The organism is Rugosimonospora acidiphila (assembly GCF_039543385.1).
GTDB lineage: Bacteria > Actinomycetota > Actinomycetes > Mycobacteriales > Micromonosporaceae > Rugosimonospora > Rugosimonospora acidiphila.
Map to the genome: position 1 here is coordinate 456,331 of NZ_BAABJQ010000004.1, position 52,300 is coordinate 508,630.

A 52,300-nucleotide genomic window follows, 5' to 3' on the forward strand; every position below is an offset into this window, starting at 1 on the left:
GGCGATGAACGCCTTGATCAGCGTCTCGCCCACCTCCCGCGCGTTCTCGAACGTCGGCTGCTCGGAGAAACCTGTCCAGCTGGCCTCGATCGGGCGGTTACGGAACCGGTAGTACGCCACGCCCTTGCGGCCGATCACGTACAGCACGGCTTCCTTGCCGTCCTCGCGCAGCCGTGCGATGAGCTGCTCCGCTGTCCGGATGGCGTTGATGTTGTAACCGCCGGCCAGTCCACGGTCACTGGTGATCAGCAGCACCCCGGCGCGCCGGACCCGCTCGCGCGGCACCAGCAGCGGGTGGTCGATCGTGGCCTTGGACGCCAACGCGCTGAGCACCTGAGTGATCGCGTCGGCGTACGGCCGGGCCGCCGCCACGCGCTCCTGCGCCCGCGCGATGCGGCTGGTCGCGACCAGCTCCTGCGCCTTGGTGATCTTCTTGATCGACTTGACCGTGCGGATCTTCCGGCGCATCGCCTGGAGTTGAGCGGGCATGGCTTACTGCCCCTGGCCCTGCGGCGGGGACACCTGCCGGACGGTCTCCTGCGTCTCCTCGCCGTCCTTCATGGCCTTGGCGGGAGCCTCGTTGACCTCACGCTGCCCGGAGTTCGCCTGGAACTCGGCCTTGAACTCCTGTACCGCGCCGTCAAGCTGGGCCGCGACGTCATCGTCCCAGGTACCGGCCGCGATCGTGGCCAGCGTCTCCCGCCTGTTGTGGCGCAGGTACTGGAGCATCTCGGTCTCGAACCGGCCCACGTCGCCCAGCGCGATGTCGTCGAGCTTGCCGTTGGTGCCGGCCCAGATGGAGATGACCTCCTCCTCCACCGGGTACGGGTGGTAGTTGGGCTGCTTGAGCAGCTCGACCAGGCGGCCACCGCGGTCCAACTGGGCGCGGGACGCGCGGTCAAGGTCCGACGCGAAGGCGGAGAACGCCTCCAGCTCACGGAACTGGGCCAGGTCCAGGCGCAGGCGACCGGCAACCCGGCGCATCGGCTTGGTCTGCGCGCTACCACCGACCCGGGACACCGAGGTACCGACGTTGATCGCCGGCCGGACGCCCGAGTTGAACAGGTCGGTCTCAAGGAAGATCTGACCGTCGGTGATCGAGATGACGTTGGTCGGGATGTAGGCCGAGATGTCGTTGCCCTTGGTCTCGATGATCGGCAGACCGGTCATCGAGCCGGCACCCAGGTCATCGGAGAGCTTCGCGCAGCGCTCCAGCAGCCGGGAGTGCAGGTAGAACACGTCGCCCGGGTACGCCTCGCGGCCCGGCGGGCGGCGCAGCAGCAGGGACACGGCGCGGTACGCCTCGGCCTGCTTGGTCAGGTCGTCGAAGACGATCAGCACGTGCTTGCCGGAGTACATCCAGTGCTGGCCGATGGCCGAGCCGGTGTACGGCGCGAGGTACTTGAAGCCGGCCGGGTCGGAGGCGGGCGACGAGACGATGGTCGTGTACTCCATCGCGCCGTGCTGCTCCAGCGTGCCCTTCACGGAGGCAACGGTGGAGGCCTTCTGCCCGATGGCCACGTAGATGCAGCGCACCTGGCGCTGCGGGTCGCCGGACTTCCAGTTGTCGCGCTGGTTGAGGATCGTGTCGATGGCGATCGTGGTCTTGCCGGTCTTGCGGTCGCCGATGATCAGCTGCCGCTGGCCCCGACCGATCGCGGTCATCGCGTCGATGGCCTTGATCCCGGTCTGCAGGGCCTCCTTGACCGGCTGGCGGGCCATCACGTTGGGCGCCTGGAGCTCCAGCTCGCGGTAGCCCTCGTTCTCGATGTCACCCAACCCGTCCAGCGGATTGCCCAGCGGGTCCACGACCCGGCCCAGGAACTTGTCGCCCACCGGCACGGAGAGCACGCGGCCGGTCCGCTTGACCCGCTGGCCCTCCTCGACGCCCGAGTAGTCGCCGAGGATCACGACGCCGATCTCGCGGACGTCGAGGTTCAGCGCCACGCCAAGCGTGCCGTTCTCGAACTCCAACAGCTCGTTGGTCATAGTCGAGGGCAGGCCCTCGATGTGGGCGATGCCGTCACCCGCGTCGGTAACGGTACCGACCTCCTCGCGGGAGATCTCCGGCTTGTACGACGTGACGTAGCGCTCCAGGGCGCCACGAATCTCGTCGGAGGAGATGGTCAGCTCGGCCATCCGCTGCTACCCCTGTATCTCTAGCTGATGAAAGTCGGTCATTTGCCCATTGCGCCGCGGGCTTCGGAGAGCCGGCGCAGCACGGTGCCGTCGTAAAGGTCGCTCCCGACTCGGACGGAGAGCCCGCCGATGACGGTCGGGTCAACTCTCACCCGAACGGATACCCGTCGACCGTACATCTGTTCCAGTCGCTCACCCAAACGTCGTTCCTCGTCGTCGGTGAGTAACGCCGCCGCCGTGACGTAGGCCACCTGCCGGTCGCGGCCGGCGGCGGCGAGTTCGACCAGCCGGGTCAGCGACGCGGAGAAGCCCCTGCCGCCGAAGCCGGCCAGAGCCAGCCGGACCAGGCGCACCGTGACCGGCCTCGCCTTGCCGTCGAGCAGGTCGCTGACCAGCTTGCCGCGCCGCTCCGGCGGCGTGGTCGGGTCGGAGAGCACGGAGGCCAGCTGCGGCGAGCCGTCCACGACCTGGTTGAAGCGGAACAGCTCGTCCTCGACTTCGCCCAGCTCATCCGCGCGGTTCGCGGCGGACAGCAGCACCGCCACGCCCAGGCGCTCGACCCCGCCGAGAAGCTGGGTCGGCGACGACCAGCGCCCGGTAGCCAGGGCGGCGGCCAGATCCACCGCCTCATCGCTGACCTTGCCGGCCAGCAGGCCGCGCAGCAGCTCCGCCCGCTCCTGCCCATCCCGGGCCCCGTCGGCCAGCGCGCGGCGCAGCCGCGGCTCCCGATCGAGCAGTTCGGCCACCGCGAGCACGTCGTCGGCGATCCCGGAGAGCCGGTCGGGGGCCGTGGCCGGGGCCAGTGCCTCCAGCTTCTCCTCCGCCGCCCGGTACGCGTCCCGGTCCGTACTCGTCTGCATCAGCTGGCCGTTTCGAGATCGTTCAGGAACCGGTCGACGGTGCCCCGCTGCCGGGCCTCATCGGCGAGCGCCTCGCCGACGATCCTGCTGGCCAGGTCGACCGCGATGTTGCCCACGTCGGCCCGCAGTTCGCGGACGATCTGAGCGCGGTGCTGGTCGAGCTGCTGCTGACCGGCCTCGAGGATGCGGTCGCGCTCCTCGCGGACCTGCACCAGCATGTCCTCGCGGATCTGGTTGGCGTCCGCGTGCGCCCGGTCACGAATCTTCGCGGCCTCGGTCCGGGCCTCGGCAAGCTGCTGCTTGTACTGCTCAAACAGAGCGTTGGCCTCCGCCTGGCGCTCCTCGGCCCGCTTGATTCCGCCCTCGATGGCGTCGACGCGGGCCTTGAAGGTGTCCTCCATCCGGGGGAACACATACTTGGCCAGTACGAAGAAGAGCACGCCGAAGGCGACCAGGCCGAGGACAAGTTCCTGCCAGATCGGTAGGACCGGGTTCGGCGTGTCCGCCGCCAGTACGTACATCGGAATCCCTCCCTGGGAGCCGTTGAGGGCCTTGCTGTCTACGTTTCCAGCTACCCGGTCACCCGGTCACTGGACCGCTCACTTCTTATTTCGCCCAGACGAAACCGAAGGCGATGCCGAACAGAGCCAGCGCCTCGACGAGGACGAAGCCGAGGAACAGGTAGGTCCGGGTGAGCCCGGCCGACTCCGGCTGGCGCGCGGTCGAGTTGATGTAGGCCGCGAAGACGAGGCCGATTCCGATGGCCGGGCCGATGGCGGCCAGACCGTAACCGATAGCGGCGACGCTGCCGTGTACTCCGGTCGTTGCAGCGGCGAGATCCATTGGGGATTCCTCCTGGTAGCCCGCGTGACTTTCACACGGGAAGTTTCGGGTCGGACGAGATCTATGGGCTGGGTCAGTGCTCTTCGGTCAGCGAGGTCTGCAGGTAGACGGCGTTGAGGATGGCGAAGACGTACGCCTGCAACAGGGCTACCAGAAGCTCCAGGAAGGTCAGCACGATGTCCATCGCCCACGAGACGACCGAGATCGGCTTGATCGCGATGGTGCTGGAGCCGAGCAGGACGACCCCGCCGAGGGTAAAGACCAGCAGGATGAAGTGCCCAGCGAACATGTTCGCGAAAAGCCGGATGGCCAGGGTGAACGGCCGGACGATGAAGTTCGACAGGAACTCCAGCGGAATCAGCAGCGGCATCAGCCACATCGGCGCGCCCGACGGCATGGTCATGTTCTTGAAGTAGCGCCTGACACCGTGCTTCCGGATGCCCACCCAGATGTAGAGCACCCAGCTGATCAACGCGAGCGCGGCCGGGAACCCGATGTGGGCGGTCGGCGCGATCTGGAAGAACGGCACGATGGCCATCACGTTCATCACGCCGATGAAGGTCAACAGCGTGGTGATGTACGGCGCGAACTTGATGCCCTCATGCCCGATCACGTCGCCGGAGATCCCGTTACGGCCGAAGCTGTAGATAGACTCCGCTATCCACTGGGCCTTGGTCGGCACCAGCTTCGGCTTCCGGTACGAGACCAGGAAGAAAACCATGACGACCGCGGCGGCGATCCACACCATGACAGTGAACTTGGTGATCCACGGGTAGAAATAACCGGGCAGAAAGAAGTCGTCGACGCTGGGCGGCCAAGGCAAGCCCCCGGCAGCGAGAACGCTTGACTGTCCGCTCACCGAACCCCTCTCATCGCAGCAGGCGCCGAGGCCGTCAGGCCCCGATCCGGTGCGTGGTCAGGTAGGTCCCGGCCACCGCGCCGAGGATGCAACCGGTGCCGATTGCCATCCCGCCTGTCTTGAGCCAGTGGTCCCGCCAGCCACCCGACGAATCTCCGGAATCCGATCCCGGCGATCAGGTAGCTCAGCGCCTTCCAACCGAGACGAGCATCGGACATCGCGTCCCGATGCTCGTTCGGAGGCTGGTCACCGGCCATGACGCGCGAACCATATCAGTCCGCGAAGAGGGTATGTGCACCGACCCCCGCCGCCTGACCGCTGACGGGGGTATCCGACATCGAGGGCCGGTTTCTCCGGTGCGCGTCACACCCTACTACTCCCACGCCAGTTGGCCAGCCCATCTCGCGAATGAACTCAGACAACGGACACCAGACCGTTATCTGCCGTTCATTACTCCCAGCTAGCTCCGAGGCTGCCTGGAGGTGGCTCAGAGGTCCACGTACGCGATCTTGGCGTGCCAGGTCCACCAGGACTGCACGACTATCCAGCCGAACACGGAGCCCAGCACCGCGACACCCATTGGCTTCAGGCCGTCCCACCCGCTGTTCGCGAGGGCGAACATGACGACGCCGATGATCGTGAACTTGAGCGCATAGGTGACCAGTCCGACCGGCAGGATCAGCTTCGGATCGACGGAATCGGCCCACGCGATGACCAGGCTGCCCAGCGTGTAGCTGGCCGTGACCAGGAAGACCCCGGCGGCGGCCCCGGCGATCCCGGCACCCCCGCGCAGCAGGCCACCGACGATCACGCCGATCACCAGCAGGGCCGCCGACGCGGTCAGCCCGGACGGCAGGTGACGGAGCCGCTTTCGCATCTCTCGAGGGTACGCGCCGGGTTCAGGCCGGCAGCAGGGCGGCCACCAGGGGCTGGAGGGTGGCGTCGATCTCGTCGGCCACCCGAGCGAAGAACGCGTCCCCTCGCCCCCACGGATCATCAAGATCATCCTCGGCCAGCGGGGGTTGGCCGTCCCGGGCCTGGTCGACCGCCTCCACCAGGGCGACGCCCCGCGCGTACACCAGGTCCGGTGCCGGCGCGTACGGCGGCAGGGCGGCGCCGTTCACCTCGCTCAGCAGCCGGCCGAACTCGCCGAGCACGAAGGTCCGCCCGGCCGCGTCCGGTCGCAGTTCGAGGATGTACTCCACCTGCTCGGCGGTGGCGGCCAACACCAGGTCGGCGGCGTCCACGTGCTCGCCGAGCAGCTTGCGGGCGGCGAACCCGGTGTCCTCGCCGCCCCGCCGGCGCACCTCCCGGGCCGCCGGCGGGTTCATCTCCTCGCCGGCGTGCCAGCCCCCGGTGCCGCCGCTGGAGACGTAGACGAGATCGTCGGCCTTGTCGCCGACCCGCTCCCGGACCGCCCGCATCGCCAGCCGCTCCGCCATCGGCGAGCGGCAGATGTTGCCCATGCAGACGTGCAACACCGAGAACGGCGCCCGGCCGGTCACGCGGGACCCTCGAGATCCGGGACCACCTCGCGCAGCTTCTCCAGCGGGATGGCTCCGGCGCGCAGCAGCTTGGGTACCGGGCCGGTGACGTCCACGATCGAGGAGGCCAGCCCGTCGGGCGCCCCCTCACCGGCCTCCAGGTACACGCTGACGGCGAAGCCGAACTGCTCGCGCGCGTCGGTCGCGGTGGCGGCCGGGGTCTGCCCGGTCTTGTTGGCGCTGGAGACCGCCATCGGGCCGGTCTCCCGCAGCACCTCCAGCGCGACCGGGTGCAGCGGCATGCGCAGGCCGACCGTGCCGCCGGTCTCGCCGATGTCCCAGTCCAGGCTCGGCGCGTGCTCGACGATGATGGTCAGCCCGCCGGGCCAAAACGCCTCGGCCAGGTCCGCCGCCGCCTGCGGCAGGGTGAACACGAGGCCGTCGAGCGCGTGTCTGGAGCCGACCAGCACCGGCGACGGCGTGTTGCGGTCGCGTCCCTTGGCGGTCAGCATGGCCGACACCGCCCAACTCTTGAACGCGTCCGCCCCGATGCCGTAGACGGTGTCGGTGGGCATCACGACGAGGTCGCCGCGCTTGACCGCCTCGATCGCGGCCTCGATTCCCCGGTCGCGCTCGGCGCTTTCACGGCAGTCGAAGAGCATCACTTCGAACAATCCCTCCGGTCCGGCCCGCTTGGCCCATTGCAGTCTGCCAAACGCGTGGCCGTGGCGAACCGCGGGCGCCCGGCGAGGTCCCGGTGGTCCGCTATCGCCGCAAACCGGCCGTCCGCGCGCAGCAGGGTGGGTACCGCCTCGCCATGCGAGTCGTCGTGCTCGATGCCGACCGCTCCCCCGCCCCGCAGCAGTCCCGCCGCCCGGGCGATGACCGGGCGGATCACGTCCAGCCCGTCGGGGCCGCCGAACACCGCCTCGGTCGGCTCGTGGCCGGACACCTCCGGCGCCACCGGGCTCGCGTCCGGCACGTACGGCGGGTTGCACAGCACAAGATCCACCCGACCGTCCAACTCGGCCAGGGTGGCCGGGGCGGTCACGTCCGCCTCAACCACCCGAACGCCACTGTTCCCGGCGTTGCGGCGCAGCCAGTCGAGCGCCCGCGGTGACCGTTCGACGGCGTACACGGTCGCGGCCGGGCACTCGGTCGCCACGGACAGCGCGATGGCACCGGTGCCGCTCGCGAGATCGACCACCACCGGCGCCTCGATCCCGGCCAGCCGCTCGAGCCCCCAGTCGACGAGCAGTTCGGTCTCCGGGCGGGGTACGAAGACGCCGGGCCCGACGACCAACTCCAGGTACCGGAACGGCGCGAGCCCGGTCAGGTACTGCACCGGCACCCGGGTGGCCCGCTCCGCCACCAGGTGCCACAGCAGGTCCAGCCGCTGCGGCTCCGGATCCGGCGCCACCGCCAGCCGGCCGCGGGGCACCCCGAACGCGTGCTCGGCGAGCAGCTCGGCATCGACCCGGGCCGAATCGATTCCCGCCTCGGCGAGTTTCCGGGTAGCCTCCGCTATCGCTTCATGTACCTGTGACACCGCATAATCATGAAGCTGCGCAAGTGTCGACCGTCACTGAGGGGGTCACGGCGTGGGTAGCGCCCATGACGAACGCCGCCCAACCGGCCCGGCCTACGTGCCGGTCCGCGACGAACCCCGCCCCGCAGGTCACGATCCCACTACTCTACGTGAGAGTTATCGGGCCACCGATCCGGTGCCCACGGCCGGCACGGCCAACGTCGCGGCCCTCGACGAGCTGCCGAACCTCAGAGTGATGTTCCAGCACGGCCGTTCCGCCGAGGCGGTGGCGCTGGCCGACCGGCTGCTGGCCAGCAACTCCGACGCCATGGTGCGCTCCGAGGCGCTGCTGTCCCGGATGGCCGCCTTGATCAACCTCGGCCGCCGGGCGGAGTTCACCGACGCGCTGGACGCCGCAGCCGAGGCGATCGACGCCGACCCGTCGCCCGGGCGGTACGGGCGGCTGCACTCGCTGGCCGCCATCGTCGCCCACCTGGACGACTCGCTGGAGCGCTGCGTCACGCACCTGGTGCAGAGTTCCCGGGCGCTGAACCAGGTGATCGAGGTGGACGAGGAGACCGCCTGCGCCTGGCACGACCTGGCCATGGCGTACTCGTACATCGGCTTCCACGGGCATGCGCTGGCCGCCATGGACAAGTCACGCAAGATCGCGGTCTCCGCGGGCATCCCGGAGTCGGACTACGTCACCCCCACCATCCGGGTCCGGCTGGCCGTCTGGCACGACCACAACGGCGACACCGACGCCTGCATCCGGGTGCTGCGCGACGTGATCGACGACCTCACCTGGCATCTTCAGGCCAGCCCGGGCGGGGTCAAGAACATCCGACCGATCTATCTCGGCGCCTACGGCTACGCGATCGCCCGCCTGGCCGCACTCGGCGAGGTGAGCGACCCGCCGGCCCGGCCCTTGCTGGACAGCGCCGGCCAGTCCCTGCGCGCCCGGGACCTGCGCCTGCTCGGCGAGGTCTGCCTGGCCATCGCCGAGGGACGGGCGAGCACCGCGCTGGGCCTGCTCGACCAGGCCAACGTTGCCGCGTCCACGATGGGCGGCGCGGAGCCTCACCGGCTGCGCGCGCTGGCCCACCTGTCGGCCGGGCGCCCGTCCGAGGCGTACTGGGCCGACCGCCGCGCGTACCGGGTCGCCAGCTCCCAGACCGAGCAGCTGCGCAACCTCTTCGTCGACGGCATGGCCGCCCGGATGGATCACGAGAGCATGCAGCGCACCGTCGCCCGGTACGCGGGTGAGGCGCTGACCGACCCGCTGACTGGGCTGCCGAACCGCCGCTTTCTGGAGCAGCACGTGGCCAAGCTGGTCGGCGAGGGCCACCAGGTGATCATCGGGGTCTGCGACCTGGACGGGTTCAAGCTGGTCAACACGGTGCACGGGCACCTGTCCGGCGACCTGGTGCTCCAGCGGATCGCCGCGGTACTGGCCCGGGTCATGCGCCGGGGCGATTTCGTGGCCCGGTACGGCGGCGACGAGTTCGTCGTGGTGCTGCCCGACACGAACACCGACCGGGCCCGGGAGATCGCCCACCGGATCGTGGCCGCGGTCCGGAGCGAGGACTGGTCGGCGCTGGTGCCGGGCACCCCGGTCGGGGTCACCATCGGCTGGTCCGAGGTGACCGCCCGGGGCCGCATCGCCGAGGCGTTCGCGGCGGCCGACCGGGCGATGCTGCAGATGAAGGCGAGCTAGCCCTTACCTGCGGCTGAGCTGATCCTCGCCGGCCAGCCGGGCCTGCCGGTCCGCCTCGGTCAGGGCGTCCAGCACCCCGTCGAGGTCACCGGCGAGGACCAGGTCCAGGTTGTAGCCGGTGTACCCGATGCGGTGGTCGGAGATCCGGTTCTGCGGGAAGTTGTACGTGCGGATCCGCTCCGAGCGGTCCACCGTGCGCACCTGAGCCTTGCGCGCGTCCGACGCCGCCGCGGCGGCCTGCTCCTGGGCCAGCTGGGCCAGCTTCGCCCGCAGCATCCGCATGGCGCGGTCCTTGTTCTGCAGCTGGGAGCGCTCGTTCTGGCAGGAGACCACGATGCCCGAGGGCAGGTGGGTGATCCGCACCGCCGAGTCGGTCGTATTGACGCTCTGACCGCCCGGGCCGCTGGACCGGAACACGTCGATCCGCAGGTCGCCGGGGTCGATCGAGACCTCGGCCTCCTCCGCCTCCGGGGTCACCAGCACCCCGGCCGCGGACGTGTGGATGCGCCCCTGGGACTCGGTCGCCGGTACCCGCTGGACCCGGTGGACGCCTCCCTCCCACTTCAGCCGCGACCAGACCCCGTACCCGCCCTCGGGTACCCCCTTGGTCTTGATCGCGACCGCGACGTCCTTGACACCGCCCAGGTCCGAGTCCTGGTTGTCGAGCACCTCGGTGACCCAGCCGCGGCGCTCCGCGTACCGCAGGTACATACGCAGCAGGTCGCCGGCGAACAGCGCGGACTCCTCGCCGCCCTCACCGGCCTTGATCTCCAGGATGAGGTCCTTGCCGTCGTCCGGGTCGCGCGGCATCAGCAGCTCGGCGAGCCGCTCCTCGAGCCCGGGCAGGGCCTGCTCCAGCTCCGTCGCCTCGGCGGCGAACCCGGCGTCCTCGGCGGCCAGCTCGCGGGCCGCGACCAGATCGGCACGGGCCTGCGTCAGCTCCCCGGCGGCCTTGTGGATCGGGGTGAGCTCGGCGAACCTGCGACCGACCCGCCGGGCGGCGTTCTGGTCGGTGTGGATCGCCGGGTCGGCGAGCCGGCGCTCGAGCTCGGCGTACTCGTCGAGGAGCGAGGACAGGCGATCACGGCCGTTGGCGAGGTGTGCCGAATTATCTACAGTCATCGATCCCCCACAGACGAACGACGCCCGCCCCCAGGCAACTGGGGGCGGGCGCCGTGGACGTCGCTACTTGGCCTTCTTGGCGGCGGCCTTCGCGTACTTCTGCTGGAACTTCGCCACCCGGCCGGCGGTGTCGAGAACGCGCTGCTTGCCCGTGTAGAACGGGTGGCACTCGCTGCAGGTCTCCGCGTGGATCTCGCCATTCTTGGCGGTGCTGCGGGTGGTGAACGTGTGACCGCAGGAACAGGTTACCGTGGTGGTCCCGTACTGCGGGTGAATGTCGGGCTTCATGCCGTCTGTGTCCTTTCGTCCTGGTCGCCGGGTCGCCCCCCTGGGCAGGTGGAGACGTGAACCGGAACCTCAATCGGCCACTAGTGTGCCATGGCGACGGTGTAACACCCGGAACCGGGCTACCTATTCCGGCACGGGCCGCCGGGCCGACACCCCCCGAATTCTCCGTACCTGGGCAGTGGGCTGTTCGAGGAGGGCGATGTGGTCGCCACACCCGGCCTGATGTGGGCCCGGGTGCGGGGGTCCGACCTGGTGCCCTAACCCGCGGCGGTTACTCAAACGGCGGCCCAGACGGTTGAGCCCCGGCCGATCCGGCCGGGGCTCGTTCCGCATTCGGGTGCTACTTACTCGCCCGGGGTGGACTGGGCGATCTGCATCAGGAACTCGATGTTGGTGCGGCTCTTCTTGAGCTGGGTCAGCAGCAGATCGATGGCCTGCTGGGAGTCCAGCGCGTGCAGCACCTTGCGCAGCTTCAGCACGATCGCCAACTCCTCCGGCGCGAGGAGGATCTCCTCCTTGCGGGTGCCGGACGGGTCGATGTCGATGGCTGGGAAGACCCGCTTGTCGGCGATCTTCCGGTCCAGCTTGAGCTCGGCGTTGCCGGTGCCCTTGAACTCCTCGAAGATGACCGTGTCACCGGTGGAGCCCGTCTCCACCAGAGCGGTGGCGATGATGGTCAGCGAGCCGCCGTTCTCGATGTTGCGGGCCGCGCCCAGGAACCGCTTCGGCGGGTACAGGGCGGTGGAGTCGATACCACCGGACAGGATGCGACCGCTGGCCGGCGAGGCGTTGTTGTACGCCCGACCCAGCCGGGTGATCGAGTCCAGCAGTACGACCACGTCGTGGCCCAGTTCGACCAGGCGCTTGGCCCGCTCGATGGACAGCTCGGAGACCGTGGTGTGGTCCGACGGCGGCCGGTCGAAGGTCGAGGCGATCACCTCACCCTTCACCGAGCGCTGCATGTCGGTGACCTCTTCGGGCCGCTCGTCCACCAGCACGACCATCAGGTGGCACTCCGGGTTGTTGCGCGTGATCGCGTTCGCGATCGATTGGAGCACCATCGTCTTGCCGGCCTTCGGCGGCGACACGATCAGCGCCCGCTGCCCCTTGCCGATCGGCATCACCAGGTCGATGACCCGGGTGGTGAGCACCTGCGGCTCGGTCTCCAACCGCAGCCGCTCCTGCGGGTACAGCGGAGTCAGCTTGTAGAACTCCGGCCGGCGGCGGGCCTCCTCCGGGTCCATGCCGTTGATGGTGTCCAGCCGGACCAGGGGGTTGTACTTGTCGCGCCGCTGCGAGGTCGGCTGCTCCGTCTCGCGGGTGGCCCGCACGGCACCGGTGACCGCGTCACCGCGGCGCAGCCCGTAGCGCTTGATCTGGGCCATCGAGACGTACACGTCGTTGGGGCCGGCCAGGTAGCCGGAGGTCCGCACGAACGCGTAGTTGTCCAGCACGTCAACGATTCCGGCGACGGGTACGAGGACGTCGTCCTCGGTCACCTGCGGCTCGCCCGTGCCGCGCTCGGGGCGCTCGCCGCCCTCACCGCGGCCGCGCCGGCGGTCCCGGAACCGGCTGCGCCGGCCACGCCGGCCGCCGCCCTCACCGTCGTCGTCGCTCTCGGCGCGCTCGTTGCGGTCGCCACGCTCGCCACGGTCGGTGCGCTCGACGCGGTCATTGCGCTCGGCCCGCTCGGTCCGCTCGGCCCGGCTCTCGCGGCGGTTGTCGCGCTCACCGCGCTCGGGCCGCTCGCCGTCGCCGCGGCTCTCGCGGGCGCCCTCGACACGATCCCCGTCGGTCCGGGCGCTGTCCGTCCGCGCCGGCCGCTCGGCCACCGTCACCTGGCCGGCCTCGGCGCGCTCCTCGGCGCGCGGCTCCGGCGGTCCCGCGGGACGGCTGGCCCGACGGGAGGAGCGGGTCACCGTCGGTGCGGCGGCTGCCTCCTCACGCCGGTCGCTGTCGCGGACCTCAGCACGTACCTCGCTGCGGGGTGTCTCCACCCGGGCCGGTACCTCACGTGGAGCCTCGTTGGCTCGCGGCCCGGGAACCCGGTTGTCGCCGGCCTGGCGCTCCTGGATCACCGCGATCAGCTCGCCCTTGCGCATGCGGGCCGTACCGGAGATTCCGAGCGACGAGGCCATGCTCTGCAGCTCAGGGAGCAGCATTGCCGCGAGGCCGCTGCCAGGACGCCGACGCCGGGCGGGGCCCGCCGTCTCCTCCGGCGCCTGGACGCTGGAGACATCCGACGTCACGTCGGTGGTGTCGCTCAATGGATTCCTTCCTTCGATGGGCCGGAGCCACCCGGGTTGTCGATGGTGGCCGGGCGAGCCTCGGTTACACCCACCTCGCCGTAGTACGGCGCGGGGATGATCTGTCAACAGCGCCACGACGGAAGACCGGTGCACCCGACATTCGTGGGTCAGACCAGTCGCCCTCATCGATCCGCAAGAGCGGTACGACAAGCCGTCTTGGCCAGATGTGCCACGGAAGGTTCGGGGGTGCGCCGCCCCGCACTGATCGCGCGCCTCGCGGCTGTTGTAAGTCTAAAGCCTAATCAACTCGCCCGACCTGCGGCAACAGGGTCCCGCTCGGCGTGTTGTAAGTCTACCCCTACCACGGCCCCGCGCGCATCCACGTCCAGCGGCATTACCCGCCACCCGGATGTGACCGGGATCTCACTCTTGGTGATCTCTTCCGCAGTACCGAAGACCAGTACGGAAGGCCCAGCGCCGGAGACCACCGCTGGCATTCCCGCCTCGCGGAATCGCCGTACCAGCTCGGCGGTTTCGGGCATGGCGGGCGCCCGGTACCCCTGGTGCAGCCGGTCCTCGGTGGCCGGCATGAGCAGCTCGGGGGCCCCGGTGAGGGCGTGTATCAACAGGGCGGAGCGGCCCGCGTTGAGCGCGGCGTCCCGGTGCGGCACCTCGGCGGGCAGCGCGGCACGCGCGTGCGCGGTCAGGCCCTGATCGGTCGGGATGACGACGGTGGGGCGTATGCCGGCATCGGGCTCCAGCCGCGCCGCCCGGGCCCGGCCGTCCTCGATCCAGGCGATGGTGAGGCCGCCGAGCAGGCAGGGCGCGACGTTGTCCGGGTGCCCCTCGATCTCGCTGGCCAGCTCCAGCACCTCGGAATCGGGCATCCGCCGGGCACCGTCCGGTACCAGGGCGCGGGCGGCCAGGATGCCGGCCACGATCGCGGCCGAGGAGGAACCCAGCCCACGCGCCTGCGGAATGTTGTTGTGGCAGGCCAACTCCAGCCCATCGGGCCGGTCGCCGAGCCGGTCGAAGGTGGCCAGCATGCACCGGACGATCAGGTGGTCATGATCGGTGGGCAGCTCACCTTCGCCCTCACCGGAGACGGTCACCCGGATGCCGACGCCCGAGATCCTGGCGCTGACCTCGTCGTGCAGGCCGAGCGCCAGCCCGAGGGCGTCGAAGCCCGGGCCGAGATTGGCGCTGGTCGCCGGTACCCGGACCCGGACCGGCGCCGCCAGGAAGCGCACCATCGGCTTATCGTAGATCCCGATCATTGGAACGCTCCCGGCGGCGCCTCCCCGTGGCCCGTCCGGACTCATTCTGGATCTTGCTCGGTATCGCTTTCGGTCGGGGGCGCCGCCCGCTGGGCCCGAGGTGGGCGGCCGGCATCGCGCAGCGCCAGCCGCAGCGCGTACTCGATCTGGGCGTTGACGCTGCGCAGATCGTCGGCGGCCCACTTGGCGACCGCGTCGTACACGGCGGGATCCAGGCGCAGCAACAGCTTCTTGCGTTCAACCATGGGCGACTCAGCCGTAGAGGGTTCCGACGTTGACGATGGGCTGGACCGCCCGGTCCCCGCAGAGCACCACCATCAAATTGGCGACCATCTGTGCCTTGCGCTCCTCGTCCAGCTCCACCAGGCCCTCGTCGCGCAGCCGGTGCAGCGCGCTGTCCACCATGCCCACCGCACCCTCGACAATCTTGTATCGTGCCGCCACGATCGCGCTGGCCTGCTGGCGCGCCAGCATCGCCTGGGCGATCTCCGGCGCGTAGGCGAGATGAGTGATCCTCGATTCGAGCACCTCCACGCCGGCCAGCGCCACCCGCTCGCGCAGCTCGGCGGTCAGCTCGTCGTTGACCCGCGCCGAGTCCCGCAGGCTGGTGCGGCCGTCCTCCGTGGTGTCGTACGGGTGCGAGGTGGCCAGGTGCCGCACCGCCGTCTCGCTCTGCACCGCCACGTACGCCATGTGGTCGTCCACGGAGAACACGGCCTTGGCGGTGTCCACCACCCGCCAGACCACCACCGCGGCGATCTCCACCGGGTTACCGTCCGCGTCGGACACCTTGAGCCGGGCCGATTCGAAGTTGCGCACCCGCAGCGACAACCGGCGCTTGTTGGACAGCGGGACCGTCCAGTGCAACCCGGCGCTGTTGATGGTGCCGATGTACCGGCCGAAGAACAGGACCACGCGCGCCTGGTTCGGCGTCACGACCAGGAAGCCCGACCACAGGATCACGAACACCACGATGCCAGCGGCGATGATGCCGCCGGCCACCGACTGGTCCGAGATGGCGCCCACCACGGTCGCCACGATGACGGCGATGGGCACGAGCAGCATCGGCCATCCAGGCAGCCGAAACGCACTCCGCTCCATGACTCCTCCAATATCAGGGTGATATCACGAAGATAGCCCTGACGCTCAACAGCCGGCAAGCCCGCCCACGTAAGGGCGGTCTTGCCGGCTGAAGGAGGCTTGCCGGGGATCAGACCAGATCGAGGGTGCGGGCAGCGGCCAGCGCGTCGACGCCAATGGTGACCGGGGCCGGCGCGGTCGAGATCGCCCACTCCGGGTCCTTGAGGCCGTGCCCGGTGACCGTGCAGACCACCGTGCTGCCCGCGGGCACCTTGCCGCCCTCGGCCGCCTGCAGCAGACCGGCCACGCTCGCCGCGCTGCCCAGTTCCACGAACACGCCCACCTGGCGGGCCAGCAGCCGGTACGCGGACAGGATGGCCCGGTCGGTAACGGCGTCGATCAGGCCGCCCGAGGCGTCCCGGGCGTCCAGCGCCTTGGTCCAGGAGGCCGGGTTGCCGATCCGGATGGCGGTCGCGATGGTCGAGGGCTCGGCCACCACCTGGCCGGTCACGATCGGCGCCGCACCGCTGGCCTGGAAGCCGTACATCTTCGGGGTACGGGTGGCGTTTCCGACCTCGAAGTCCTCCTCGTACCCCATCCAGTAGGCCGAGATGTTGCCGGCGTTGCCGACCGGCAGACAGTGAATGTCGGGGGCGTCGCCGAGCGCCTCGACGATCTCGAAGGCCGCCGTCTTCTGGCCGTGCAGCCGGTCCGGGTTCACGGAGTTGACCAGGGACACCGGGTAGTCCTGGGCGAGCTTGGAGGCGAGGTTCAGGCAGTCGTCGAAGTTGCCACTCACCTGGAGCAGCCGCGCGCCGTGTACCAGCGCCTGGGCCAGCTTGCCCAGCGCGATCTTGCCCTGCGGTACCAGCACGGCGCAGGTGAGCCCGGCCCTGGCCGCGTACGCGGCGGCCGAGGCGGAGGTGTTCCCGGTGGACGCGCAGATGATCGCCTTGCTGCCGCTCTCGACCGCCCGCGACACCGCCACCGTCATGCCCCGGTCCTTGAACGAACCGGTGGGGTTGGCACCCTCCACCTTCAGGTACACCTCACAGCCGGTCCTGGCCGACAGCGCCGGCGCCGGTACCAGCGGGGTGTTGCCCTCGTGCAGGGTGATCACGGGTGTAGCGCCGGTGACCGGCAGCCGATCCCGGTACGCCTCGATCAGGCCACGCCACATCGTCTCTTCCCTCCACTACCGATGACGGTCCGCCGATGGCGGTCGGCCGTCAGGAGTCTCCCTCAACCCGCAGCACGCTGACGATCGAACGGACGATGTCCAGCGCGCGAAGTTCTTCCACGGTGGCCGCGAGGGCCGCGTCCGGGGCCACGTGAGTGACGATCACCAGCGTCGCCCCGGCGCCCCGGCCGGACTGCCGGACCGTCGCGATCGACACGTCGTGCCGCGCGAACACGCCCGCCACGGCGGCCAGCACGCCGGCCCGGTCGGCCACGTCCAGGCTCACGTGGTACCGGGTGCGCGCCTCGCCCATCGGGCGGATGCGCAGGTCGGCGTAGACCGACTCGGGCGCGGCCCGGCTGCCGGTCAGGCGGTTGCGGGCCACCGCCACCAGGTCGCCGAGCACCGCGCTCGCGGTCGGCGCGCCGCCCGCCCCCCGGCCGTAGAACATCAGCTGCCCGGCCGCGTTGGCCTCCACGAACACCGCGTTGAAGGCGTCGCCGACGCCGGCCAGCGGGTGGCTGCGCGGAATCATCGCCGGGTGCACCCGCACGCTGACCGCGTCGCCCTGGCGCTCGGCCAGGCAGAGCAGCTTGATCGTGGCGCCCATCGCCTTGGCGCTGGCCACATCGGCGGCGGTCACCTCGGTGATGCCCTCGCGGTACACGTCCTCGGCGCGTACCCGGGTGTGGAACGCCAGGGACGCCAGGATCGCCGCCTTGGCCGCGGCGTCGAAGCCCTCGACGTCGGCGGTCGGGTCGGCCTCCGCGTACCCGAGGGCGGTCGCCTCCTCCAGTGCCTCGGCGAAGCCGGCGCCTGAGGAGTCCATTGAGGACAATATGAAGTTGGTGGTGCCGTTGACGATCCCGGTCACCCGGGTGATGCGGTCGCCGTGCAGCGACTCGCGCAGCGGACGCAGCAACGGGATGGCGCCGGCCACCGCCGCCTCGAAGTAGAGGTCGGCCCCGCCCTCGGCGGCCGCGTCGTGCAGCGTGCCGCCGTCCTCGGCGAGCAGGGCCTTGTTCGCGGTCACCACGCTCTTGCCGCTGCGCAGCGCCTCGACCAGCCAGCCACGCACCGGCTCGATGCCGCCGATGACCTCGATCACCACGTCGACGTCGTCGCGCTTGACCAGCCCCAGCGCGTCGGTGGTGAACAGGTCGGCCGGTACCGGCAGCGGGCCGCGGTCGCGCCCCAGCCGGCGTACCGCTATGCCGGCCAACTCCAGCGGGGCGCCCACCCGTGCGGTCAGGTCGTCGGCCTGCTCATGCAGCAGCCGAACCACCTCGCTGCCGACCGTGCCGCAGCCGAGCAACGCGATCCTCACCATGCGAGACCCCGCCCGCGCTTGTCGCTGTCCATTACCCCACGTCCAATGCCAGTAGGTCGTCCTCGGTCTCACGCCGGACGATCACGCGGGCTTCCCCGTCGCACACCGCCACGACCGGCGGCCGCGGTATGTGGTTGTAGTTACTCGCCAGGCTGCGGCAGTACGCGCCGGTGCCGGGCACCGCGAGAAGATCTCCGGGCTGCACGTCGGCGGGCAGGAATTCATCTTTTACGATGATGTCCCCTGACTCGCAATGCTTTCCCACCACCCGGGCGAGAATCGGCGCGGCCGGGCTGATCCGGCCGGCCAGCGTGGCCGAGTAGGACGCGTCGTACAGCGCCGTACGGATGTTGTCGCTCATCCCGCCGTCGACGCTCACGTACGTGCGGATCCCGTCCACGTCCTTGACCGTGCCGACCTGGTACAGCGTGAACATGGCCGGTCCGACGATGGCCCGGCCCGGCTCGACGGACAGCCGCGGCACGGCCAGCCCGTACGAGTCGCAGTCGACCTTCACGATCCGGCGCAGCGCGTCGGCCAGCTCGGCGGCCGGGCGCGGATGGTCCTGGGTCGTGTACGCGATGCCGAAGCCGCCGCCCAGGTCCAGCTCGGGCATCTCGACGTGGTACCGGTCACGGATTTCCGCCTGCAGTCCGAGCACCCGGTGCGCGGCCAGCTCGAAGGCGTCCGTCTCGAAAATCTGCGAACCGATGTGCGAGTGCAGCCCGCGCAGATCGAGCACGTCCTCGGCGAGGATCCGGTCGATCGCCTCCCGGGCCGCCCCGCCACCCAGCGAGAACCCGAACTTCTGGTCCTCGTGCGCCGTGGCGATGTACTCGTGGGTGTGCGCCTCCACGCCGACCGTGACGCGGATCATCACCGCCGGGCGCACCCCACGCTCCCGGGCGATGGCCGTCAACCGGTCGATCTCCTGGAACGAGTCGAGCACGATCCGCCCGACCCCCGCGTTCACCGCGCGGGTCAGCTCCGCCGTGGACTTGTTGTTGCCGTGCAGGGCGATCCGCTCGCCGGGCATGCCGGCCGCCAGCGCGACGGCCAGCTCGCCGCCGGAACACACGTCCAGCAGCAGGCCCTCCTCCTTGAGGATCCGCACGACCGCCTTGCACAAAAAGGCTTTCCCGGCGTAATAGACGTCCGCGTCGCCGAAACTCTCCAGGAAATCCCGGCAACGGGCGCGGAAATCCGCCTCGTCCAGCAGGAACACCGGCGTGCCGAAATCGGCCGCCAACTCCGTCACCGGGATGCCGCCGACGGTCAGTACGCCGTCGGCGTCCCGGTGCGCGGTCCGCGGCCACAGCTGCGGCAGCAGTTCGTTGACGTCGTCCGGGCTGCGCAACCAGGCCGGCCCGCGACGGCCGACCTCGGCGTGCAGGGCCCCGGCCTCATGAGCTCGCATTTCACTACATCCGTTCCGGCGCCGAAACGCCGAGTAGACCAAGACCGTTGGCGATGACTGTGCGCGCGGCGTCGTTGAGCCAGAGCCGGGCCCGCATCTGGTCGGTCACCGGTTCGTCGCCGCGCGGCAAGATCCGGCAATTGTCGTAGAACCGGTGGTAGGAGCCGGCCAACTCCTCCAGGTACCGGGTCACCCGGTGCGGTTCACGCAGCTCGGCCGCGGTGGCCACGATGCCGGGGAAGTCGCCGAGCGACTTGAGCAGATCCAGCTCCTTCTCGTGCGAGAGCAGGGCCGGGTCGAAGTCCTCGCCGCGGCTCAGCCCGATGTCGGTGGCCATCCGGGAAACGCCCGCGGTGCGGGCCGCCACGTACTGGACGTAGTAGATCGGGTTGTCGTTCGTGCGCCGGGTCCACAGGTCCAGGTCGACGTCGATGGTCGAGTCGACCGAGTACCGGGCCAGGGCGTAGCGGGCCGCGTCCACGCCGATCGCGTCCACCAGGTCGTCCAGCGACACCACGGTGCCTGCCCGCTTGGACATCCGCACCGGCTGGCCGTCCTTGACCAGGTTGACCAGCTGGCCGATGAGGACCTCCAGGTTGCGGTCCGGGTCGTCGCCGAAGCAGGCACACATGGCGCGCAGCCGGCCGATGTAGCCGTGGTGGTCGGCGCCCAGCATGATCACGACCCGGTCGAAGCCGCGCTGGCGCTTGTCCAGGTAGTAGGCGCAGTCCGCCGCGTAGTAGGTGTAGGCGCCGTTGCTGCGCACGTAGACCCGGTCCTTGTCGTCACCGAAGTCGGTGGTGCGGATCCAGGTCGCGCCGTCGGCCTCGTACACCCGGCCCTGGGCGCGCAGCCGCTCCAGCGCCGAGGCCAGCTCACCGCGGTCGTGCAGCTCCTTCTCGTTGAAGTACCGGTCGAAGTGCACGCCGAACTCGGTCAGCTTCGACTTGACCTCGGCGAACATGAGCGCCACGCCCTCGACCCGGAAGACCTCCACCGCCTGGTCCTCGGCCAGCCCCAGCGCGTCGGGCTGCTTGCGCAGCACCTCCTGGGCGATCTCGCCGATGTACTCACCGTGGTAGCCGTCCTCCGGTACCGGCAGGCCCTTGGCCGTCGCGTACAGCGAGAGGGCGAACCGGTCGATCTGCGAGCCGGCGTCGTTGAAGTAGTACTCCGTGCCGACCTCGGCACCGACCGCCTTCAGCAGCCGGGCCAGCGCGTCGCCGACCGCGGCCCAGCGCACCCCGCCGATGTGGATCGGCCCGGTCGGGTTGACCGAGACGAACTCGAGGTTGATCTTGTTCCCGCGCAGCAGCGTGCCGCGCCCGTACTCCGCCCCGGCCTCGACCACCAGGCGAGCCAGCGCGCCCGTGGCGGCCGGGTCGAGCCGGATGTTGAGGAAGCCCGGCCCAGCGATCTCGGCGCCAGCGATCCCGGTAATTTGTGCCAGATTGTCGGCAATCGCCTGAGCCAGCTCGCGCGGCGGCAGCCCCACCTTCTTGCCCACCTGCAGGGCGAGGTTGGTCGCGTAGTCGCCATGCTCGGGGTTGCGGGGCCGCTCCACGGTGGCCGTGGGAGGCAGAGGGGCCGGGTCCAGGCCACGGTCCGTTACCGCCGCCCTCGCGGCGGCGATAACGACTTCGGAGAGCTGCTCGGGAGTCACCCGATCAATGCTAGCCGGGGTAGACTGCTGGACTTGGCGGCGACCCGACGTGCCGGTCACAATGCGGGACGCAACCCAAAGTGGGACCACTCCCCTGACCTGTTTCGACCTCGGTGAGGCCCGATGAGCATCAGCACTCCACAGGCGGGTGGCAACCGCCGGCCGTCGTCCAAGCCCGCAGCCGGGGGCAAGCCAGCCCCCGACGCCTCCGGCGACAAGCCGAAGGCCGACGCGGCGGACGCCCGCACTCCGACCGACAAGCCGGCCCGGCCCGCGAAGGCCGCGAGGTCCGGTGCGACCAGCGGATCTTCGCCGCGGGCGCGCACCACGGCCGCCGAGCGGTCGGCCGGCGGGCGCGCAACGGGCGGCCGGTCCGGCGGCGGCAACCGCCCACCAACGGCGGGCCGGGGCGGGGGCGGCGGACGGCCCCCGATCACCCCCGTCAAGATCAACCAGGGTCGCCACTGGGGCCCGGTCGCCCTGATCAGCTCCGTCAGCCTGGTGGCCGCCGCCATTGTGGTCTTCGCGGTGTACGAGGTGCACCAGAACGGCCGCGGCTGGCAGTCGAAGGCGGACGCGATCCAGGGGATCGTGGACTACCGCAAGACGGAGACGGACCTACTCAAGCCCGCCCAGCACGCCTACGGCAAGATCAACTATCCGCAGAGCCCACCGGTCGGCGGCACGCACAACTACAACTGGGAACGGTGCCAGGGCGACGTCTACCCCGACCAGATCCCGAACGAGAACGCCGTCCACGCGCTCGAACACGGCGCCGTGTGGGTCACGTACAACCCCAGCCTGCCCAAGGACGAAGTCGACCAGCTGGCCAGCAAGGTGCGCGGCAACGACTTCATGCTGATGAGCCCCTACCCCGGGCTGGACAAGCCGATCTCCCTGCAGGCATGGGGCTTCCAGCTGAAGTTGGACCACGCCAACGACCCGCGGATCGACCAGTTCATCAAGGACCTGCGGGTCAACGCCACCATGGAGCCAGGGGTCACCTGCGGCCAGGACTCGGGCAGCTACGTGACCAAGACCGGTCCCGACCCGGCAAACCTCGGACAGAGCGGGGCACCAGCACCCGCGGGCATGCCGTCCGTCGCGGGTTCCTGACCCGATGTTCGGCCTGTTCGCAACACCCCGCCGGCGCGCGCTGACGATCGGCACGGTGGTGGCGGTGCTCGCCCTCGTGATCGGGTTCGGTGCGGGCTGGCTGGCGCCGTCGCTGCGTACGCCGGGCGACAACTCGCCGGAGGCGGGCTTCGCCCGAGACATGTCGACGCACCACGCCCAGGCGGTCTCGATGGCCATGACCGCGTACCCGAAGGCGACAATGCCGGAGGTGCGCCAGATGGCCTACGACATCGCGCTGAGCCAGCAGAACCAGATCGGCGTGATGCAGACCTGGCTGAGGGACTGGAATCTGGAGCCAACAGGCTCGCAGCCGAAAATGGCCTGGATGCCCGGCGGCACGCAGGAGCTGACCCCGGACGGATTGATGCCGGGCATGGCAACCGACGCGCAGCTCCAACAGCTCAGCTCGGCCACGGGCAAGCAGGTGGACATCCTGTTCTGCCAGCTGATGCTGCGACACCACCTGGGCGGCATTCACATGATTGACGCTCTGCTGCAACTGAGCCACAACCAGCAGGTCCGGGATCTGGCTCAGACGATGAAGACCAACCAGCAGGCCGAGGTGGACCAGATGCAGACTCTGCTCACGCAGCTGGGCGCAGAGCCGCTGAGCTCGTAGGCTTGGCCGGTGCCGCGCTGGGTGTGACCCATTGCGCGGCACCGGCCGGAAGCCTGCTACAGTTCTTAGGTCGCTGAGCCCCCGTAGCTCAGGGGATAGAGCACCGCCCTCCGGAGGCGGGGGCGTAGGTTCGAATCCTACCGGGGGCACCTCACAGATCTACAATATCGGCATGTGGTCAATCGACTGCTCGTCGTCACGGCGGTCTTTCAGATCAGCTGAGGCTTCCATCGGACGTCGGCCCCATGAGGTCGTCCAGGCCGACGCCCGATTCATCGTTAAATGTCTGCGAGCTGGAGCCCGGTCAGCTCGTGGCCGTGGCCACGGCGCCCGCAAGCATTAACTGGCGGGCTTCGAATGTCGGGAACCGCCCGGCCCGGACGAAGTCGAGGCTGCCAAATGCCACGGTTTGGGGTCTGGTAGCGGTCACGAATCCTGTTGCTTGGTCGCTGTTCGGGTCAGGTAGTCCTGCGACGCATCGGTGACCCGGGTGAGCAGGCTGCTCAGCGTGGCCAACTCCGTCTTGGACAGGCCGTCGGAGAGTACGGCGTCAAGGTCGGCCACCTGCTGGTCGGCTCGGGCAAAAATCTCCGTGCCGCGACGGGTCGGATGGATTTCGATCAGTGTGCGGTGAACGGAGTGTGACCGGCGCTCGACGAGGCCGGCGGCCTCCAGCCGGGCGATGCTGGCGGTGATTGTCTGCGGCGTGATGGCGCAGCGCCGAGCCAGTTCCGCGCCGGTGATACCGGGCGCCTCGATGAGGACGGCCAGGATCGTCTGCTGGGCCGGCGTGATGCCCGTGTCGCGCAGCGCGACCTCCTTGGCCGCCTGCGACGCCTGCTCGGCGCGCTTGATGTACGCGAGTAGCCGCTGCGAGTAGTGCACCCTTCCAGTCTATGAGATGAAAACTGGCGCGAACACGTACTCGTGTGCTGTCATCTATCAGCTATCGAATACTGATTAGCTAGCTGAGGAGATGCTGTGTGCCGCGCACTCTTGGTACTGGACATGATCAACGATGTCGTCGCAACGGAGGGAGCGTTCGCGCCGGCGGGGTTTCCCGAACAGGTGGCCCGGCGGGACGTCCTGCCCCACACGGCCGCCGCGGTGGCCGCCGCCCGACAGGCCGGCGACCTGGTGGTGTGGGTGGCGGTCGGGTTCCGTCCGGGGTACCTGGACTGGCCGGCCGGCTCGCCGCTGTTCGCCGGCCTACCGGCCACAGGTGGGCTGGCCAGAGGCGGCTGGGGCACCCGCATCCATTCCGCCTTGGAGGTGCGACCCGAGGAGCCGGTGATCGTGAAATCGCGGGTGAGCCCGTTCCACGGCACCGAACTGGAGCAACTGCTGCGGACCGCGGGCGTGGAGGAGGTCCTGCTGGCCGGGGTCTCCACTGACCATGTCGTACTCGCTGCGGCTCGAGATGCCCATGACCGGGACTTCACCGTTCGGGTGCTGGCCGACTGCTGCGGCTCGTCGACAGCCGAACTGCACGAGGCCGCCGTGTCGATCATGGCCTCAATTGCCGAGGTAACCACGGCGTCGGCCGCATACTCGATGGCGCAGGCCGGATGAGCACGGCGGGCACTGTGAGCGCAGTAGATCCGGTCGCCTCGACGCGCCGGTGGGTGGTGCTGTGCGCCGGCGTGCTGGCCCAGGCCGCCACCAGCATGTTCCAGTTCGGCGTGCCGTACCTGGTGCCCGAGCTTCGCAGCGCGGTGGGCGGGTCGCTGTCCGGCGTGGGGCTGCTGGTCGCCTGTCCCAGCATCGGCCTGGTACTGACGCTGATCGCCTGGGGTGCGGTCGCCGACCGGTACGGTGAACGCCTCGCGATGACCGCCGGACTACTCGGCGCCGGCGCGATCCTGGGCGTGGCGGGTCTCTCGCACAGCACCGTCCTGTTGGGACTGTCGCTGGTGTTGGCGGGGGCGGCGGGCGCCTCGGTCAACGCGGCCAGCGGGCGGGCGCTCATGGGCTGGTTCGCCGCCCACGAACGGGGACTAGCGATGGGGGTACGGCAGACGGCGCAGCCCGTTGGCGTCGGCGCCGCCGCCCTGGTACTGCCGGCAGCCGCGCAGTCCTGGGGGTATCGAGGAGCGTTGTGGGTGCCGGCCGTGATCTGCATTGTCGTCGGCGTGGCCGTGGCGCTCGCCATACAGGACCCACCGCGACCGGCCGGCGCGACCCGCGCACGCGCCGCCTCGCCGTACCGCCGTCCTGATCTCTGGCGAGTGCACGGCGCCAGCGCCCTGCTGATCGTGCCGCAGTTCACCGTCTCCGCGTTCGCGTTCGTGTACCTGGTCAGCGTCCGGCATTGGCCGTCGGGGCACGCCGGGCAACTGCTGGCCGGCGCCCAGGTCGTGGGTGCGACAGCCCGCCTGCTGGCTGGCAGATGGTCCGATCGAGTCGCCGACCGGCTCGGCCCGATGCGTACCCTCACCGTGGTCAACGCCGTCACGGTCGGGCTGTTAGCGGCCACGGTGGCGGCCTCCGCCCAGACCGCGCCCCTGTTCCTGGTCGCGGCAGCCGCCATCACGGTCGGCGGCAACGGTCTGGCCTTCACCGCTGTCGCCGAACTCGCCGGTCGAGACTGGTCCGGCCGCGCACTCGGTGCCCAGAACACCGCACAGAACATCGTCGCGGCAGCCACTCCACCGCTTGTCGGCCTGCTCATCTCAGCGACCGGCTACGGCAGCGGCTTCCTCCTCGCGGCGGTGTTCGCCGCCGCCGCGACCACAGTGGTACCGCCCTCCGCCGGCCGGATCACCTGGGGCCTGCGCACCCGCGTCGACACGGCCTGAACCCTCAGCGGCGTCATGGCCTCGACCTGCACCGAGGCCATGACAGTTCCGCGGTTGCACAGGCTCGAATCACAACCCACTTGCCAGCCTCTCCAGCCTCGGAGGCTGATAACGTCTGCGCGCGGGCAGCCAAAGTTTGGCGGAAGGCCTCGGACCGGCGGCCGCAGGCCACTCGGCCGAGCCCCGGACAACGAAGTCGGCAACCGCCCAGGCAGCGTTCGGCGCTCGGGTAGTCCCGATTCCTTCCCGCCGAGGCCGGTTCCTGCAGCCCGGTCGGTGCGGTTTCGCATCGACCGGGTCAGCTCAGCCTTCGCGAGCCGCGCGGCGCGGCAGGTAGAGGCGAGTCCATCCGATGAGCAACGCGAACGTTGCGATCAGGATCACTGTGGATGCCGCCGCGCCCGTGCTGACCGGGACGATGCTGATCACAACGAGACGCACAATTGCTTCGCCCAGCAGCCCGGCGCCCCACACAGCCGTCATCAGACGCTGCCGGGAACGAAACTTAGCGGAATCGTCCCAACGCGCGTCCATTGCAGCCGCCTTCGCGGGGTCGCCTCCGCTGAGCATCTGGCGGATCATCAGATACATGACCGGGCGGGCGGCCAGCAGGGATGCGAGGAATGCGATGCCGACTCCGCCGGTGATGACGGAGTCTTTGGCCAGTGCGAAACGGGCGTTGCCGGTCAGGTACGACGCCGCGATACCGAGGACGAACGTGATCAGGACGACGAGGCCAAGCGTCTCGACGCGGCGCCTGCGGATCAGCCCGGCGATAACGAATACCGCGTTGACAGCGCCACCTGCTGCGAGAGCCGAGACGTTGGAGACGCCTTGGTGGTGTACGACGTAGTACACGGCGTACGGCAGGATGACGTCGCGGATGAGGACGGGTCCCACGGACTTGAGGGCGCCTCCCAGGCCCGAGGGGGCTGGGGTGGAGACCACATCGTTCTCGGTCACTGGTGCGGCTTCCCTTCGGTTTGAGTCTGCGGTGTCGCCCGCGCATCGAGCGCCGCCACCAGCCGACTCAACCCTGCCGCGAGAGCGCGGACTTCGTCTGTTGTCCAGTCCGGGATCGAATCGGCGAAGGCGTCTACGCCCTGCTCGTAGAGCTGCCACAGTTCGGCGAGACCGGCCGGGGTGACCTCGATGAGGCTGGCCCGCCCGTCGGCAGGATCCGGCTTTATGGCGACCTTGCCTGTCTGTGCCAGAGCTTGCACATGTCTCGTCACCGACGACGGGTGAACGCTGAGCTCGTCCGCGATCTCAGTAGGCCGCATGCCCTTGCCGGCGGTGGCGGCAACCCGAAGAACGCCTAGCGCAGTCCTGTCGATCGCGTTGGTTCGGGCGCGATTCATCCGGTCGGTCAACTCCATGACCGCGACAGCGAGCGCGCCGACATCTTCGCGATTTACTTGCACGGCGCAAAGATTACACGACTCTTTGCACTGCGCAAGTACTTTGGTCCGGTGCAGGACGGGGCCGGCTCCCGATCGGACTCATGCGGCAATGAACCCGACCGCCAGCGCGACGCTAACCACAAGGACGGCGCGGCGTCGGGATAGACGTCCGGGGAACCAGCGCGACGACATCCTCCGGGGCCGCGTCGTCCGAGGCCGCGTCGTCCGAGGCCGCGTCCTCACAGCGCGGTCGCTCACGCCGTCAAGGACGGCGTCAGCCCCGTGCTGATGAGGTTGCCCGGGCACACGTCGGTGCGGCGCCTCATGAAGTACGCCCGCCCGTTGACGAGGCCCTCTGCCGATAGCGTGCCGAGACCGGCCCCGCAGCCCGCAGCCACCGATGACGAGACAGTACGGGATTGGGGTCGGACCGACTTCTTCGATGATCCCGCCTGCGTCGTCGGTCGTCATGCCGGAGTAGCTGCTAATTCGTCGTCTTGTCGAGGGTGCCGCTGACGTAGAGCAGGTCGCTCATGCGCAAGTCGTCGTCCTTGAGGGGTGATAGGTCGTTGGCGACGATCAGATCCCGGGTGCTGATTGCGTTCAGCGCCCAGCCGTGGTCGGCCAGGTAGGGAGCAGCTTCGTTGCGCTCACCGAAATATCGCAGCCTCGTCATGTCGGTATCGAAACCATGCGCACGCCAGCGTTCGGAGATGCCGTCCAGGCCTTTCTTGGTCTTCTCCTCTTCGCCCGGTCGCGGGTTGGGCCTGCTCTCGGTGGCCACCCGGCTTCCCGGCGCGCTGAGTTCGGTGATGGTGTCCAGCAACCGGTCTTGCGCCTCGGGGGGCAGGTAACCCAGCAGGCCCTCGGCGCTCCACGCGCTCGGCAGCGCCGGGTCGAACCCGGCGGTACGCAGTGCGGCGGGCCAATCGTCGCGCAGATCGACCGCGGCGACTCTCCGCTCGGCGGTGGGCGCAGCACCCAACCCGGCCAGTGTACGAGTCTTGAACTCGATGACCTGCGGCTGGTCGATTTCATACACCACGGTCCCGCTTGGCCAAGCCAATCGGTACGCACGCGAATCCAACCCCGAAGCCAGGATCACGACCTGCGTGATCCCCGCGCTCGTCGCGTTGAGGAAGAAATCGTCGTAGAACTTGGTACGCACCTTGGCTCCGTCGATCGCTACCTGTTCGACCAAGCCGTCGGGGGGCAGTTCACCGGTCGCCAACCGGGTGAGGAGATCGATGCCGACCGCCTGGACGAGCAGTGCGGCGAACGGGTCGTCGATGAGCGGGCGATCCGTGCGGGTCGCTATCGCCCGGGTCATCGCGGCCATGGTCGCGGTCGCGCCGACACTGGACGCCAGGTCCCAGTCGTCTCCCTCGTACCTGGTCGAAGTCACGTTCCGCCCGAACCTTCCTTGGACTTGGGTTGTCTGTTCAGCGGACCGTATCGGACGCTCCCGCCCGTTCGACTAAGGTGAGAGTGGTGACCGCTCGTTTGCCTCACAACCGGCGTTCCGACGCCCGGGACAACCACGGTCGCATCCTTGACGCGGCCCGCGCGGTGTTCATCACCGATGGCCTGGACGTACCGATCCGGGAGATCGCCCGACGTGCCGAGGTTGGGCCCGCGACCGTCTACCGCCATTTCCCGACCAAGGAAATGCTGGTCGCCGAGGCGTTCACAGAGCAGGTGCTCGCATGGCGGTCCGCAATGGACGAAGGGCTCCACGACCCCGATCCCTGGCGCGGTTTTTGCCTCGCGGTCGAGAAGCTCTGTGAGCTGCAAGCACGCGACCATGGCTTCACCGCGGCCTTCAAGTCCACCTTCCCGCGCGCGATCGACTTCGCCGCGATGCGCAATTCCTCGCTGGCCTCCGCGGCCGAACTGATCCGCCGGGTCAAGGACACCGGCCGCCTGCGCCCCGACGTAGTCCTGGACGACCTGATCCTCATGATTCAGGCCAACAACGGCATCCAAGCGAGCACACCGGCGGCACGAATCGCGGCCGCCCGGCGTTTCGCCGCACTCATGATCCAAGCATTTCAAGCCTCACCCGTGTCCTCACCGCTGCCGCCAGTGCCGCAACTGACGCCTGCGATACCGGGACAGGCCCACAACTCGGAGAACGTATACCGGAGCACCTACCAGCGGCACCAGAACGGGCGCCCATAAGTCGTGCGGGCCGGCTGCCGACGGGGCTCTGCAGGCCAATCGTCCCTGCGCTGTTCATGGCTACGGTCGTCTGATCCTTCGTCCGCGTCAGCTCGACATGCGGGCTTCGATGCCGTCGAGGAGGAAGTCGAGGCCGATCCGGAAGTTCTCGTCGGCGCTTAAATGGGGGCCGTCGCGTACGACCGTGGCCAGCGCGGGGAATCGCCCTGTTGCGAAGGTCCGTTCCAGATACGGCCCGTAGACCCGCTGAAACTGCTTGATGTCAATCCCGCTGGCCCGCTCGGCGCGTCGCTCCGTGATCTCCCGGCGCACCGCGCCGACCACGTAGGCGTTGACCGCGGCGACCGCCGGCACGACGGTGTCTAGGTCGACGCCGCCCATGGCGGCCAGCACGGCATCCCCGGTGGCCAGCGTGTTCGGCCCGAGCTGGGGCCGCCCACCGAGCAGGTCGGCGAGCCATTCGTGCTGCCGGGCCGCCTGCCGGGTGGCTTCGGCAAGAGAGCGCAGCACCTGTCGCCAACCGTCTCCGGCCGGCCGGATCTCCGCGTAGACCGCATCGACCATCAGGTCGAGCAGCTCCTCCTTGGTCTCGATGTAGCCGTACAGCCGCATCGGTCCGACGTCCAGCGCCGCGGCGACCTTGCGTAGCGACACGGCGTCCAAGCCATCCGCGTCGGCCAGCTGGATCGCCGCCCGGACGAGCCGCTCCCGGCTCAGCGGGGCCGGCACCGGTCGATCCGGCGGCTCCGGCCGCTCCCACACCACCATGGCGCCGACCATACCGCGCTCAAGTGCTACGGTAGCCATATCCAATACGCTGTATCGAGCAATACGACGCATCGGAGCCAACTATGACCATTGCCATCGTCGGGGCCGGCCTGGGCGGCTTGGCCCTTGCCCGGGTGCTGCACGTGAACGGCATCGACGCCGTCGTGTACGAACGCGAATCCTCGCGCGACGCACGCGGCCAGGGCGGCATGCTCGACATCCACTCCGGCCAGCGGGCGCTGCGCGAGGCCGGTCTGATCGATGAGTTCTACGCGATCGCCCGTGGCGAAGGCCAGGACATGCGTCTTCTCGAGCCGGACGGCACCCTGCTGCTCCAGGAGGACACGCCCGACGACGCCCCGCTCCTGCGACCCGAGGTCGACCGCGCCGATCTGCGTAACCTGCTGCTGAATTCCCTTCCCCAAGACGCGGTGCGCTGGGGGCATGCGTTCACGTCCGCCGACAACGGCCTGCTGCACTTCGCCGATGGCAGCAGTGCGGCGTATGACCTGCTGGTCGGCGCGGACGGCGCGGCCTCCCGGGTCCGCGCGCTGCTCACCGACGCCCGCCCGGTGCACATTGGCAAGAACGTCGTCGAGATCGGCATTCCCGACATCGACCGCACGCACCCCGACCTTGCGGCGATGGTCGGGCGCGGCACGTACTGGGTGCTCGGCAACGGAATATCCCTGGCGGCGCAGCGCAACGGCGACGGCCGCGTTCGGATCGGCGTCAGCTTCTACAACACCGCCGAGGACTGGTTCGCTACCAGCGGGATCCCGTTCGACGACCCGTCCGCCGCCCGGGCGCGGCTGATCGACCTGCTTGCCGGCTGGGACCCACGGTTCACCGCGCTGATCGCGGCCTGCGACGATACGGTCGTGCCGCGGTCGATCACCATTCTCCCGGTCGGCCTGACCTGGCCGTCGACGCCGGGGGTCACGCTGCTCGGCGATGCCGCGCACCTGATGCCGCCGACGGGGCAGGGCGCCAACCAGGCGCTGCTCGACGGCGCCGTGCTCGGTCTAGCGCTGGCCGCGCACCCGGACGACTATCCCGCCGCCGTCAAGGAATACGAAAGCGAGATGTTCGAACGCACCAGCGCCGCCGCCCGGATGTCCGCGGACATGCATGAATTGCTGAGGTCGCCGGACGCCGCCCAGAAACTGCTCGCATTCTTCCAACCTGGCTGAGAACTGTTTGATCGACGCCTCGATCCTCAGCCGCTCGGGCGCGCCGACCGCCGCAGCGCGTCGATGGTGGTCTCCGGTGAGGTGTTGAAACAGAAGATGATGCCGGGGACGAGCTGGTTGAGCAGGTTCACCAGCCGCTCGAACAGGACAGTGTGCTCGGCAGCCATCCGCAGTCCCGCGCCAATCATCGCGACCCGTACCGGATTCGCGGCGACGCAGTCGCGGACCTGTTTCTCCGCCTCGTCCGGGTCGGCGGGGATCGCACACGACACAACATCGAAGCCCAGTTCGTGCAGTGCAGCCTCACCTGACGCGATCCGGGCCGTCAGCGTCGCCTCGTCGAGGCCTGGGTGCACACTGTAGTCGATGGCACTCGGGTGCAGCCCGAGCGACAGAATGCCGGTCACCACGCCACAGTCCCCTCCCGGTTGAAGAAGCCGCCGGTCGGGCCGTCCGGACCGATGGTAGCCAGGCGCACGATCGCGTCGGTCCCCTCGTTCACCGTCTGCAAACCCTGGTGGCCGGTGAGATCGGTCGCGGTGTAGCCCGGGTCCACGGCGTTGACCCGGATACCCCTCAGCCCGCGAGCGTACTGGTTGGTGACCATGTTCAGGGCCGCCTTGGACGCGGGGTAACCAAGCTGCGCGGGCATCATCCCGGACCAGCGCGGATTGTTCGCCACGGCGAACGATCCCATACCGCTGGAGACCATCACGATCCTGGGCCACTCCGCGGCGCGCAGCAGCGGCAGGAAGGCGTTCGTCACCCGGATCGGGCCCAACACATTCACCTCGAACACGTCCCGCAGTTCGGCTGCCCGCGTCTCGGCCGGCGGGTTCACCGGACCGCCGACACCGGCGTTGTTCACCAGCACATCCAGTCGGCCTACCTGCGTCTTCACGCTGTCCGCGGCGGCCGCGACGGACTCGTCGGAGGTCACGTCGAGTGCGATGAACCGCACCTCCAGCCCCTCCTCGGCCAAATCCTCCACGGCCGCGTTCCCGCGTCGCTCATCCCGGGATGCCAGGAACACATCCCACCCGAGGGCCGCGAGCCGGCGCACGGTCTCCCGTCCCAACCCCTTGTTCGCCCCGGTGACCAGGGCAGTCGTCGTTGCCATGGCGGTAGTCTCGGCGCCGGCGCGCGGGGCGGCCAGAGACCGGTGTCGCCTGGGACTGCCAGTACCAGTCCTCGCCACGGCAACCTCGGCAGAATGATGGTCGTGGACCGAGATGAACTGGCCGCGGTGCTGCGTACTGCGCGATCGCGTATCAAGCCCGCCGACGTCGGCCTGCCTACGGGTCTGCGCAGGCAGGTGCCCGGACTCCGCCGTGAGGAGGTCGCGCAACTCGCCGGCCTCGGCGTCGACTACGTGATCCGGCTCGAGCAGGGACGCGGCCCCAGACCATCGACACAGGTACTCAGCGCGCTGGCCAGGGCGCTGAGGCTTGACGGCGAAGACCGCGACACGCTGTTCCGGCTGGCTGGCTCCGACCCGCCGCGGGCCGGCCACGTCCCGATGCTGGTCCGGCCGAGCGTGCTGCGACTGCTGGACAGGGTGTCGGACCTGCCCGCCCTCGTACTGTCGGCCAAGTCCGACGTACTGGCCTGGAACCCGCTCGCCACCGCGCTGTTCGGCGACTTCTCCGCGCTGCCGCTCATCCAGCGTAACCTCATCCGGCAGCGGTTCATCGGCACCGGCATCGACACCATCGCGCTGTCGCCGGACTCCGACTCGGCCGCCGATTGCGTCGGCTGCCTGCGCACCGCGCAGGCCCGCTACCCCGACGACCCGGACCTCACCCGCCTCGTCAGCGACCTACGCGCCGGCAGCACGCGGTTCGACAGCCTGTGGCAGGCTGGCCGATCGGGGCGGGTACGCGCCAGCAGCGTCACGATCACACACCCGCAACTCGGACGGCTCACCCTTGACTGCGATGCCCTTCTGGTGCCAGAGGCCGATCAGAGCGTCCTGCTCTACTCGGCGGCGGCCGGCACGCCCGAGGCATCGGCGCTGGAACTGCTCCGGGTCACTGGCCTCGAACAGTTCACCGAGTGAGGGTACGAGCCGGCGGGCCTCACCCCCTGCGCCGGTACGCCTCCGCGAGCGCCGAGAACGACTCCTTCGGCTGCCACGCGGACTCGCCGATCATCTTCACCACGCCGTACGACGCGAGGTCCAGATCCTGGTGCGGATCCTCACGATGCAAGGCGTCGAATGACGCGAACGTGAACCAGAACGCGCTGTCCACGCCGACCTCGTCGAAGACGTTCAAGCATTCGTGCAGGTAACGCACCTGCTCGCTCTCGTCGCGCTGATAGTCGCCGGGGATCCGGGCGGGCGACGTCGAGGTGTCGTCCACGATGTCCCAGCCGATGCCGCCGCGATCGGCCGCCCCGACGTACGTGCAGCAGCCGAACTCGGTGACCACGACCGGCTTGTCGGTGCGCTCGACCTGGGCCCGCAATTCCTGCGCGTACGTCCCGGCGGTGTTCGCGTCGCGGTAGGCGTCGATGGCCACGATGTCGAACGGCGTCCAATCGATGAACTCCCAGGTGCCGGACGCGTACGTGATCGGGCCGTGGAACCGGGTGCGAGCCTGCGTCACCACGTCGGCGAAGAACTCGTCCAGCTGCCCGGCCGCTGAACGGACCGACCCGGCGCTACCCCGCATCAGCCCGTCGATGCGCTGGAAGACCGTGTTCCCGGGCAGGAAGCCGGCGCCGAACAGGCTGAGTTCGCAGCCAAGCACGAGCACCACCGGCGCGGTGGCGACGGTTCGGACTGCCTCGGCGCGATCGGCACAGTCGACGAAGAACGGCCGTAGCTCGTCGGTGGTCAGCTCGCACGGGAACGGCGCGAACCAGACCTCGAGGCCCTCCGCCGCAGCCAACTCGGCCGCGGCGGAGAGGCGCTCGGGGTCGCCGCCGGAGATTCGGACGGCGGCGCAGTGCAGGTCGTGCCTGATGACGTGCAGCTCGTGCCGGACGATGTCGCGGTCGAAGTGCTGGCGGGAGATTTTCCCGCCCGGGAAGAATCCGGTGTCGTAGTTGATCCCGAGACCTCGCAGTGCCATGGCTCAGCGCTCCGTCGTCGCGGTTTGGCTCTCGGCGTCGATCATCTTCTCCATCGGATCGCCGGCGACGCCGCCAGCGACGATCGCCGCGCCTCCGATCGCGCCGATCAGGATCGCGGTGGACAGCCAGACCATGGTCGTGACCGGCAGCGTCGTCGCGCCCGACGGCGCGCGCGGCACACTCGGTGAGCACGCAAGCAGATCATCGGCGGCGCGACGCTGGACGAACTGCAGGTGTGGCTGGAGACCAATGGCACGCGCATGTTCGAACTGCTGAAATCAGGCACCGAGGACGACCAACTACTGCTGCGGGCCCCCGACCACCAGGCCTTCGACGCTGGCACGCTCCACGATGTGTCCGACCTCGACCTCACCGGCCGCGATGTTCGCCTGCAACGCGTTGACGCCATCGAGGTGAACCCGACTCGACGCGATGTGCAGTTCGCAGTCGCCGAGCGGGCCGTCGGCGTGGACGCTCGAGTGCGTTGCGTACGCGACCAGGCCGGAGCCGATGGGCAGGTCGATCGCGATGTCCACCGAACCGACCTTGTCGCCTGGGACGGTCGTCTTGACCGTCAGGCGACCGCCGGAGAAGTCGACCCTGGTCTTCTCGGCCACCTTCAGGTCCCGCCGGCTCGCGCTGTCGATGGGTTCGACCCGCACGACGGTGTCGGTCCGGTCGCTGGCGCTGATCCGCACCCGGGCACCCGCGACCGACACGGTGGCGAGGATGGGCTCCGGCGTGGCGAACGTAGGCATGATGGTTCCTCTTCAGGTACTTGACGGCGAGGCCGATTCGGCCGGCGAAGTGTTCGTCTCTGCGCCCGCGCCCCTGTCCGCTGGTGGCTCGCGCACCAGCGGACTCGCGCCGGAGGTCAGGCTCGCTTCTTGAAGGTGGCGAGTGCCCACAGGTATCCGACGAGGCCGATCCCGACGCACCAGGCGATCGCCTCGATCGCGGTACCGGCGGAGGGCGTACCGGTCAGCAGCCCGCGCAGCGTCTCGATGATCGGAGTGAACGGCTGATACTCCGCGAACTGCCGCACCCCGGCCGCCATCGTGTCGGCCGGCACGATCGCGCTACTCAAGAACGGCAACATGACCAGCGGAACCGTCGCCAACCCCGCCGACTCCGGCGTCTTCGCGAACAACCCCAACGCCACCGTGAACCAGCTCGTCGCGAAACACACGAGCACGACGAACCCGACCACGGCCAACCACTCCAACCAGCCCGCCGACGGCCGGAACCCCATCAAGAGTCCAACTCCCACGATCGCCGCCACCGCGATCACACTGCGCAGCAGGCTTGCGATGACATGACCGGTCAACACCGCACCACGCGAGATATCCATCACCTTGAACCGGTTGATGATCCCCTTCGTCATATCGGAGTTCACCGCCGTGGACGTCGCGCTCAACCCGTAACTGATCGCCAACACGATCATCCCCGGCGCCGCGTAGTCGACATAGTTCACACCGACGTCGAACGCACCGCCGATCACGTATACGAACATCACCATAATCACGACCGGGAACAGCACCGAATTGAACACCGCTGTCGGGTTCCGGAACGTGTGCTTGAAATTACGACGCAACATAATCGTCGAATCGGCGCTCATCACGCGTTCACCTCCACGTCGGCACGACCGGTCAGGGCCAGAAAGACATCATCAAGATCCGGTGTGTGCACCGAGAACTCCTCCACCTCGATCGCATGCTCAGCCAGCCGGTTCAGCAGGTCCCGTACCGACTTCACGCCACCAGCGCCAGCAACCCGCAGGGTGAGGCTCTCATCGCCGCTGGTGGCATCGGGTAGCACCTTCGCTGCCGCCTCGAACTCGGCAACCCCCGCGAACCGCAGCCGAACGTGACTGCCCGCGATCTGACGCTTCAACTGTTCGGGAGAACCCTCAGCAACCAACCTGCCGTGATCCAGCACGGCGATCCGGTCAGCCAACTGGTCGGCCTCGTCCAAATACTGCGTGGTCAAAAAGACCGTGACCCCGTCGGCCACCAAGCCCCGGATAATTCCCCACATCGCGCGCCGGCTACGCGGATCCAACCCCGTGGTCGGCTCATCCAGGAAAATGATCCGCGGGCCGCCGACCAGCGTCATCGCCAGATCCAGCTTCCGGCGCATCCCCCCGGAATACGTCGACACCAACCGCTGCGCCGAGTCGACCAGATCGAACCGCTCCAGCAATCCGGCGACAATCCGCTTGCCCTCGGCGGAGCCCAGTCGCTTGAGCTCCGCCATCAACTGCAGGTTCTCCCGACCGGTCAGCAGCTCATCCACCGCCGCGAACTGACCGGTCACCCCGATCGCCGCGCGTACCGCCTTGGTCTCGGTCAGCACATCACGCCCGGCGATACGCACCGTCCCACCGTCGGGACTCGTCAACGTGGTCAACACGTTCACCGTCGTGGTCTTACCCGCCCCATTCGGGCCGAGCAATGAGAACACCGTACCCGCGCGAACATCGAGATCGATGCCGTCCAGAACGGTCCTGCCCTTGTACGCCTTCCGTAACCCCGAAACCGCAATCGCTGAACTCGTCATGCGAACAGCATCGGGACCCCGGCTGACACCCTCCGGTCACGACCCTGACACGGCCACTGGCGAGACCTACACCTCGCCGGGCCGCTGTGTCAGGGGGCGAGCGTGACCGCCGCCAGCCGCGACCAACTCGTCTGCGTGCCCTCCCGAGTGGCGTCGGCGAACCGCGCATCGCCGAGGTGGCGCCGCACGGCCCGCTCGATCCGGGCCACGTCCGGGTGGGACCGATCCCGCAGCCCGCGTACGCCGACTCCTGCCGCGAGCAGCCGCGCGGCCTGTTCGTACTGGTCACGGCGCAACGCCAGGTCCGCGATCCCGACGAGAACCTGCGCGGTCAGGGGTGCGTACCCCGCCTCGGCCGCCGCCCGGCAGGCCTTCGCGTGGTGCGTCCGGGCCTCGCCGAGATCATCGGCGAGGTGGCCGAGCAGGTCGTGTGTCACCGCCCGGATGCTCGCCCGCTCCGCTTCCTCGCCGAGCATGGTGGTCGCGACGCCGAGTTGCTGGCGGGCCTCCTCGGCGTCGCCGGCCCAACGGGCGAGTTCCGCCCGCGCGAGAGCCAGCTCGGCCAGCCCATCCTGCCAGGTGACCTGTTCCGCGCACCGCTGCGCCTCGGCTATGGCGGCCGCGCTGGAATCTGCCTCGCCGAGCAGCCAGTACAGCTGAGCCTGTCGCGACCGCATCCGGATGACGTCGTAGATCGCACCGACTTCGGTAACGATCGCGATCGCCTGTTCGTAGTGCTCGCACGCACCGGCGAACTCGCCCCGGGTGGCGATCCGGTCCGCCAGCTCGGTCAGGGCGAGCGAGATTCCGTACCGTTCGCCGAGTGCCCGAAACTCGGCGAGCGCCGTCTCGAGGTGCGCGTCCGCGTCCCGCCCGCCCTGGCCAAGGATGATCCGCATCTTGCCGAGGTGCAGCCGGGCCAGTGCGCGTACCCAGGGGTCCTCGTTGTCCAGCAGTAGTTCGAACGCGGGCATGAAGTCGTCCGGCGCCTGCAACAGCCGTTCCAGCGGGGCGACGAACGCCAGCTTCGGGTCGCGGGAGTTGGTGCGCTGGCTGAATTGGTACGCCTTGTGGATCCACTCCGCCGCCTCGTACTGGTCGCCCCGCCCGCCGCCGACGAAATGCACGACCAACGCGTACACCGTGGCCCGGACCTCATCGGGCACCTCGCCCTGGGCCTCGGCGGCCGCGGTGAGCAGCTCGATGCCTTCGGTCTTGTACCCGGCGAGCCACCAGTACCAGCCGGAGCCAGCCGCGAGCCGCATCGCCGCGAGTGCCTCGCCGGCCGCGAGCGCACCACGCATCGCGAGGCCGATGTTGTCGTGCTCGGCCTCGAGCGTGGCCAGCCATTCCAACTGCTCGGCCCGGCGAAGATGCGGCTCCGCGGTCTCGGTGAGCTCGGTGAAGTAGGCGAGATGCGCGAGGCGCGCCTGGTCCGATTCTCCCGCCTCAAGGAGCCGGTGTCCGGCGTACTCCTTGATCGTGCCGAGCATCCGGTAGCGCGGTACGCTGCCGCCCGCGGCGAGCAGCAGCGATTTCTCGGCCAGCGAGGTGAGCAGCTCGAGCACCTGCTCCCGCTCGACCGCGTCGCCGGCGCAGACCCGCTCGGCCGCTTCCAGACTCGCCCCGCCCGAGAACACCGAGAGCCTGCGCAGAACCATCCGTTCGGCGTTGGTGAGTAACTCCCAACTCCAGTCGACCACCGCGCGCAGTGTCTTGTGCCGCGGCAACGCGGTGCGGCTACCGCTGGTCAGCAGGCGGAACCGGTCGTCGAGCCGGTTGGCGAGCTGGTCGAGGGACATGGTGCGCAGCCTGGCCGCGGCCAGTTCGATCGCCAGCGGCATGCCGTCCAGCGCCCGGCAGACCCGCACCATCGTCGACAGCGCGTGGCCGTCGACCGCGAGATCTCTGCGCACCGCGCCGGCCCGGTCGCGCAGCAACCGCACCGCCGGAGAGGACTCGATCTCACCGGAGCCGGCGTCCCCTCTCGGCACGGTCAGCGGCTCGACCAGCCACAGCGCCTCGCCGGTGATGCCGAGCGGTTCCCTGCTCGTCGCCAAGATCCGCAGCCGCCGGCACTCCCCGAGCACCCGATGGGCGAACGCCGCCGCCGACTCGATCACGTGCTCACAGTTGTCCAGGATCAGCAGCGCCTCCCGCTCCCGAATCGCGGCGATGAGCCGGTCCGTCAGGTCCGCGTGCGGTGTCTCGCCGAGCAGGGTGTCCCGAAGGCCGAGCCCGGCGAGCGTCGACTGTGCCACGTCCCCGTCCGCGCCGATGGCGGCGAGCTCCACCAGCCAGGCCCCGTCGGGCAGGTCACCGACCAGCGTACGGGCGGTCTCCGTGGCCAGCCTGGTCTTCCCCGCGCCGCCCGGCCCGACCAGGGTGGTGAGCCGGTGTTCGGCGATGAGCTCGCGGACCGCGGTGACATCGGCGTCCTTGCCGACGAAGCTGGTCAGCTCGGCACGCAGGTTGGTCTTCCGGCTCTCCTCCCGCTGCCCCAACTCGCCCTGCAGCAGCGCGACGTGCAACGCGGAGAGTTCCGGTGAGGGGTCGACGCCCAGCTCGTCTGCCAGGGCTTCCCTGGTGCGCTGGTACACGAGCAGCGCCTCGTTGTCGCGACCGGCCGCGACGAGGGCCCGCATCAGCGCGGCGACGAGCCGTTCCCGCACGGGATGCGCGGCGACCAGATCGGTCAGCTCCCCGATCAGCTCGGCACCGTGGCCGAGACCGACCTCCGCGTCGAACCGGTCCTCCGTGGCGCTCAGGCGTAGCCGCTCGAGTCGGGTCACCGCCGCGTCAAACGCTTCACTGTCCTGTAGTCCGACATCCTGCATCGCCGCGCCGCGCCACAAAGTCAACGCCTCGCGCAGCAGCCGGATCCGTCGCGGACCCTGGTCATCGCGGGCCTGGTCAAGGAGGCGTTCGAACCGCACGGCGTCGACGGCGTCGGGGTCCACCGCCAACCGGTAGCCGCCGCCCTGCCCCTCGATCAACCCCTCGGGCAGCGCCTTGCGCAGCCGGGAAACCAGACGTTGGAGGGCATTCGCCGCGTCGGAGGGCGGGTACTCGCCCCACACCCAGTCGACGAGGGTCGCCCTCGGCACGACCTGACCTGGTTCGCACGCGAGGGCGATCAACAACCCGCGCAGCCGGGCGCCCGGCACGTCGGCCAGGACGCCGTCGTCGGTCCGAACCTCGAGTGGCCCTAGGGTCTTGATCTGCACTCGACCGAGTTTCTCACAGCGGGCCGGCGGCCCGCTCCGGACCGCCGGGGCGGCGGGTCCGCCGGTGGGCCGCCGGTCCCCCAACCCCCCTGTTGGTTGAGCCACTGGATGGCGCGCGTACCCACGAGGTGAACGCCGCGACGAAGGCGGCTCGGTCGCCGGACGGCTCGCCGCGCTCGTCCACCCCACACGTCCAGCGCAGCTCGGCGAGGGCCGGCCCGTCCCGCCACGGTGGCCCGACGTACGAAGATCTCCATCCCGCCATCGCACGCCGACGACCGCCGCGGGTCAGCCTGCCGTGCCGCCCTCGACAACGCGGTACGGCATCGCTCAACCCAGCGAATCCGCCGGCCAGGTCCGCGGATCCGGGCTGCCGGCGTCCTGGAAGCCGTTCGCCAGGTCGAGTATGACCGCGGGGTCGTACTGCCCTTCGGCCAGCAGGTCCACGGTGTAGCCGGCGTGGTCGACATCTAGCTGAAGGACCGGGTGCTTGGCGTCGCCCTGGTACTCACGCAGCATGGCCGGGCGTCCGCCGACTTTCTGGTTCGGCTTGGTGACCGTTACCCCCCGGTCGACCTCGACGGTCACGTCACTGCCCGCCGAGGCACCGCCCGAGGCGCTGGGCGGCAGGTGCAGGCTCATCAGCCCGGTCGCCCCGCTCGTCATCACCGCCACCGCACAGGAGTCCACGCTGGCCCCGGCGGGTACCGAGGTGAGCCGGAACGGCACCACGCACCGGCTGACCCGGTCGAAGCCGACCGCGTTCGCGACCCGCAGCGCCGCGGACTCACCACCCGTAACCTGTACCTGGGCCCAGAGGCCGGGTACCGGCTGCCAGCGCAGCTCCGCCGCCGAAATCCCCTGGCTCTGGTCCAGGCTCAGCGTGCCGGTGGTCGCGCCGACCCTCACCGCCCGACGCCCGCCCGACGACAGCTTGTCCAGGTCCTGCGCCTGGTGGCTGACCTGCACCTTGAAACCGGGATCCCCGAAAGGGAGGGCCTTGGTGGTCTGCACGTTCAGGTCCTCCAACCCGTCCAGGGAGCGCCACTCGGCCTCCAGGAACTGGGCCGGCAGCACCGCCGGATCCACCTCGAAGTGCAGCAGCAGCGGGTCGCTGCCCACCACCGCCGGATCGGTGCGCGCGATGACCGCCCCGGCCGCGACCGGCAGGGCCGGCAGCCCGGTCAGCGTGGACAGGCCGGCGCGGGGATCGGTGGTGGAGAAGGGCGCGGTGGGCGCGGAAGGCCCAACGGTGGCGGAGGGCATGGTGGCGGAGGGCATGGCGGCGGAGGGTACGGCGGTGGCCGGGCCGCCGCCCGCGCCGGCGGTCCCCGTCGCCCGGGTCTGGTGAGTGGCCAGCGCCGGAACGGTGACCGCCGCGCCGACCAGGGCCGCGACCGTCAGCGCCCCGCCGGCGCTCAGCCCGGCGACCCGGCGGAGCCGCTGCCGGCGCCGACCGCGTTCACGCGTCACCGTCAGCAGCCGCTCGATGGGAACCTCGGGCGTCGCGCGGTCCTCCAGCGTCCGGATCAGGATTTCCTCGAGGTCGGTCATCGTCTGGCTCCTAGGCTGGGCGTGGTCCGCTGATCGATCCGCTCGCGCAAAGTGGCGAGAGCACGCATGACGTGGGTACGGACGGTGACCGGCGCGCAGTCCAGAATCTCGGCGATCATCGCGTCGTCAAGGTCCTCGTAGTAGCGCAGCACGACGGCGGCGCGCTGCCGCCGGGGCAGGCCGGCCAGCAGGCGCCAGATCTCGTCCCGCTCGACGATCTCGTGCTCGGCAGCGGGCACCACGCCCTCGATCGTGCCGACCCCGACGTATTCCTGGGCCGCCCGGCGGCGCTGGCGCGAGACGTTCGCGTTCACCAGCATCCGGCGCAGGTAGAGATCGGGCCGCTCGGTCCGGACGATGCGACTCCACCGCGGGTACGCCTTGGCCAGGACGTCCTGCGCCAGGTCCTCGCCCAGTTGCACGTCACCGGTGAGCAGGCGGGCCACTCGCACCAGGGCCGCGCCGCGCTGCCGGACGTACTCCTCGAAGGTCACACCAATATGACGCGTCGCGTCGCCCCTCCTGTTGACCGGACCGGACCGCCGCCACGGCGCTATCGGTGATCGGCCTGCGGCAGTTGACCGAGTAGGGGTTGCGTCCGGGAAAATCCCGGAGGAGCTGGGGACGCCCGGACCATAGCCTTCTGCCATGATCCGTTCCCTGTTTCCGGTAACGGCCATTGCCGCTAGCGCCGCGCTCGTCCTCGCCACGGCGAGCCCGAGCCGGGCGATGTCGGGCGGCGGGCCCGTTGACGACGCGGCCACGGCCCCATGGGTGGCGACCCTCGCCGAAACGATCGATGCCCCACTGCCGCAACGGGCTGGCTGCGGCGGGGTGCTCATCACGCCGGATCGGGTGCTCACCGCGGGGCACTGCGTGGACCATCTCGACCCCAGCCAGACCGAAGTGCATGTCGACGCGCGGGTACTGTCCGGCGACCCGGGCCAGGTACGCGGCATCCGGGGCGTGGCCGCCCTGCCGGGGTACCGGTTGCTGCCGTCCCCCGTAACCGGCCGGGACTTCGTGCCGGACGCGTCCGTTGCCGGGGACGAGATAGCCTGCCAGGTGTCTGGCGGAAACTCGGCCGGCACCAGCCAGGCGACCTCCGATCCCGTCACCGTGACCGGCTGATTGCTAAGGTGGTATGACGAATGTCATAACGAGTGGGAGCCGCCATGTCCGGCACGGCACGGGGTCCTCGGGAACGCATGGTCTACAGCGCGGCACAGCTGGTGCGTTCGCACGGCGTCGCCGGCACCGGCGTACGGGAGGTGGTGGCGCGTGCCGAGGCTCCCCGCGGTTCCTTCCAGCACTACTTCCCCGGCGGCAAGGACCAACTGGTCGGGGAGGCGCTGGTCTGGTCCGGTGACTTCGCCGCGCACTGGGCCACCCGGTACCGGGACACCACGCGCCACCCGACGCCCGCCGGACTGTTCGCGCATCTGGTGCGGTACTGGCGGGACGACCTGACCGCGCACCGGTACGAGCGCGGGTGCCCGGTGATGGCGACGGCCGCGGACCTGGCCGGCGGTGACTCGGCCGTGAACGAGCAGCTGCGCGCGGCCACCGAGCGGTGGGAGACCGCGGTGGCGGACGAGTTGGCGCGCATGGAGGTGCCGCGGTCACGGGCGCGGAGCCTGGCGACGCTGATGCTCAGCGCGCTGGAGGGCGCCATCATGCTGGCTCGGGTGCACCGCGACGTCGGGCGGCTCGACACGGTCGTGGCCGAGCTCTCTCCGCTACTGAGGTCGCAGGTTCCGGCGGCCAGACGCCGCCGAGCCGCAGCGGCGCCGGATCGCTAGCCGACTGCCGGCGTCCCGGCCGTGCGCCGCTCGATGGCGTGGATGACCGCGGCCATGTCGAGGCCGCCGTGGCCCAGCGCGACGGTCTCGGTGAACAGCCCGTGGCAGACGTCCAGCAGCGGTGAGGCGACCCCCGACTCGCGAGCGGAAGCGGCGATCAGCTGGTTGTTCATCAGGACGTCGGCCGCGGCGGCCTGGGCGGCGAAGTCGAGGTCGACGAGCTTGTGCGCCTTGACCCGGGACACGCTGCTGGCCATCGGCCCGTCGTCGAGGACGGCGGCCAGTTGCCGCGGATCCAGCCCGTGCCGGTCGGCGAAGTGGAACGCCTCGGCCAGGCCGGTGACCATGGTGATGAGGTACAGATTGACGGCCAGCTTCAGGTGCAGCGCGCCCGGCACCGGTCCACAGTCGAACGTCCGGTGGCACATGGGCGTCAGCAGCGGCCGTACCGCGCGGGTCGCCGTGGGCTCGCCGGCCATCATCGCCACGAGCTGCCCGGCCTCGGCCGGGGTACGCGATCCGGAGACGGGCGCCTCGACGTAGTCTCCGCCGCCCGCGCGCACCTCCGCCTCAAGCGCCCGGGAGTAGCCGGGCGAAGTCGTTCCCATGTGGACGGTGATGCGCCCGGCCACCCGGTCGGCGAAGCCGGGGGTACCGCGTCCGAGCACCCGGTCGATGGCCTGCTCCCCCGCCAGCATCAGGATGACCACGCCGCACCGGGCGAACACCTCGGCCGGGCTCGACGCGACCCGCGCCCCGGCGGCGGCCACCTCCGCGGTCTTCCCGGCGGTGCGGTTCCAGACCACGAGCGGCGTCCCCGCCCGGGCCAGGTTGAGCGCCATGGGCTGCCCCATGAGCCCCAGGCCGATGAACCCGACGTCCACGCGCCCCTCCCGCCCCGGACCCAGCGCCGGAATCTCGCGAGCGGCGCGGCGCCCGCTCAGGGTATGACACCCGTCATGATAGCGGCGTCATGACGAGTGTCATAGTCCCGGCGAGTGCCGGGATCGCGTGACCAGCGGGAGCCGGCGCCTGCCTACGACTCGACCGGCGGCAACTCGTCGCGGGCCGCGGCAATCCAGACCTGGGTACCCGCCGCACCGCTCGCCTGCGCGACCACGTCGGCCTGGGCGAGCAGCGTCCGGGCGCCGGGCACGTCGCCGGACTCGGCGGCCAGTTCGGCGAGCGCGAGCAGACCGGCCGCCACCCCGGGCGCGAAGCCGATCTCCTGGCGCAGCCGGACCGACTCGGTGAGCCGGTCCCGGGCCAGATCCCGGTCGCCGTCGGCCTGCGCCGCGAAGCCCAGGTGCCGGACCGCGTACGAGCGGGTCAGCCGGTCGTCGGCCTGCTCGGCGAGCTGGTACGAGCGCTCCAGCGCGGGCAGGGCGGTGGCGTTGTCGTCACGCACCACCTGGTGGAAGATGCCGACCCAGAACCACGACTCGGCCTCGCCACGCACGTCGCCGAGGCCGCCGTACAGCTCGGCGGCGCGCTCGAACAGCGTCAGCTCGCCCTGGTCCTCCCGCCGATTCGCGAGGAACCGCGCGTGCAGGATCCGACCGCGGGCCAGCGCGAGGTCGGCCTCGACGCCGTCGAGGTCCCGCTGTGCGGTCTCCACGGCGGTCGGATCGCCGTTGAACACCGCGCGTTCGTAGAGCATCTTCGCTCGCTCAAGCCGATCCTCATTCATGACGGCCACAGTAATACGGCCGGCTCACCGTGGTGGGGCGAGAAAGTACCCCTGCCCGCCGGCGGGTAGACCGCGAGGCATCCGTCCGAGGTCGGCTGCGTCACGCTCGCGTTGAGGGCGACCGCCGTGGCGCCACTCGGTACTTTGCTCGCGATGATGACGGCCACAATGGACGGCCGCCATCCGCCGACCAGCCGAATGATCTCCATCGAAACGTCGGCCACGCCGCACCTACAATGATCACTTCACGGCACCCCACTCGTCACGGCCGGCACCGGAGAAGTTCACCTCGCCGCCCGATGGCTTCGACAGTCTGTTCACGACACTGCACAACTGGCAACCCTCACGGCGACGCAGCGCTGCTGGTCGTGAAACGCCGACAGAGCAAGGAGTTCAGCCTCATATGATCAGCAGGCGTTCCCTCCTCGCCGGAGGCGCTGGGCTCGGCGCCGCGGCGGCACTGGGTACCTCGCTGGGTGTCTCGTCGGCGCGCAAGAAAGCCCCCAGCGCCCCGAAGCTGTCGGACGTCTTCCAGCTGGGAGTCGCGTCCGGTGAGCCCGACCCGCAGGGCGTCGTGCTCTGGACCCGGCTGGCCATGGACCCGATCTCACCGGACGGGCTCGGCGGCATGCCGGACCAGGCGGTCACGGTCGAGTGGCAGGTGGCCAAGGACGAGAACTTCAAAAAGATCGTCAAGAAGGGCAGCGAGACCGCGAAGCGCGCGTCCGCGCACAGCGTGCATGCCGAGGTCAACGGCCTGGACTCCGGCGCCGAATACTTCTACCGCTTCAAGGCCGCCGGCGAGATCTCACCGGTCGGGCGCACGCTGACCGCCCCCGCCGCCGGCACCAAGAGCCGCGACCTGCACCTGTCGTTCACCTCGTGCGCCGATTACCAGATGGGCTGGTTCACCGCTTACCGGCGGATGGCCGAGGATCAACCGGACCTCATCGCGTTCCTCGGTGACTACATCTACGAGTACGCCGACTACAAGTACCCGGTGCGCGACCAGGCCGGCGGCGAGTGCGTCGACCTGGCCAGCTACCGGCTGCGGCACACCCAGCACAAGGCGGACCCGGAGCTGCAGCTGGCCCACGCCATCGCGCCCTGGGTGGTCATCTGGGACGACCACGACGTCGCGAACGCCTGGGCGGGCGACGGGGCGCAGGAGACCATCCCGCCGTTCCTGCCGCGCCGGGCCGCCGCGTTCCAGGCGTACTACGAGAACATGCCGCTGCGTAAGGCACAGAAGCCGAACGGGCCGTCGGACCAGCTCTACCGCACCATCCGGTGGGGCCAGCTGGCCAACCTCCACCTGCTCGACACCCGCCAGTACCGCGACGCCATGGCCTGCCTGGACGGCGCTTCCGGCAACGTCGGGCCCGACTGCACCGACCGCCTTTCGCCGAACCGCAGCATCCTGGGTGACGACCAGGAGGCCTGGCTGGACAACAATCTCAAGAAGTCCCGGGCCGTCTGGGACGTGCTGACCCAGCAGGTCTTCTTCATGCAGATGGACTGGGTCAACGGTCCGGACGTGGGCTACTCCAACGAGGGTTGGGACGGCTACGTGGAAAGCCGCAACCGGCTGACCGCGCTCATCGATGACTACCAGCGCAACGCCGTGGTGCTCACCGGCGACGTGCACTCGCACTGGGCCGGCGAGGTCAAGCGCGACTACCAGGACCCGGAGTCGAAGTCGGTGGCCGTCGAACTGGTCACCACCTCGGTGACCTCCGAGGGCAACGGCGTGGACACCGAGCCCAACACCGCGACGTTGCTGGCCGAGAACCCGCACGTCAAGTTCTTCAACGGCCGGCGCGGGTACGTCCGCACCGTCATCTCGAAGGACGCGATGAACGTGGACTTCCGGTCGCTGCCGCTGGTCACCCAGCCGTACGCGCTGCCCTACACCTCCGGCTCCTTCGTCATCGAGCCCGGCAACCCGACCCTCAACAAAGCCTGACGGGGACCCATCATGCGTATTCGTACGGCGGCCCTGAGCGCCGTCATCCTCGCCGCGGTGGCCCTGGTCCTACCGCAGACCGCCGGCGCGGTCTCCCCGGCCGCCGGGCCGCCCAACATCAGCACCCCGCCGATGGGCTGGAACAGCCGCTCGCTCGGCTGCAACGTCAGCGACATCTCTGTCCGCCAGGCGGTCAACGCCATGGCCACGCTGGCCAGCGCCGGGTACACGTACGTCATCATCGACGACTGCTGGGAGGCCAAGCAGCGTGACGGGTCCGGCAACCTGACCGCCGATCCGACCCGGTTCCCGGCCGGCATGCGGCCGCTGATCGCCTACGTGCACAGCAAGGGGCTCAAGTTCGGCCTCAACCTGTCGGCCGGCACCCAGACCTGTACCGGCGCGGCGCCCGGCTCGTACTCGCACGAGGCGACCGACGGCGCGCTGGTCAAGAGCTGGGGCGTCGACTACGTCAAGTACGACTGGTGCTCCATTCCGACCGCCAACTTTCCCGGCCAGACCTCGGAGCAGATCGCGCAGGCGCTGTACCCGTCGATGCGGCAGGCGCTCGGCGATGACATCGCGTTCGCGATGAACAACGAGGACGGCAACAGCGTGCCGTGGCTGTGGGGTTCCCAGCTGGCCACCACCTGGCGCACGAACGTGGTCACCAAGCCGATCGCGGACAACTACACCAGCATGCTCACCATCTGGGAGACGAACATGCTGCGCGGGCAGTACGCGACCCCGCACAGCTTCACCGACCCGGACCTGCTCGAGGCGGGCCTCGGCGGCATGACGGCCACCGAGTACCAGACCCAGTTCAGCCTCTGGGCGATGGACAACGCTCCGCTGATCCTGCAGGCATCGCCGGCCAAGGCACCCGCGAACATCGTGGCCAACCCGCAGGTGATCGCGGTCGACCAGGACAAGCTCGGCCTGCACGCCGAGTTCGTGAGCACCGACGGCTGGTACCACGTGCTGTCCAAGCCGCTGGCGAACGGTGACCTGGCGGTCGTGCTGTACAACGAGAGCGACCGGGAGACGACCATCTCCACCACGGCCACCAAACTGAAGCTGCCTGTGGCGAAGCAGTACCGGGTGCAGGACCTGTGGACCGGTGCCGTGTCGACGACGACCGGTGGGCTGTCCGCCGCCGTACCGGCGCATGGCGTCGCCATGTACCGGATCAGCGCGCAGGGCAAGGGCGCGGCGAAGGCCGCCCCGTACCTGACGTACGAGGTCGACCCCGCCACGGTGCTCGGGGACAACAAGCCGTCCACCGTGCAGCCCGGCGTGCACAACCACATCGTCACCCGGGTCACCAACACCGGCGGCACCGAGGACGCCACGAATGTCACGTTGTCCCTGGCGGCCCCGGCCGGCTGGACGGTGGCGCCGCTGACCAAGCCCAGCACCAAGAAGCTGGCCGCCGGCAAGACCTTCACCGTCACCTGGAACGTCACCCCGCCGGTCGGTACCGCGCAGCAGAACTGGAACCTCACCGGCGCGGTGAACTACGGCTGGGGCAATGGCAAGAAGGCCCAGGCCGCCGAGGTCGGCGGCGGCGCCGTCGTCTACCTGGCCACCGCGCCCGACGCGGGTACCAGTTACCTGTCCGACGTGCCGTGGTCCAGCGCGGTCAACCACCTCGGGCCGGTCGAGAAGGACATGAGCGGCGGTAACGCGGCCGCCGGGGATGGCCTGCCCATCACCATCGGCGGCGTCACGTACGCCAAGGGCCTGGGCACCGAGGCACCGGCCGAGGTCGACTACTACGCGGCCGGGCGGTGCACGTCGGTGCAGTTCTACGCCGGCATCGACGACGAGGTCGACGTGCCGGGCGTGGTGCACGGCTCGTCGGACTTCCAGGTCTGGGCCGATGGTGAGCTGGTCGCCGACACCGGCGTGCTGACCGGCGGCGACGCCCCCAAGCAGGTGACCGCCGACGTCACCGGCGCGAAGTACGTCCGGCTCATCGCCACCAACGGCGGCGACAACGCCTTCTTCGACCACGCGGACTTCGCGGACGCGAAGATCACCTGCGGCTGACCCGTCCCGGCCGTCAGCGGCGTCCCACCCGCCAGCGCGGGTGGGGCGCCGCCTTCTTTCGCGCCGAACTCCGCGCCGGACTCCGCAGTCCGCGCCGGAGTCCGCCGGCCGGATCTCGCTGGCCCGGGCGGCCCGGCCGGATCTCGCCTCGCGCGACCGGCCGGATCTCGCCTCGCGCGACCGGCCGGATCTCGCCTCGCGCGACCGGCCGGATCTCGCCTCGCGCGACCGGCCGGCCGCCGCGAAGCACGGCCGGGCCGTGCGCCGTGCGGGCATACTGGGCCGTGGCGGGCAGGCCCCGGGCGACCGGTCCACCCGCCCGAGGCCGGGCGGGGGCGACGGGAGGGGCCGATGAGGCGCCACGGGCGGCGGCATCCGGGGACCGCCATCGCTGTGCTGGCCGGTGCCACGATCCTGCTCGCCGGCGCGGCCGGTGGGTGTTTCGGGCTGACCGCCGGCGACCGGCCATCCACGACCGGCGCGACACCCGCGACCGCCACCGTCCGGCCCGTGGGCCCCGCGCACCCGACCGGCGCCACACACCCGACCGCCAAGGCGGCCCCCAGCGCGCCCGCCGGCCCGTCCGGCAATGACCCGACCGGCAATGACCCGGCCGGCAACGATCCGGCCCGCTTCTCCCCTCAGGTGCGCCGCTACGCCGGCCAGGCCGGGATCGACCCTCAGCTGCTGATGGCGATCCTCTACAACGAGTCGTACAAGCCACACGACCCGGCGTTCGAACGGGCCTGGGCGAAGATCGATCCGGACGCCGCGTTCGGGATAGCCAACATGCACCAGGCCGCCTTCGACGACACCAAGCGCGGCCGGGACTTCGCCGACCGGAGCTGGCAGGATCTGCCCGACGACCCCGACCTCGCCATCGAGGCCGCCGCCTGGTTCCTGCACGACCTGGCCGCCCAACTGCCGTCGGGCTGGCCCGCGAAGTACACCAGGGACGACCTGCTCGCGCTGGGGTACAACGCCGGCGCGGGCAACATGAAGGCGTTCGCCCAGGGTGGTACGCCCGGATCGGTGTCACAGGACTACCTGAACCGCCTGCACGACAACTGGGCCGCCGCGGCCCGGGCCCTCGGTTAAGCCCCGCGCCCTCGATCAGCCCGCGCCCTCGATCAGCCCCGCCCTCGGTCAGCCCCGGGCCCTGGTCAGCCCGGCCCGCTCCGGCGGCAGGGCGCCGGAAATTCGGATCGGCGCTTCGGTAAGTGCCGTTACGATCGCCGGATGCCCGGAACACCCCACCGGATCCGACCGGAGAGAGTTCGTGACGGCCGCAGCGGTCGCAGCGGCCGAGGATGGACGCCGGCTTTGAACGGGTTCGCGCCGGGGCGCGGATCAACCGGCCGCGGCCGAGCCTCGTGATGGAGGCGATCCGGCCGCGCGCCCGGGAGTCGGCATGGGGGTAAGGCACGCGCTGATCGACGTGACCCCGCTGCGCTCGTCGCGCCAGTTCCGGCGGTTGTGGATCGGCCGCTCGTTCTCCGGCATCGGCACTCAGATGACCCTCGTAGCGGTGATGTTCCAGGTCTGGCAGCAGACCCAGAGCACCATCTGGACCGGCGCGGTCGGCGTGGCACAGGCGGTTCCGCTCATCGCGTTCGGGCTCTTCGCCGGGGCGCTGGTCGATCGCACCGAACGGCGCAGGTTCTCCCTCATCATGACCGCCGGCCAGGCCGGGTGCTCGGCGCTGCTGGCCGTGCAGGGGTTCCTCGGGCATGTGCCGGCGGCCTGGGTGCTGGTACTGGTCGCCGCGCAGTCATGCTTCGTCGCGGGCGGCGGCCCCGTGGCGAGTACCTTCATCCCGCGACTGCTGCCCAAGGAGCAGGTGCCGGCCGGGCTGGCCGTCAACCGGATCAGCTTCCAGGGCGCCATGCTGGTCGGCCCCGCGCTGGGTGGGCTGGTCCTCGGCGCTCTGGGCGTGGGCGGGTGCTACCTGATCGACGCCGTCTCCTTCACGCTGGCGTTCTACGGCGTGTTCGGGCTGCCGTCGATGCGCCCGGAGGGCGAGCCGTCCCGCCCCGGCCTGCTCGGCATAGCGGACGGGCTGGGCTTCATGGTGCGCCGTGCCGCGGTACGCGGTGCGCTGCTCACCGACCTGGCCGCCACCGTACTGTCCATGCCGATCAGCCTGTTCCCCCTGATCAACGCCGAGCGGTTCGGGAACAACCCGCGCACCCTCGGCCTGTTCCTGACGGCGATAGCGGTCGGTGGGGTCATCGCGTCGCTGCTGTCCGGCGCGTTCACCCGGCCGGGCCGCCCCGGCCTGACCATGCTCTGCGGGTCGGCCACCTGGGGCGTGGCGCTGGCGCTGTTCGGCGTCTCGACGAACCCGTGGCTGGGCCTGGCGTTCCTGGTGCTGGCTGGCGCGGCCGACACGGTAGCCGTCGTGTCCCGGGGCACGGTCGTGCAGCTGAACACGCCGAACGCCCTGCTCGGACGGGTGGGCGCCGCCGAGCAGATCGTCGGCCAGGCAGGGCCGGACCTCGGCAACCTGCGCGGCGGGTTGGTCGCCGGCGCCACCTCGGGAATGGTGGCTCTGGTCAGCGGGGGGCTGCTGAGCGTGATAGCGGTGGTCTTGATCGGCGCTACAACGCGTGACCTGCGCCGGGGCGCCCGGTCCGACGAGCGGATCACCGAGGTTCGGCCCGCCCCCGCACCCGGCCTCGCGAAGTAGCCGGACACCGACGCGTGCGGGACTTCACGGAGCGGCCGGGGTTCATACTTTCGGAGGAGCCCCAATCGGGTGTATGGTCAAGACGCCCGATGATCGCATCGGTCGTGAGGTAGCTCCGACCGGATCGAGGGCAAGCGGCCCCGTTGGGTCGTGGTGGCGCTCAAGGCGTGGGCGCCCCTGCTGCGTACGACCTCTGTGTCGTATCCACTCGTGACGTTGCCGGGTGGAATCGACGCGGGACAGGTGTGAGAGGAACACCATGACCGCGCTGACCGAAACCAAGCCCCTCGCCCGTACCCAGCGCGCCGCTGGCGCGCCGAACCACCAGGCCCCAGCCGCGCATGGCAGCCGCCGGCCTAACGTCGACGGCGAGGCCGTCGGCCTGCTCAAGTCCCTTGCCGAGTTGCCGGCGGATGCCCCGGAGCGGGCGTCGGTGCGTGACCGGGCGATCCGGGCGTGGTTGCCGTTGGCCCAGCATCTGGCGCAGCGGTTCAACGGTCGTGGGGAGCCCCTCGACGACCTGGTGCAGATCGCGACGGTGGGCCTGA

At 69.9% G+C, this 52,300-nt stretch carries 51 protein-coding genes, 1 tRNA gene and 1 pseudogene (1 of these 53 cut by a window edge); 16 read left to right on the forward strand and 37 right to left on the reverse strand.

The window, feature by feature from the left end; genetic code table 11:
- The 10 genes from ABEA87_RS09755 to prmC all read right to left on the reverse strand — a co-directional run.
- A protein-coding gene (locus tag ABEA87_RS09755; RefSeq protein WP_345628065.1) for a F0F1 ATP synthase subunit gamma crosses the window boundary here: on the reverse strand, positions 1 to 489 show its 5' portion. It extends 432 nt beyond the left edge of the window; the window shows 489 of its 921 coding nt (coding positions 1–489); it begins with the start codon at positions 487 to 489; its stop codon lies off the left edge, out of view.
- 3 nt (positions 490 to 492) lie between these two features.
- A complete protein-coding gene (gene atpA, locus ABEA87_RS09760) occupies positions 493 to 2,139 on the reverse strand; it encodes a F0F1 ATP synthase subunit alpha (RefSeq protein WP_345628067.1) in 1,647 nt (548 codons plus the stop codon).
- A 38-nt stretch (positions 2,140 to 2,177) separates the two neighbouring features.
- The gene (locus tag ABEA87_RS09765) at positions 2,178 to 2,999 is read right to left on the reverse strand and encodes a F0F1 ATP synthase subunit delta (protein ID WP_345628069.1); all 822 of its coding nucleotides are present in this window, start codon (positions 2,997 to 2,999) and stop codon (positions 2,178 to 2,180) included.
- The gene (locus ABEA87_RS09770) at positions 2,999 to 3,520 is read right to left on the reverse strand and encodes a F0F1 ATP synthase subunit B (protein WP_345628071.1); all 522 of its coding nucleotides are present in this window, start codon (positions 3,518 to 3,520) and stop codon (positions 2,999 to 3,001) included. The genes ABEA87_RS09765 and ABEA87_RS09770 overlap by 1 nt, the downstream gene beginning before the upstream one ends.
- 85 nt (positions 3,521 to 3,605) lie before the next feature.
- On the reverse strand, positions 3,606 to 3,842 hold the full coding sequence (gene atpE / locus ABEA87_RS09775; RefSeq protein WP_345628073.1) for an ATP synthase F0 subunit C: 237 nt from the start codon (positions 3,840 to 3,842) through the stop codon (positions 3,606 to 3,608).
- Positions 3,843 to 3,915: 73 nt separating this feature from the next.
- On the reverse strand, positions 3,916 to 4,701 hold the full coding sequence (atpB, locus tag ABEA87_RS09780; protein WP_345628075.1) for a F0F1 ATP synthase subunit A: 786 nt from the start codon (positions 4,699 to 4,701) through the stop codon (positions 3,916 to 3,918).
- 487 nt (positions 4,702 to 5,188) lie between these two features.
- Positions 5,189 to 5,578, reverse strand: coding sequence for a hypothetical protein (locus ABEA87_RS09785; RefSeq protein WP_345628077.1), 390 nt, complete (start codon positions 5,576 to 5,578; stop codon positions 5,189 to 5,191).
- 22 nt (positions 5,579 to 5,600) lie between these two features.
- Positions 5,601 to 6,206 carry an arsenate reductase/protein-tyrosine-phosphatase family protein gene (locus tag ABEA87_RS09790; protein WP_345628079.1) on the reverse strand — a complete coding sequence of 202 codons (606 nt, stop codon included), beginning with the start codon at positions 6,204 to 6,206 and terminating at the stop codon, positions 5,601 to 5,603.
- A complete protein-coding gene (locus ABEA87_RS09795; protein WP_345628081.1) occupies positions 6,203 to 6,847 on the reverse strand; it encodes an L-threonylcarbamoyladenylate synthase in 645 nt (214 codons plus the stop codon). The genes ABEA87_RS09790 and ABEA87_RS09795 overlap by 4 nt, the downstream gene beginning before the upstream one ends.
- Positions 6,847 to 7,734 (reverse strand): peptide chain release factor N(5)-glutamine methyltransferase, encoded by an 888-nt coding sequence (prmC, locus tag ABEA87_RS09800; protein WP_345628083.1) that lies wholly within the window; start codon positions 7,732 to 7,734, stop codon positions 6,847 to 6,849. Before prmC ends, ABEA87_RS09795 begins: the two co-directional genes overlap by 1 nt.
- A 235-nt stretch (positions 7,735 to 7,969) precedes the next feature.
- Here prmC and ABEA87_RS09805 point away from each other — a divergent pair, with 235 nt between their 5' ends.
- Positions 7,970 to 9,430, forward strand: a complete 1,461-nt coding sequence (locus ABEA87_RS09805) for a GGDEF domain-containing protein (protein ID WP_425570823.1) — start codon at positions 7,970 to 7,972, stop codon at positions 9,428 to 9,430.
- Between the two features lie 3 nt (positions 9,431 to 9,433).
- Here ABEA87_RS09805 and prfA read toward each other — a convergent pair whose 3' ends face one another.
- From prfA to argS, 10 genes are all read right to left on the reverse strand, one after another.
- Positions 9,434 to 10,552, reverse strand: a complete 1,119-nt coding sequence (gene prfA / locus ABEA87_RS09810) for a peptide chain release factor 1 (protein ID WP_345628087.1) — start codon at positions 10,550 to 10,552, stop codon at positions 9,434 to 9,436.
- Between the two features lie 63 nt (positions 10,553 to 10,615).
- Positions 10,616 to 10,840 (reverse strand): 50S ribosomal protein L31, encoded by a 225-nt coding sequence (rpmE, locus tag ABEA87_RS09815; RefSeq protein ID WP_345628089.1) that lies wholly within the window; start codon positions 10,838 to 10,840, stop codon positions 10,616 to 10,618.
- A 344-nt stretch (positions 10,841 to 11,184) separates the two neighbouring features.
- A complete protein-coding gene (rho, locus tag ABEA87_RS09820) occupies positions 11,185 to 13,107 on the reverse strand; it encodes a transcription termination factor Rho (protein WP_345628090.1) in 1,923 nt (640 codons plus the stop codon).
- Positions 13,108 to 13,391: 284 nt separating this feature from the next.
- Positions 13,392 to 14,342 carry a homoserine kinase gene (gene thrB / locus ABEA87_RS09825; protein WP_345628091.1) on the reverse strand — a complete coding sequence of 317 codons (951 nt, stop codon included), beginning with the start codon at positions 14,340 to 14,342 and terminating at the stop codon, positions 13,392 to 13,394.
- A 65-nt stretch (positions 14,343 to 14,407) separates the two neighbouring features.
- Positions 14,408 to 14,611: a type II toxin-antitoxin system antitoxin gene (locus tag ABEA87_RS09830; protein WP_345628093.1), complete on the reverse strand. Its 204-nt coding sequence runs from the start codon at positions 14,609 to 14,611 to the stop codon at positions 14,408 to 14,410.
- 7 nt (positions 14,612 to 14,618) lie between these two features.
- Positions 14,619 to 15,431 (reverse strand): SPFH domain-containing protein, encoded by an 813-nt coding sequence (locus tag ABEA87_RS09835; RefSeq protein ID WP_345628095.1) that lies wholly within the window; start codon positions 15,429 to 15,431, stop codon positions 14,619 to 14,621.
- A gap of 145 nt (positions 15,432 to 15,576) precedes the next feature.
- Positions 15,577 to 16,626, reverse strand: a complete 1,050-nt coding sequence (gene thrC, locus ABEA87_RS09840) for a threonine synthase (protein WP_345628097.1) — start codon at positions 16,624 to 16,626, stop codon at positions 15,577 to 15,579.
- Between the two features lie 49 nt (positions 16,627 to 16,675).
- Entirely contained in the window at positions 16,676 to 17,953 is a 1,278-nt protein-coding gene (locus tag ABEA87_RS09845) for a homoserine dehydrogenase (protein ID WP_345628226.1), read from the reverse strand.
- Between the two features lie 34 nt (positions 17,954 to 17,987).
- A complete protein-coding gene (gene lysA, locus ABEA87_RS09850) occupies positions 17,988 to 19,373 on the reverse strand; it encodes a diaminopimelate decarboxylase (protein WP_345628099.1) in 1,386 nt (461 codons plus the stop codon).
- A gap of 4 nt (positions 19,374 to 19,377) precedes the next feature.
- Positions 19,378 to 21,036: an arginine--tRNA ligase gene (gene argS / locus ABEA87_RS09855; RefSeq protein WP_345628101.1), complete on the reverse strand. Its 1,659-nt coding sequence runs from the start codon at positions 21,034 to 21,036 to the stop codon at positions 19,378 to 19,380.
- A gap of 123 nt (positions 21,037 to 21,159) precedes the next feature.
- Between argS and ABEA87_RS09860 the strand changes: the two genes are divergently transcribed.
- From ABEA87_RS09860 to ABEA87_RS09870, 3 genes are all read left to right on the forward strand, one after another.
- Complete coding sequence (locus tag ABEA87_RS09860) at positions 21,160 to 22,152, forward strand: DUF3105 domain-containing protein (RefSeq protein ID WP_345628103.1); 993 nt, start codon at positions 21,160 to 21,162, stop codon at positions 22,150 to 22,152.
- 4 nt (positions 22,153 to 22,156) lie between these two features.
- On the forward strand, positions 22,157 to 22,792 hold the full coding sequence (locus tag ABEA87_RS09865) for a DUF305 domain-containing protein (RefSeq protein ID WP_345628105.1): 636 nt from the start codon (positions 22,157 to 22,159) through the stop codon (positions 22,790 to 22,792).
- A 77-nt stretch (positions 22,793 to 22,869) separates the two neighbouring features.
- Positions 22,870 to 22,941: transfer RNA gene (locus tag ABEA87_RS09870), tRNA-Arg, on the forward strand.
- 277 nt (positions 22,942 to 23,218) lie between these two features.
- Here ABEA87_RS09870 and ABEA87_RS09875 read toward each other — a convergent pair.
- The gene (locus ABEA87_RS09875) at positions 23,219 to 23,677 is read right to left on the reverse strand and encodes a MarR family winged helix-turn-helix transcriptional regulator (protein WP_345628107.1); all 459 of its coding nucleotides are present in this window, start codon (positions 23,675 to 23,677) and stop codon (positions 23,219 to 23,221) included.
- A gap of 96 nt (positions 23,678 to 23,773) precedes the next feature.
- Here ABEA87_RS09875 and ABEA87_RS09880 point away from each other — a divergent pair, with 96 nt between their 5' ends.
- Together ABEA87_RS09880 and ABEA87_RS09885 are read left to right on the forward strand one after the other, a co-directional pair.
- Entirely contained in the window at positions 23,774 to 24,364 is a 591-nt protein-coding gene (locus tag ABEA87_RS09880) for a cysteine hydrolase family protein (protein ID WP_345628109.1), read from the forward strand.
- Positions 24,365 to 24,378: 14 nt separating this feature from the next.
- Complete coding sequence (locus ABEA87_RS09885) at positions 24,379 to 25,590, forward strand: MFS transporter (protein WP_345628111.1); 1,212 nt, start codon at positions 24,379 to 24,381, stop codon at positions 25,588 to 25,590.
- 303 nt (positions 25,591 to 25,893) lie between these two features.
- On the opposite strand, the gene ABEA87_RS09890 is transcribed toward ABEA87_RS09885, so the two are convergent.
- The 3 genes from ABEA87_RS09890 to ABEA87_RS09900 all read right to left on the reverse strand — a co-directional run bounded on the left by ABEA87_RS09890 (position 25,894) and on the right by ABEA87_RS09900 (position 28,332).
- Positions 25,894 to 26,553, reverse strand: coding sequence for a VC0807 family protein (locus ABEA87_RS09890; RefSeq protein WP_345628113.1), 660 nt, complete (start codon positions 26,551 to 26,553; stop codon positions 25,894 to 25,896).
- Positions 26,550 to 27,014, reverse strand: coding sequence for a MarR family winged helix-turn-helix transcriptional regulator (locus ABEA87_RS09895; RefSeq protein ID WP_345628115.1), 465 nt, complete (start codon positions 27,012 to 27,014; stop codon positions 26,550 to 26,552). Before ABEA87_RS09895 ends, ABEA87_RS09890 begins: the two co-directional genes overlap by 4 nt.
- A 463-nt stretch (positions 27,015 to 27,477) precedes the next feature.
- Positions 27,478 to 28,332, reverse strand: a complete 855-nt coding sequence (locus tag ABEA87_RS09900) for an SAM-dependent methyltransferase (protein WP_425570811.1) — start codon at positions 28,330 to 28,332, stop codon at positions 27,478 to 27,480.
- Positions 28,333 to 28,484: 152 nt separating this feature from the next.
- Here ABEA87_RS09900 and ABEA87_RS09905 point away from each other — a divergent pair, with 152 nt between their 5' ends.
- Complete coding sequence (locus ABEA87_RS09905; RefSeq protein ID WP_345628120.1) at positions 28,485 to 29,174, forward strand: TetR/AcrR family transcriptional regulator; 690 nt, start codon at positions 28,485 to 28,487, stop codon at positions 29,172 to 29,174.
- Positions 29,175 to 29,261: 87 nt separating this feature from the next.
- On the opposite strand, the gene ABEA87_RS09910 is transcribed toward ABEA87_RS09905, so the two are convergent.
- Positions 29,262 to 29,942 carry a TetR/AcrR family transcriptional regulator gene (locus ABEA87_RS09910; protein ID WP_345628122.1) on the reverse strand — a complete coding sequence of 227 codons (681 nt, stop codon included), beginning with the start codon at positions 29,940 to 29,942 and terminating at the stop codon, positions 29,262 to 29,264.
- Between the two features lie 83 nt (positions 29,943 to 30,025).
- Between ABEA87_RS09910 and ABEA87_RS09915 the strand changes: the two genes are divergently transcribed.
- The gene (locus tag ABEA87_RS09915; protein ID WP_345628124.1) at positions 30,026 to 31,135 is read left to right on the forward strand and encodes an FAD-dependent oxidoreductase; all 1,110 of its coding nucleotides are present in this window, start codon (positions 30,026 to 30,028) and stop codon (positions 31,133 to 31,135) included.
- Positions 31,136 to 31,161: 26 nt separating this feature from the next.
- Here ABEA87_RS09915 and ABEA87_RS09920 read toward each other — a convergent pair whose 3' ends face one another.
- The gene (locus tag ABEA87_RS09920) at positions 31,162 to 31,542 is read right to left on the reverse strand and encodes a hypothetical protein (RefSeq protein WP_345628126.1); all 381 of its coding nucleotides are present in this window, start codon (positions 31,540 to 31,542) and stop codon (positions 31,162 to 31,164) included.
- Positions 31,539 to 32,255, reverse strand: a complete 717-nt coding sequence (locus tag ABEA87_RS09925) for an SDR family oxidoreductase (protein ID WP_345628128.1) — start codon at positions 32,253 to 32,255, stop codon at positions 31,539 to 31,541. Before ABEA87_RS09925 ends, ABEA87_RS09920 begins: the two co-directional genes overlap by 4 nt.
- A gap of 102 nt (positions 32,256 to 32,357) precedes the next feature.
- Between ABEA87_RS09925 and ABEA87_RS09930 the strand changes: the two genes are divergently transcribed.
- On the forward strand, positions 32,358 to 33,194 hold the full coding sequence (locus ABEA87_RS09930) for a helix-turn-helix transcriptional regulator (protein WP_345628129.1): 837 nt from the start codon (positions 32,358 to 32,360) through the stop codon (positions 33,192 to 33,194).
- A 19-nt stretch (positions 33,195 to 33,213) separates the two neighbouring features.
- On the opposite strand, the gene ABEA87_RS09935 is transcribed toward ABEA87_RS09930, so the two are convergent.
- From ABEA87_RS09935 to ABEA87_RS09970, 8 genes are all read right to left on the reverse strand, one after another.
- Complete coding sequence (locus ABEA87_RS09935; RefSeq protein WP_345628130.1) at positions 33,214 to 34,212, reverse strand: hypothetical protein; 999 nt, start codon at positions 34,210 to 34,212, stop codon at positions 33,214 to 33,216.
- Between the two features lie 3 nt (positions 34,213 to 34,215).
- Positions 34,216 to 34,392, reverse strand: a complete 177-nt coding sequence (locus ABEA87_RS09940) for a hypothetical protein (protein WP_345628131.1) — start codon at positions 34,390 to 34,392, stop codon at positions 34,216 to 34,218.
- 120 nt (positions 34,393 to 34,512) lie between these two features.
- A complete protein-coding gene (locus tag ABEA87_RS09945; protein ID WP_345628133.1) occupies positions 34,513 to 34,971 on the reverse strand; it encodes a hypothetical protein in 459 nt (152 codons plus the stop codon).
- A 116-nt stretch (positions 34,972 to 35,087) separates the two neighbouring features.
- Entirely contained in the window at positions 35,088 to 35,831 is a 744-nt protein-coding gene (locus tag ABEA87_RS09950) for an ABC transporter permease (RefSeq protein WP_345628135.1), read from the reverse strand.
- Positions 35,831 to 36,772 carry an ATP-binding cassette domain-containing protein gene (locus ABEA87_RS09955; protein WP_345628137.1) on the reverse strand — a complete coding sequence of 314 codons (942 nt, stop codon included), beginning with the start codon at positions 36,770 to 36,772 and terminating at the stop codon, positions 35,831 to 35,833. The genes ABEA87_RS09950 and ABEA87_RS09955 overlap by 1 nt, the downstream gene beginning before the upstream one ends.
- Positions 36,773 to 36,861: 89 nt before the next feature.
- The gene (locus ABEA87_RS09960) at positions 36,862 to 39,999 is read right to left on the reverse strand and encodes a BTAD domain-containing putative transcriptional regulator (protein ID WP_345628139.1); all 3,138 of its coding nucleotides are present in this window, start codon (positions 39,997 to 39,999) and stop codon (positions 36,862 to 36,864) included.
- A 330-nt stretch (positions 40,000 to 40,329) separates the two neighbouring features.
- Positions 40,330 to 41,553 carry a hypothetical protein gene (locus ABEA87_RS09965; RefSeq protein ID WP_345628141.1) on the reverse strand — a complete coding sequence of 408 codons (1,224 nt, stop codon included), beginning with the start codon at positions 41,551 to 41,553 and terminating at the stop codon, positions 40,330 to 40,332.
- Positions 41,550 to 42,047 carry a SigE family RNA polymerase sigma factor gene (locus ABEA87_RS09970; protein ID WP_345628143.1) on the reverse strand — a complete coding sequence of 166 codons (498 nt, stop codon included), beginning with the start codon at positions 42,045 to 42,047 and terminating at the stop codon, positions 41,550 to 41,552. Before ABEA87_RS09970 ends, ABEA87_RS09965 begins: the two co-directional genes overlap by 4 nt.
- A 154-nt stretch (positions 42,048 to 42,201) precedes the next feature.
- Between ABEA87_RS09970 and ABEA87_RS09975 the strand changes: the two genes are divergently transcribed.
- Positions 42,202 to 42,684 carry a trypsin-like serine protease gene (locus ABEA87_RS09975; RefSeq protein ID WP_345628145.1) on the forward strand — a complete coding sequence of 161 codons (483 nt, stop codon included), beginning with the start codon at positions 42,202 to 42,204 and terminating at the stop codon, positions 42,682 to 42,684.
- 44 nt (positions 42,685 to 42,728) lie between these two features.
- A complete protein-coding gene (locus ABEA87_RS09980) occupies positions 42,729 to 43,355 on the forward strand; it encodes a TetR/AcrR family transcriptional regulator (protein WP_345628147.1) in 627 nt (208 codons plus the stop codon).
- Here ABEA87_RS09980 and ABEA87_RS09985 read toward each other — a convergent pair.
- Positions 43,352 to 44,239 (reverse strand): NAD(P)-dependent oxidoreductase, encoded by an 888-nt coding sequence (locus tag ABEA87_RS09985; protein ID WP_345628149.1) that lies wholly within the window; start codon positions 44,237 to 44,239, stop codon positions 43,352 to 43,354. The two genes, ABEA87_RS09980 and ABEA87_RS09985, sit on opposite strands and share 4 nt — an antisense overlap.
- Positions 44,240 to 44,391: 152 nt before the next feature.
- Entirely contained in the window at positions 44,392 to 45,045 is a 654-nt protein-coding gene (locus ABEA87_RS09990; protein ID WP_345628151.1) for a tetratricopeptide repeat protein, read from the reverse strand.
- A gap of 403 nt (positions 45,046 to 45,448) precedes the next feature.
- Between ABEA87_RS09990 and ABEA87_RS09995 the strand changes: the two genes are divergently transcribed.
- The 5 genes and pseudogenes from ABEA87_RS09995 to ABEA87_RS10015 form a co-directional block, all read left to right on the forward strand.
- On the forward strand, positions 45,449 to 47,011 hold the full coding sequence (locus ABEA87_RS09995) for an alkaline phosphatase D family protein (protein ID WP_345628153.1): 1,563 nt from the start codon (positions 45,449 to 45,451) through the stop codon (positions 47,009 to 47,011).
- Between the two features lie 12 nt (positions 47,012 to 47,023).
- A complete protein-coding gene (locus ABEA87_RS10000) occupies positions 47,024 to 49,063 on the forward strand; it encodes an NPCBM/NEW2 domain-containing protein (protein WP_345628155.1) in 2,040 nt (679 codons plus the stop codon).
- A gap of 351 nt (positions 49,064 to 49,414) precedes the next feature.
- The gene (locus ABEA87_RS10005) at positions 49,415 to 50,161 is read left to right on the forward strand and encodes a transglycosylase SLT domain-containing protein (RefSeq protein ID WP_345628157.1); all 747 of its coding nucleotides are present in this window, start codon (positions 49,415 to 49,417) and stop codon (positions 50,159 to 50,161) included.
- Positions 50,162 to 50,474: 313 nt separating this feature from the next.
- The gene (locus ABEA87_RS10010) at positions 50,475 to 51,752 is read left to right on the forward strand and encodes an MFS transporter (protein WP_345628159.1); all 1,278 of its coding nucleotides are present in this window, start codon (positions 50,475 to 50,477) and stop codon (positions 51,750 to 51,752) included.
- A gap of 259 nt (positions 51,753 to 52,011) precedes the next feature.
- A pseudogene (locus ABEA87_RS10015) lies at positions 52,012 to 52,300 on the forward strand (RNA polymerase sigma factor SigF); the annotation flags it as partial.

Bases quoted from the DNA above. Each gene is read 5' to 3' on its own strand.
- atpA (WP_345628067.1), bottom strand. From the start codon at position 2,139: ATGGCCGAGCTGACCATCTCCTCCGACGAGATTCGTGGCGCCCTGGAG.
- ABEA87_RS09765 (WP_345628069.1), bottom strand. From the start codon at position 2,999: ATGCAGACGAGTACGGACCGGGACGCGTACCGGGCGGCGGAGGAGAAG.
- ABEA87_RS09770 (WP_345628071.1), bottom strand. From the start codon at position 3,520: ATGTACGTACTGGCGGCGGACACGCCGAACCCGGTCCTACCGATCTGG.
- atpE (WP_345628073.1), bottom strand. From the start codon at position 3,842: ATGGATCTCGCCGCTGCAACGACCGGAGTACACGGCAGCGTCGCCGCT.
- ABEA87_RS09785 (WP_345628077.1), bottom strand. From the start codon at position 5,578: ATGCGAAAGCGGCTCCGTCACCTGCCGTCCGGGCTGACCGCGTCGGCG.
- ABEA87_RS09795 (WP_345628081.1), bottom strand. From the start codon at position 6,847: ATGCTCTTCGACTGCCGTGAAAGCGCCGAGCGCGACCGGGGAATCGAG.
- ABEA87_RS09805 (WP_425570823.1), top strand. From the start codon at position 7,970: ATGTTCCAGCACGGCCGTTCCGCCGAGGCGGTGGCGCTGGCCGACCGG.
- prfA (WP_345628087.1), bottom strand. From the start codon at position 10,552: ATGACTGTAGATAATTCGGCACACCTCGCCAACGGCCGTGATCGCCTG.
- rpmE (WP_345628089.1), bottom strand. From the start codon at position 10,840: ATGAAGCCCGACATTCACCCGCAGTACGGGACCACCACGGTAACCTGT.
- thrB (WP_345628091.1), bottom strand. From the start codon at position 14,342: ATGGTGCGCTTCCTGGCGGCGCCGGTCCGGGTCCGGGTACCGGCGACC.
- ABEA87_RS09830 (WP_345628093.1), bottom strand. From the start codon at position 14,611: ATGGTTGAACGCAAGAAGCTGTTGCTGCGCCTGGATCCCGCCGTGTAC.
- ABEA87_RS09835 (WP_345628095.1), bottom strand. From the start codon at position 15,431: ATGCTGCTCGTGCCCATCGCCGTCATCGTGGCGACCGTGGTGGGCGCC.
- thrC (WP_345628097.1), bottom strand. From the start codon at position 16,626: ATGTGGCGTGGCCTGATCGAGGCGTACCGGGATCGGCTGCCGGTCACC.
- lysA (WP_345628099.1), bottom strand. From the start codon at position 19,373: ATGCGAGCTCATGAGGCCGGGGCCCTGCACGCCGAGGTCGGCCGTCGC.
- ABEA87_RS09860 (WP_345628103.1), top strand. From the start codon at position 21,160: ATGAGCATCAGCACTCCACAGGCGGGTGGCAACCGCCGGCCGTCGTCC.
- ABEA87_RS09865 (WP_345628105.1), top strand. From the start codon at position 22,157: ATGTTCGGCCTGTTCGCAACACCCCGCCGGCGCGCGCTGACGATCGGC.
- ABEA87_RS09900 (WP_425570811.1), bottom strand. From the start codon at position 28,332: ATGGCCGCGATGACCCGGGCGATAGCGACCCGCACGGATCGCCCGCTC.
- ABEA87_RS09910 (WP_345628122.1), bottom strand. From the start codon at position 29,942: ATGGTGGTGTGGGAGCGGCCGGAGCCGCCGGATCGACCGGTGCCGGCC.
- ABEA87_RS09915 (WP_345628124.1), top strand. From the start codon at position 30,026: ATGACCATTGCCATCGTCGGGGCCGGCCTGGGCGGCTTGGCCCTTGCC.
- ABEA87_RS09925 (WP_345628128.1), bottom strand. From the start codon at position 32,255: ATGGCAACGACGACTGCCCTGGTCACCGGGGCGAACAAGGGGTTGGGA.
- ABEA87_RS09935 (WP_345628130.1), bottom strand. From the start codon at position 34,212: ATGGCACTGCGAGGTCTCGGGATCAACTACGACACCGGATTCTTCCCG.
- ABEA87_RS09945 (WP_345628133.1), bottom strand. From the start codon at position 34,971: ATGCCTACGTTCGCCACGCCGGAGCCCATCCTCGCCACCGTGTCGGTC.
- ABEA87_RS09950 (WP_345628135.1), bottom strand. From the start codon at position 35,831: ATGAGCGCCGATTCGACGATTATGTTGCGTCGTAATTTCAAGCACACG.
- ABEA87_RS09955 (WP_345628137.1), bottom strand. From the start codon at position 36,772: ATGACGAGTTCAGCGATTGCGGTTTCGGGGTTACGGAAGGCGTACAAG.
- ABEA87_RS09965 (WP_345628141.1), bottom strand. From the start codon at position 41,553: ATGACCGACCTCGAGGAAATCCTGATCCGGACGCTGGAGGACCGCGCG.
- ABEA87_RS09975 (WP_345628145.1), top strand. From the start codon at position 42,202: ATGATCCGTTCCCTGTTTCCGGTAACGGCCATTGCCGCTAGCGCCGCG.
- ABEA87_RS09980 (WP_345628147.1), top strand. From the start codon at position 42,729: ATGTCCGGCACGGCACGGGGTCCTCGGGAACGCATGGTCTACAGCGCG.
- ABEA87_RS09990 (WP_345628151.1), bottom strand. From the start codon at position 45,045: ATGAATGAGGATCGGCTTGAGCGAGCGAAGATGCTCTACGAACGCGCG.
- ABEA87_RS09995 (WP_345628153.1), top strand. From the start codon at position 45,449: ATGATCAGCAGGCGTTCCCTCCTCGCCGGAGGCGCTGGGCTCGGCGCC.
- ABEA87_RS10000 (WP_345628155.1), top strand. From the start codon at position 47,024: ATGCGTATTCGTACGGCGGCCCTGAGCGCCGTCATCCTCGCCGCGGTG.
- ABEA87_RS10005 (WP_345628157.1), top strand. From the start codon at position 49,415: ATGAGGCGCCACGGGCGGCGGCATCCGGGGACCGCCATCGCTGTGCTG.
- ABEA87_RS10010 (WP_345628159.1), top strand. From the start codon at position 50,475: ATGGGGGTAAGGCACGCGCTGATCGACGTGACCCCGCTGCGCTCGTCG.